General features: G+C 43.5%; 44 protein-coding genes and 1 pseudogene. 30 read left to right on the top strand and 15 right to left on the bottom strand.

Annotated features, from left to right (window positions below):
* Positions 1 to 274: 274 nt before the first annotated feature.
* From AB6E30_RS18370 to AB6E30_RS18360, 3 genes are all read left to right on the top strand, one after another.
* Positions 275 to 1,468 (top strand): glycine C-acetyltransferase, encoded by a 1,194-nt coding sequence (locus tag AB6E30_RS18370; protein ID WP_136982965.1) that lies wholly within the window; start codon positions 275 to 277, stop codon positions 1,466 to 1,468.
* A 110-nt stretch (positions 1,469 to 1,578) separates the two neighbouring features.
* Positions 1,579 to 2,610, top strand: a complete 1,032-nt coding sequence (gene tdh, locus AB6E30_RS18365; protein WP_017059546.1) for an L-threonine 3-dehydrogenase — start codon at positions 1,579 to 1,581, stop codon at positions 2,608 to 2,610.
* A 108-nt stretch (positions 2,611 to 2,718) separates the two neighbouring features.
* A complete protein-coding gene (locus AB6E30_RS18360) occupies positions 2,719 to 2,868 on the top strand; it encodes an L-threonine 3-dehydrogenase (RefSeq protein WP_371958531.1) in 150 nt (49 codons plus the stop codon).
* Between the two features lie 110 nt (positions 2,869 to 2,978).
* Here the strand turns inward: AB6E30_RS18360 and AB6E30_RS18355 are convergent, their stop codons facing one another.
* On the bottom strand, positions 2,979 to 4,016 hold the full coding sequence (locus AB6E30_RS18355; RefSeq protein WP_029203706.1) for a tyrosine-type recombinase/integrase: 1,038 nt from the start codon (positions 4,014 to 4,016) through the stop codon (positions 2,979 to 2,981).
* Between the two features lie 133 nt (positions 4,017 to 4,149).
* Between AB6E30_RS18355 and AB6E30_RS18350 the strand changes: the two genes are divergently transcribed.
* On the top strand, positions 4,150 to 4,530 hold the full coding sequence (locus tag AB6E30_RS18350; protein WP_016800220.1) for a hypothetical protein: 381 nt from the start codon (positions 4,150 to 4,152) through the stop codon (positions 4,528 to 4,530).
* A gap of 325 nt (positions 4,531 to 4,855) precedes the next feature.
* On the opposite strand, the gene AB6E30_RS18345 is transcribed toward AB6E30_RS18350, so the two are convergent.
* The 3 genes from AB6E30_RS18345 to AB6E30_RS18335 form a co-directional block, all read right to left on the bottom strand.
* Entirely contained in the window at positions 4,856 to 5,878 is a 1,023-nt protein-coding gene (locus AB6E30_RS18345) for a calcium/sodium antiporter (RefSeq protein WP_241901269.1), read from the bottom strand.
* Positions 5,879 to 6,235: 357 nt separating this feature from the next.
* A complete protein-coding gene (locus AB6E30_RS18340) occupies positions 6,236 to 7,489 on the bottom strand; it encodes a Y-family DNA polymerase (protein ID WP_017059572.1) in 1,254 nt (417 codons plus the stop codon).
* Positions 7,489 to 7,899: a LexA family transcriptional regulator gene (locus tag AB6E30_RS18335; protein WP_029203707.1), complete on the bottom strand. Its 411-nt coding sequence runs from the start codon at positions 7,897 to 7,899 to the stop codon at positions 7,489 to 7,491. Before AB6E30_RS18335 ends, AB6E30_RS18340 begins: the two co-directional genes overlap by 1 nt.
* Positions 7,900 to 8,136: 237 nt before the next feature.
* On the opposite strand from AB6E30_RS18335, the gene AB6E30_RS18330 reads away from it, so the two are divergent.
* Complete coding sequence (locus AB6E30_RS18330) at positions 8,137 to 8,409, top strand: hypothetical protein (RefSeq protein WP_016800232.1); 273 nt, start codon at positions 8,137 to 8,139, stop codon at positions 8,407 to 8,409.
* Between the two features lie 412 nt (positions 8,410 to 8,821).
* Here AB6E30_RS18330 and AB6E30_RS18325 read toward each other — a convergent pair whose 3' ends face one another.
* The 3 genes from AB6E30_RS18325 to AB6E30_RS18315 form a co-directional block, all read right to left on the bottom strand.
* Positions 8,822 to 9,559, bottom strand: a complete 738-nt coding sequence (locus tag AB6E30_RS18325; RefSeq protein WP_016800233.1) for a DNA/RNA non-specific endonuclease — start codon at positions 9,557 to 9,559, stop codon at positions 8,822 to 8,824.
* 470 nt (positions 9,560 to 10,029) lie between these two features.
* Complete coding sequence (locus AB6E30_RS18320) at positions 10,030 to 10,404, bottom strand: hypothetical protein (RefSeq protein WP_016800234.1); 375 nt, start codon at positions 10,402 to 10,404, stop codon at positions 10,030 to 10,032.
* A gap of 83 nt (positions 10,405 to 10,487) precedes the next feature.
* The gene (locus AB6E30_RS18315) at positions 10,488 to 10,793 is read right to left on the bottom strand and encodes a monooxygenase (RefSeq protein ID WP_017059571.1); all 306 of its coding nucleotides are present in this window, start codon (positions 10,791 to 10,793) and stop codon (positions 10,488 to 10,490) included.
* A 150-nt stretch (positions 10,794 to 10,943) separates the two neighbouring features.
* Here AB6E30_RS18315 and AB6E30_RS18310 point away from each other — a divergent pair, with 150 nt between their 5' ends.
* Positions 10,944 to 11,849: a LysR family transcriptional regulator gene (locus AB6E30_RS18310; protein ID WP_029203681.1), complete on the top strand. Its 906-nt coding sequence runs from the start codon at positions 10,944 to 10,946 to the stop codon at positions 11,847 to 11,849.
* Between the two features lie 429 nt (positions 11,850 to 12,278).
* On the opposite strand, the gene AB6E30_RS18305 is transcribed toward AB6E30_RS18310, so the two are convergent.
* The gene (locus AB6E30_RS18305; RefSeq protein WP_136977995.1) at positions 12,279 to 12,902 is read right to left on the bottom strand and encodes a helix-turn-helix domain-containing protein; all 624 of its coding nucleotides are present in this window, start codon (positions 12,900 to 12,902) and stop codon (positions 12,279 to 12,281) included.
* A gap of 92 nt (positions 12,903 to 12,994) precedes the next feature.
* Between AB6E30_RS18305 and AB6E30_RS18300 the strand changes: the two genes are divergently transcribed.
* The 4 genes from AB6E30_RS18300 to AB6E30_RS18285 all read left to right on the top strand — a co-directional run bounded on the left by AB6E30_RS18300 (position 12,995) and on the right by AB6E30_RS18285 (position 16,182).
* Complete coding sequence (locus tag AB6E30_RS18300; RefSeq protein ID WP_029203682.1) at positions 12,995 to 13,207, top strand: hypothetical protein; 213 nt, start codon at positions 12,995 to 12,997, stop codon at positions 13,205 to 13,207.
* A 113-nt stretch (positions 13,208 to 13,320) separates the two neighbouring features.
* Positions 13,321 to 13,833 carry a phage regulatory CII family protein gene (locus AB6E30_RS18295; RefSeq protein WP_136977994.1) on the top strand — a complete coding sequence of 171 codons (513 nt, stop codon included), beginning with the start codon at positions 13,321 to 13,323 and terminating at the stop codon, positions 13,831 to 13,833.
* A 685-nt stretch (positions 13,834 to 14,518) separates the two neighbouring features.
* Positions 14,519 to 15,685 (top strand): replication initiation protein, encoded by a 1,167-nt coding sequence (locus AB6E30_RS18290; RefSeq protein WP_136977992.1) that lies wholly within the window; start codon positions 14,519 to 14,521, stop codon positions 15,683 to 15,685.
* 266 nt (positions 15,686 to 15,951) lie between these two features.
* Positions 15,952 to 16,182 (top strand): hypothetical protein, encoded by a 231-nt coding sequence (locus AB6E30_RS18285; RefSeq protein ID WP_372029525.1) that lies wholly within the window; start codon positions 15,952 to 15,954, stop codon positions 16,180 to 16,182.
* Positions 16,183 to 16,324: 142 nt separating this feature from the next.
* Here the strand turns inward: AB6E30_RS18285 and AB6E30_RS18280 are convergent, their stop codons facing one another.
* Positions 16,325 to 16,897 (bottom strand): DUF2913 family protein, encoded by a 573-nt coding sequence (locus tag AB6E30_RS18280; RefSeq protein ID WP_372104764.1) that lies wholly within the window; start codon positions 16,895 to 16,897, stop codon positions 16,325 to 16,327.
* A gap of 233 nt (positions 16,898 to 17,130) precedes the next feature.
* Here AB6E30_RS18280 and AB6E30_RS18275 point away from each other — a divergent pair, with 233 nt between their 5' ends.
* The 3 genes and pseudogenes from AB6E30_RS18275 to AB6E30_RS18265 all read left to right on the top strand — a co-directional run bounded on the left by AB6E30_RS18275 (position 17,131) and on the right by AB6E30_RS18265 (position 17,942).
* Entirely contained in the window at positions 17,131 to 17,388 is a 258-nt protein-coding gene (locus AB6E30_RS18275; RefSeq protein WP_372104762.1) for a type II toxin-antitoxin system Phd/YefM family antitoxin, read from the top strand.
* Positions 17,376 to 17,608: pseudogene (locus tag AB6E30_RS18270) on the top strand (type II toxin-antitoxin system RelE/ParE family toxin). The gene AB6E30_RS18275 and the pseudogene AB6E30_RS18270 overlap by 13 nt, the downstream one beginning before the upstream one ends.
* A gap of 76 nt (positions 17,609 to 17,684) precedes the next feature.
* Complete coding sequence (locus AB6E30_RS18265) at positions 17,685 to 17,942, top strand: hypothetical protein (protein ID WP_372029518.1); 258 nt, start codon at positions 17,685 to 17,687, stop codon at positions 17,940 to 17,942.
* Between the two features lie 530 nt (positions 17,943 to 18,472).
* Here AB6E30_RS18265 and AB6E30_RS18260 read toward each other — a convergent pair.
* A complete protein-coding gene (locus tag AB6E30_RS18260) occupies positions 18,473 to 18,544 on the bottom strand; it encodes a hypothetical protein (RefSeq protein ID WP_371958535.1) in 72 nt (23 codons plus the stop codon).
* Here AB6E30_RS18260 and AB6E30_RS18255 point away from each other — a divergent pair.
* The 7 genes from AB6E30_RS18255 to AB6E30_RS18225 all read left to right on the top strand — a co-directional run bounded on the left by AB6E30_RS18255 (position 18,512) and on the right by AB6E30_RS18225 (position 25,708).
* Entirely contained in the window at positions 18,512 to 19,285 is a 774-nt protein-coding gene (locus AB6E30_RS18255) for a ParA family protein (RefSeq protein WP_371958524.1), read from the top strand. The two genes, AB6E30_RS18260 and AB6E30_RS18255, sit on opposite strands and share 33 nt — an antisense overlap.
* Positions 19,286 to 19,356: 71 nt before the next feature.
* Positions 19,357 to 19,656 (top strand): hypothetical protein, encoded by a 300-nt coding sequence (locus tag AB6E30_RS18250; RefSeq protein ID WP_016799982.1) that lies wholly within the window; start codon positions 19,357 to 19,359, stop codon positions 19,654 to 19,656.
* 510 nt (positions 19,657 to 20,166) lie between these two features.
* A complete protein-coding gene (locus AB6E30_RS18245) occupies positions 20,167 to 20,676 on the top strand; it encodes a hypothetical protein (protein ID WP_017059569.1) in 510 nt (169 codons plus the stop codon).
* Positions 20,677 to 21,262: 586 nt separating this feature from the next.
* Complete coding sequence (locus AB6E30_RS18240; protein ID WP_162299036.1) at positions 21,263 to 22,303, top strand: CBASS cGAMP-activated phospholipase; 1,041 nt, start codon at positions 21,263 to 21,265, stop codon at positions 22,301 to 22,303.
* Positions 22,272 to 23,525, top strand: coding sequence for a CBASS cGAMP synthase (locus AB6E30_RS18235; RefSeq protein ID WP_102488879.1), 1,254 nt, complete (start codon positions 22,272 to 22,274; stop codon positions 23,523 to 23,525). Before AB6E30_RS18240 ends, AB6E30_RS18235 begins: the two co-directional genes overlap by 32 nt.
* 6 nt (positions 23,526 to 23,531) lie before the next feature.
* Positions 23,532 to 25,265: a ThiF family adenylyltransferase gene (locus AB6E30_RS18230; RefSeq protein WP_133152893.1), complete on the top strand. Its 1,734-nt coding sequence runs from the start codon at positions 23,532 to 23,534 to the stop codon at positions 25,263 to 25,265.
* Entirely contained in the window at positions 25,253 to 25,708 is a 456-nt protein-coding gene (locus tag AB6E30_RS18225) for a Mov34/MPN/PAD-1 family protein (protein ID WP_372104758.1), read from the top strand. Before AB6E30_RS18230 ends, AB6E30_RS18225 begins: the two co-directional genes overlap by 13 nt.
* A 59-nt stretch (positions 25,709 to 25,767) precedes the next feature.
* Here the strand turns inward: AB6E30_RS18225 and AB6E30_RS18220 are convergent, their stop codons facing one another.
* Both AB6E30_RS18220 and AB6E30_RS18215 read right to left on the bottom strand, forming a co-directional pair.
* Complete coding sequence (locus AB6E30_RS18220; RefSeq protein ID WP_372104757.1) at positions 25,768 to 26,424, bottom strand: hypothetical protein; 657 nt, start codon at positions 26,422 to 26,424, stop codon at positions 25,768 to 25,770.
* Complete coding sequence (locus tag AB6E30_RS18215; protein ID WP_235612534.1) at positions 26,421 to 26,888, bottom strand: diadenylate cyclase; 468 nt, start codon at positions 26,886 to 26,888, stop codon at positions 26,421 to 26,423. Before AB6E30_RS18215 ends, AB6E30_RS18220 begins: the two co-directional genes overlap by 4 nt.
* 1,126 nt (positions 26,889 to 28,014) lie before the next feature.
* Between AB6E30_RS18215 and AB6E30_RS18210 the strand changes: the two genes are divergently transcribed.
* From AB6E30_RS18210 to AB6E30_RS18175, 8 genes are all read left to right on the top strand, one after another.
* A complete protein-coding gene (locus AB6E30_RS18210; RefSeq protein ID WP_102421256.1) occupies positions 28,015 to 28,446 on the top strand; it encodes a hypothetical protein in 432 nt (143 codons plus the stop codon).
* Positions 28,447 to 28,497: 51 nt separating this feature from the next.
* Positions 28,498 to 28,983, top strand: coding sequence for a DNA repair protein RadC (gene radC / locus AB6E30_RS18205; RefSeq protein ID WP_372104755.1), 486 nt, complete (start codon positions 28,498 to 28,500; stop codon positions 28,981 to 28,983).
* Positions 28,984 to 29,082: 99 nt separating this feature from the next.
* On the top strand, positions 29,083 to 29,367 hold the full coding sequence (locus tag AB6E30_RS18200) for a DUF1640 domain-containing protein (protein ID WP_102257729.1): 285 nt from the start codon (positions 29,083 to 29,085) through the stop codon (positions 29,365 to 29,367).
* A gap of 718 nt (positions 29,368 to 30,085) precedes the next feature.
* A complete protein-coding gene (locus AB6E30_RS18195) occupies positions 30,086 to 30,469 on the top strand; it encodes a hypothetical protein (protein ID WP_102495585.1) in 384 nt (127 codons plus the stop codon).
* 43 nt (positions 30,470 to 30,512) lie between these two features.
* Entirely contained in the window at positions 30,513 to 30,899 is a 387-nt protein-coding gene (locus AB6E30_RS18190) for a hypothetical protein (RefSeq protein ID WP_017101067.1), read from the top strand.
* 75 nt (positions 30,900 to 30,974) lie between these two features.
* The gene (locus AB6E30_RS18185; RefSeq protein ID WP_016766862.1) at positions 30,975 to 31,310 is read left to right on the top strand and encodes a hypothetical protein; all 336 of its coding nucleotides are present in this window, start codon (positions 30,975 to 30,977) and stop codon (positions 31,308 to 31,310) included.
* Between the two features lie 52 nt (positions 31,311 to 31,362).
* On the top strand, positions 31,363 to 31,809 hold the full coding sequence (locus AB6E30_RS18180) for a lytic transglycosylase domain-containing protein (protein ID WP_102257485.1): 447 nt from the start codon (positions 31,363 to 31,365) through the stop codon (positions 31,807 to 31,809).
* 554 nt (positions 31,810 to 32,363) lie between these two features.
* Positions 32,364 to 32,723 carry a hypothetical protein gene (locus AB6E30_RS18175; protein WP_016800258.1) on the top strand — a complete coding sequence of 120 codons (360 nt, stop codon included), beginning with the start codon at positions 32,364 to 32,366 and terminating at the stop codon, positions 32,721 to 32,723.
* Between the two features lie 20 nt (positions 32,724 to 32,743).
* Here AB6E30_RS18175 and traI read toward each other — a convergent pair whose 3' ends face one another.
* From traI to ltrA, 3 genes are all read right to left on the bottom strand, one after another.
* On the bottom strand, positions 32,744 to 38,524 hold the full coding sequence (gene traI / locus AB6E30_RS18170) for a conjugative transfer relaxase/helicase TraI (RefSeq protein ID WP_372104752.1): 5,781 nt from the start codon (positions 38,522 to 38,524) through the stop codon (positions 32,744 to 32,746).
* Positions 38,525 to 38,711: 187 nt separating this feature from the next.
* Complete coding sequence (gene traD, locus AB6E30_RS18165) at positions 38,712 to 40,751, bottom strand: type IV conjugative transfer system coupling protein TraD (protein WP_372104749.1); 2,040 nt, start codon at positions 40,749 to 40,751, stop codon at positions 38,712 to 38,714.
* A gap of 294 nt (positions 40,752 to 41,045) precedes the next feature.
* Entirely contained in the window at positions 41,046 to 42,518 is a 1,473-nt protein-coding gene (gene ltrA / locus AB6E30_RS18160; RefSeq protein WP_372104746.1) for a group II intron reverse transcriptase/maturase, read from the bottom strand.
* 872 nt (positions 42,519 to 43,390) lie between these two features.
* On the opposite strand from ltrA, the gene AB6E30_RS18155 reads away from it, so the two are divergent.
* Positions 43,391 to 44,041, top strand: coding sequence for a hypothetical protein (locus tag AB6E30_RS18155; RefSeq protein WP_146448084.1), 651 nt, complete (start codon positions 43,391 to 43,393; stop codon positions 44,039 to 44,041).
* Positions 44,034 to 44,795, top strand: a complete 762-nt coding sequence (locus AB6E30_RS18150; RefSeq protein ID WP_372104743.1) for a DUF3307 domain-containing protein — start codon at positions 44,034 to 44,036, stop codon at positions 44,793 to 44,795. The genes AB6E30_RS18155 and AB6E30_RS18150 overlap by 8 nt, the downstream gene beginning before the upstream one ends.
* Positions 44,796 to 45,074: the final 279 nt, after the last annotated feature.

Below are 45,074 nucleotides of genomic sequence, written 5' to 3'. Positions count from 1 at the left end.
CTCATTAGTGATTGTACTCACTTAACTCAGTGTCCAAAACTGCTGGTGCGGATCAGGTTCTCAAGTTGCTTAGTAAATAATCGTGTCGCTTCGAGTTACTATTCGTGCCTATGATTCATTAATGTTTTTCCAACTAAAGGGATAATCGAGAAGGGGATGTTCAACTAGAATAGAGGTATAAGTTTTACAGTGTAAATGATCGAATTGAAATCGTTTACATCCCCTACATAATGCGGCGCGATGCTGCTGAATAATAATTAGGAAGGAATAGACAATGTCTTCTGCATTTTACCAACAGATTCAAACTCAAATCGAAGAAGTTAAAGAAGAAGGTCTTTACAAGTCTGAGCGCATTATTACTTCTGCACAAAAAGCAGCGGTTTCTATCTCGACTGGTGAAGAAGTACTAAACTTCTGTGCAAACAACTACTTAGGTCTTGCTAACCACCCAGCTCTTATCGAAGCAGCTAAAGATGGTATGGATCAGCACGGTTTTGGTATGGCTTCAGTACGTTTCATCTGTGGTACTCAAGATTCTCACAAAGAACTAGAGCAAAAGCTTTCTACGTTCCTAGGTAAAGAAGACACTATCCTTTACACATCTTGTTTTGATGCAAACGCTGGTTTGTTCGAAACAATTCTAGGTAAAGAAGACGCAATCATCTCTGACGCACTAAACCACGCATCTATCATCGATGGCGTTCGTCTGTGTAAAGCAATGCGTTTCCGTTACTCGAACAACAACATGGAAGAGCTAGAGCAGCAACTTATCGCTGCTAAAGAAGCTGGCGCTCGTCACACACTAATCGTAACTGACGGTGTGTTCTCAATGGACGGCGTAGTGGCTAACCTTCCTGCTATCTGTGACCTTGCAGACAAGTACGATGCACTAGTAATGGTTGATGACTCTCACGCAGTGGGCTTCATGGGCGAAAACGGAGCGGGTACTCACGAGTTCCACAACGTTGTAGACCGTATCGATATCATCACTGGTACTCTTGGTAAAGCAATGGGTGGCGCTTCAGGCGGTTACACTTCTGGTAAGAAAGAAGTGATCGACTGGCTACGTCAGCGTTCTCGTCCATACCTATTCTCTAACTCTGTTGCTCCGGCAATCGTATCTGCGTCTATCCGCGTTCTAGATCTTCTTGCGGAATCTGGCGACCTACGTACTCAACTATGGGAAAACTCTGCTCACTTCCGTACTCGCATGGAAGAAGCTGGCTTCACTATGGGCGGTGCAGAGCACGCAATCATCCCAATCATGCTTGGTGATGCAAAAGTAGCGGCTGAGTTCGCTGAGCGCGCACTAGAGAAAGGCATCTACGTTGTAGGTTTCTCTTTCCCTGTAGTACCAAAAGGTCAAGCTCGTATCCGTACGCAAATGTCTGCTGCACACTCTCGTGAGCAACTAGACCGCGCAATCGATGCGTTCATCCAAGTTGGTAAAGACATGGGTATCATCTAATTTTAAAGGGGTGCCACGAGCATCCTTTAATTAGATAGAACAACACCCAGTAGAACATATAGATTTTTGATTCTCGCCTTACAGTTAGGCGAGATGAACTAGGTAACATTATGAAAATTAAAGCACTTTCTAAGCTAAAGCCTGAAGAAGGCATTTGGATGACCGAGGTTGAAAAACCTGAAATGGGTCATAATGATCTTCTTATTCGTATTAAGAAAACCGCAATTTGTGGTACTGACGTACATATCTACAACTGGGATGAGTGGTCACAAAACACAATCCCAGTACCTATGGTAGTAGGTCACGAATACGTGGGTGAAGTTGTTGGCATTGGCCAAGAAGTTCGTGGTTTTGAAATCGGCGACCGTGTATCTGGCGAAGGTCACATCACATGTGGTCACTGTCGTAACTGTCGTGGCGGCCGTACTCACCTTTGTCGTAACACAACAGGTGTTGGTGTTAACCGCACTGGTGCGTTCTCTGAGTTCCTTGTGATTCCTGCGTTCAACGCATTTAAGATCCCTGCAGAAATCTCTGACGATCTAGCTTCAATCTTTGACCCGTTTGGTAACGCAGTGCACACAGCACTTTCTTTCGACCTAGTTGGCGAAGACGTGCTAATTACTGGTGCTGGCCCAATCGGTATCATGGCTGCAGCTGTTGCTAAGCACGTTGGTGCTCGTCACGTTGTAATCACTGATGTAAACGAGTACCGCCTAGATCTTGCTAAGAAAATGGGTGTAACTCGCGCAGTAAACGTGATGGAAGAGAAGCTTGAAGACGTAATGTCTGATCTTGGCATGACTGAAGGCTTCGATGTAGGCCTAGAAATGTCTGGTAACCCATCTGCGTTCAACAGCATGCTGACTAACATGAACCACGGCGGTAAGATCTCTCTACTAGGTATTCCACCATCAGACATGGCAGTAGACTGGAACCAAGTCATCTTTAAAGGCTTGGTTATCAAAGGTATCTACGGTCGTGAGATGTTCGAAACTTGGTACAAGATGGCTTCTTTGATTCAATCTGGCCTAGATCTAACACCAATTATTACTCACCACTACAAAGTGGACGACTTCCAGAAAGGCTTCGACATGATGCGATCTGGTATGTCTGGTAAGGTAATTTTAGACTGGGAGTAGGATACTACCGGTTTTGAATATCAGAAGGCAACAGGTAAAACTGTTGCCTTTTTTGTCGCCATTCTTAATTGATAATTAATTTAAACTATTGATATTTAGTGGTTATTTTTGTTTTTTCATATAGTGGCAAGTTTGATTCAATCAGGGTTAGACCTATCACCAATCATTACTCATCACTTTAAAATTGATGATTTCCAAACTGGCTTCGATGCTATGCGTAGTGGGCTTTCTGGCAAGGTTATCCTTGATTGGGAATAGAAAAAATTAGGCTCTAAATAGCAAAAGGCGACAGTGAAAATGTCGCCTTTTTTACGAATAAAACCGCTAAATAACGGTCGATTACAGTGTCTGCCGCCACTTTGTCGCCATTAATTCTCTAATGGATTGAGGTGTACAGCTTGTATCAAATGTTCTGGAGCAAAATGAGAATACGCCATTGTCTGCTCAATCTTAGTATGCCCAAGAATACGCTGTAACACCAAGATATCCCCTTTGTTCATCATAAAATGCGAAGCAAAGGTATGCCGTAGAACATGCGTCGCTTGCCCACTCGGAACGTGCTCTGGTAAAGCTTTTTTAATGTAGCGCCAGGCGTCCTTGTAACTCGTGTTAAAAATTTCATGGTCGCTCACGGCGATATCTAAGATCTCTTGATATAAAGCTGGTGAGATGGGCACACTTCGATTCCTCTTACCTTTTGTCTCGGTGTAAGTCAGTTTAAATTCAGCTACCTGTGAACGGGTAAGAGTTAGAGCTTCACTTATACGGGCACCGGTGGCTAAGCAAATCTTAGAAATTACAATGAGCTGCGGAATCGAGACTGTAATGACTCGGTTGAAATTTTTCAGGTTAACTAAGAACTCTTCAATTTGTGGCTTGGTTAGATATGCTAGGTTCTTCTCACTTGTTTTGATTGTTTCGATAGCTTCAAGTGGATTGGGGTATTTCCATTGATTGTACTTAATCAGTTTCTTGAACATTCCCTTTAGATAAATCAATTCCGTGTTATGTGTTGTTGGTGAAATCTTAATAGATTTATTTTTGCCACGGTAGGGTATTCGCGCTGCACGATAGTCTAAGTAGTCTCGTTCTTTAAGGTGGGAGGCAATTGGATTCCCTAATTCTTCAATTGTCTTGGCTATTAGCTCCCGAGCTTGTTTACCCGATTTCAACGTATGACCGTGTATGGTCCACCAAGTGTCTAACAGTTCGCTCATTCTACGGTGATCGGTTTTACTTCCCATCCATGGCTTATCGTCAATCTCCTTCATCGTGTGAAGCTCAAAAGCCTTTGCTTCTCCCTTAGTCGTAAACTTTTTACGAACACGTTTCCCCGTTCGCCCATTCGGGTAACATTCGCAGAGCCAAGGTTTGGTAGAACCATCTTTTAAATTGCGGATAGACATAATAAAGCCTAAAATCACTGTATGTAAAAACAGCATAATTAGAGCTGAAACGTAGAACAATGTTTTATATCGGACAAAAAGCACAGGTTAGGCTCCTATCTCAAAGTGCTAAGAAAGCTAATAGGTTATTGCTGTGTATCAATCAATTCATGTGACTGCTGGCTACAGTCATTTCAAAATCAACAGTGATGGTCCAATTGGAGTAAGTAAGAAGAACCAAGGGGTGATTGATGCGGTTTTGAAACTAGGTAATCGCTTTACGGCACCATTTGGTGGGTTTATAGAAGCTGAAAACGTGATCGGTTTGAAGTGGGTGAAGCTGGTCGATATTAAATATCTGTGTACTGATGAAGAAGCCGAAACTATCGAGTACGTGATACAAAAAGACCACTATGTAGTGGGGACGTATCAAGACCGGAAGTTGTATATTTTATTGTTTGGTGGAGAACCAAAGCACCATCAGATCAAATGCCTTGAACAAGATGGGAAAAATAATGTGTTTGGGTTGTTTTAATGTAGAGGTGATAATTTATAAATCAGTTAGGCCAGAAACTTACAGTCCGTATTGTCGGCTCGATCTTCTAAATTAGCAGGTTGGCTAGCTCATTTTTGCCCCATTCTCACTTAGAGTAATTGCTCTTCGTTAAGCGAGTCTGCTGAGATTATCCAAAATTTTCTAATGTTAGAAACGGATAAACACTCTGGGTATTGAACCTAAACATGTTGGCAGAAATAGTAAGATTATCTCCCAACAGCATTAACTGTTGGGGAGGATATAAAGGTGAATGTTGTCTTTCGGATGTTAGTTAACAGAATTCGAAACTATGTTCTTCGAGGTCCTAAAATGCCGAATTAGCTACTTTTGTTAGGTAAGCTATAAATATCATTAATGGCAAAGTACCTCCCCAACGATGAAGAGTGTAAGTGGCTTGTTTGTTACTCGATGATTGTGATTTAAGCAAGGGAACAGCAAGCATTACACCTAATACCCCTGTTAAAATAATCATGTAAGGAATATCTCGGCTTACGACTTGCTCTGGAATGATCAACTCTTGACCTACTATCGAAGGTATAGCGATTACTCCCAATAAATTGAAAATATTCGAGCCTATTACAGTGGCAAATACAATGTCGTACATTCCTCTGCGCACTCCAGCAATCGCAGCCGCCAGTTCGGGTAAGCTTGTCCCAAATGCAATTATAGTCAATCCAATGGTAAGCTCGCTCAAACCAGCTAGTTGAGCCAAGTTAACCGCTCCCCAGACCATTAACCGCGATGAGGTTAACAGCAGTAACAACATCACTAAACTTTCCCACCCGGCTCGTTTTTTAGTTAATGGCAAGAACTCGAGATCATCTTCAGAAACCTCACCTTGTCTTACGGACTTAGCTAAATAGAAACAGTATACGGCTAGAAAAATCACCAATAATAGACCGTCTGTAATATTTAGCTTTCCTGTGGACATCAGTGCGCTACAGATCAGCATTGATCCTGCCAATATCGGAAACTCTTTTTTGATAAAGCGCTTGTTAGCTTGGATGGGAGCCATTAACACAGCAATGGAAAGCACAAGACCAATATTAATAATATTAGAACCAATACCATTGCCTACAGCCAACTCTCCTGCATTATTTAAAGCAGCAACGGCGGATACGAGTAATTCGGGGGCCGATGTTCCAAACGCAACAACAGTCATACCTATAAAAATCAATGATATGTTGCAATGCTTGGCATAGGTTGCAGATGCAGAAATAAGCCGATCTGCACTGAATGCCACTAAAACTAAGCCGATTGATAACGCTAACGATGGGAGTAAAAAAACAGTCATAGAATAAGTATTCAGAGGGCTTATAACAAACACGAACAACACCACACTTAGCCCTCGCATAAAGTGTGTAAGTTGTTCGAGTCTCGCTGGGTAGGTACTAAAAACTACTGGTTGCACCATGACGTCTGGTCAAATATGTTGACACAACCTTTTGCAATGCTAGCAAAGCAAAATAGCTACTCCCTCAAACTGGTGAAGACTATAAACGCATAGAGCTAGAAAAGCAATTTGCAGTACGTAGACTAATCCGTAATTTGCTAATTTAGCAAAACCGTTGACACACTTTTGTCCAGAACCGTCACAGGCTTAATTCTTACCCGTAGCACCTCCTAGCTCGAAAGAGTGTCCAAATGTTTGATAAAAATAGGTTTCGACTCTTCAGATCATTTATTAGCAAAGTACTCTCGGTAGGTCTTTTAACTTTGTCGTGTATTGTGGTGATAAAAAATTGCGCTTCATAGCCCAGTCATGTGTAGTTCCCTGAGCGGCTAGGAATATCGAATCTCGCCCCAACTTGTTATTGAGTTTATCTATGGCTTGCATCAATGCTGGGTTGTCAGGTTCGGAAAATAAGTCCTGTTGACGCTGCCGATCGGATACTAGGTTCATCGCACCTACGCCAATCTTGTAATAGCTGACACCTGGCTTAAACAACCTAGTTGCCATCAACGTCACTGCTTTAGTCAACTTACTTGTATCATTAGTTGGAAATTCAAATGTGCAGGTTTTTTTGAAGTTTTGTGGTATGTCATCGAAAGGTGATGTGTTGGCAAAAGCCATGAGAGTAGCGCATGAGCTCTTTTGATTACGTGCTTTTCTTGCCACTGTGGCAGCGTGAAAGGCGAGGGCTTGTTTTAGCTCTTCAAGTGATGTTATTCGGTTGCCGACACTGCGAGTGCTAAATATCTGTTGTTTGTCCGCTCTGCATTCGTCCCAAACTTTGCAAGGGTGGCCATTTAACTCACGAACGGTGCGTTCAATTTCTACATTGAAAGAGCACCTTGCTTGTTCAGGACTTAAATTCGCAAGATCTAGAGCTGTTTCAATCCCCATCAACTTCATACGTTGTGTCAATCGCCTTCCAACGCCCCAAACTTCAGATACAGGTTGTGATGTCAAATATTGTTGGCGTTTGTCTTCAGAATCAATGATGCAGACACCATTCAACTTTTTATCAACTTTGGCTACTCTGTTTGCCATTTTTGATAGTGTCAAAGTATCACCCGCACCAAAGCAAACGGGCAGTCGACATTCTTTCCAGACCGTTTGACGAATTCGTTGACCGAAAGAGGTTAAGTCTGACTCAACATGTGAAAAACGGCTTATATCTAAAAAGCATTCATCTATTGAGTAAATATGGCTCCTTGGTGAGAACGTCGTAATTGTTGCCATCATTTTTGCAGACAGATCAGCATATAAAGCATAGTTTGATGAAAAAACGTTCACACCACGCTTTTCAATGAGTGTTTTTTGCTTGAAATAGGGCTCAAACTTTTTGACTCCAGCTTCTTTTGCCAACCGATTTGCTGCTACAACTGCACCATCATTGTTTGATAAGACAATACAGGGTAGGTGTCGTAAATCAGGCCGAAATACTTGTTCACAAGCGACATACATAGCGTTGCAATCTATAAGAGCAAACATTACATGAACTCAGGCAACGGTTTATGTAGACGAATAGAACGTATCACAACCCCTTCAATAGCAAAGGCATCTTCTGGATGGATCTCAATAGGTAAGTGATGAGGATTTGCTGACAGCAAAAGCCTGTTATGCAGATCAAGGATTTTGCACATAAATGCACCATTTAAGCTGACGATAACGGTATCAAAATGCTGAGCTTGTGGCTTTCTGTCGATGACTAACAAGTCGCCATTGAAGATGCCAATTCTTTCCATGGAATCTCCGTTAGCATAAGCAAGATATGTAGCATTGGGGTTATTTACCAAGACAGAATCCAGTGAAACACCAAGCTCAACATACTCAGCTGCTGGTGATTCCCAGGAGGTAAGAGAGCAAGAAATACTGGATGGAGAAAGCGGTAGAATGTGCATGTTTACGACCTAAGAACCTATACTGTATAAGTATACAGTATAGGTTCTAGGGCCGTCAATGTTTGTAAAACTAAGTGCGGTTTAATTAACCTTTTGTTCGAATTAACAAAGCGTACGTTTAAAAGTTGAGCTTGTTCGAACCCATTAGGTATGCGAGCGACTGCATCGTGATTTTCTTCACATGATGGCAGTCTATTCCAATACTTTAACTGTGAGTGTTTTTATTATTCTGTACGTATGAATACTAAATCAATTTTTCTAGAGTATATCCATCGCGCAAATGCTCATTGCGATAGCTGTTTAAACCAGTTGTTTGTATTGATGACTCAAGCTGTGATGAAGGTCGATTCTGACGATATAGCTTTGCATTTGATGAACGATGTATCGGAGCCCGATTTGTTGTTGCTGATCGTTTTAACCGATATTGATTTAACTACTCAGTATGACGAACTCATACTTGCGATTGCTGTCACTCACGTAATGAACTTTGAAAGTCATCCACTTCACTAGATCTGTAGCTTGGTGTTCAAAAATGCAGTCGCCTGGACAGTTCATTAGTACAGTCATCCATATAACTTGTTAGTTCTATCACTGGATTGCTAATTTGAAATGGTCTAAATGTATAGGGTCACTTTCACCCTAATATTATATATAGAGTAAAAGTGACCCCCATGAAAACATCCCAAAGCTACGCTTTGAAAGACCTCTATTAGTTCATGAGCGTAGCTCATGGTTGTTCCTAAGGTAATTTAAGTAACTCAATCCTATGAAGAGCTACTTGTTGTAGTGGATTAAATCGCTTAATTACTGATTCGTAGTTACACAGCATGTTGGAAGTCGGATAGTTAAATGGAAGCGCGGCATAGCTACAACTTCGAGCATGTTCTGAGCTGAGCAATTCGAGCCCAAACAACCTTAGTGTTCAACAACCTAAACGTTCCAATATTTCATTACTATCAGCTAAACCACTTGGCAGGGTATATGGAACGATTGATCTCAACTCTGATACTGCCAGCTTTCTAGTGCAGTAATTTGTATCTCTGGTTGTGTGTTGGTTCATGAAAAAGGCTACAGAATTTCCTTTCTCGTCGTACACAATTTTGTAGTAATCCGAGGGTATTGCATGAGGCTCATCAGCTTTTGGTAAAGTATCCATTTCGTTACGGTAGAGAGTCCCCGTAATAACGTACAGGTTCTCTCGAAACCCAACGGCATCCCTAACTGCTTCTTCCAAGTTTTTCCATGCGCCTTGGTTTAAGTCTTTTGCTTGGGGAGTGATATTCGACAAATAGTTAAGAGTAGGCCAATAGCGGCTGCCGACAAAACTGGCTAAGGGAGCCTGATGCCCACGGTCAACATTGAGCTTACTTGAAGCCCCAGTATAATCACCTTTCTCTAATCGCTCAGCTTCAACAAGTAGAGGGTTATTTTTCCAAGTTCGATTAGTTGTTGTTCCGAAGTTAAGAATATCGACTTCATATGCGACCCAATCTGCAAATTGTGTTTTCTTGTTTTGAGAGAGCGTGTATAAACGCTCAAAGATGACAACATTACCGTCAATTTCTAGGCTAGGGCAGCCAATTGGGCAGTTTGGCGTCCGAAATTCAGCAGCACTCAAAATACCTGAGGCTAGCACCGTAATTGCTATCCATGCTTTCATTGTCATTCCTTTAGATGAGCTTCGCCTCAAATTTAGCATAACTATCAAAACGGTAGAAGTAGAGTGGGTTAACGTTTCTGAAACGGGAAGACCCCATTTGGTTTCCTCGTGAGCTTCCTTATTCTGACGTTTTTCACAATTTCGGTCTTCGAGTTGAGGATTAACTGTGTACAGAAGTGGTTTAGTGCCACAAGAAAAAGGCTCTTCACTTGTTGCCCAATTCGTCTGAGTAACTTTTGCCCGAAATGGGTTTCGTTCGATTTACATAACGAGTTACGGTATGAGATTTGACCTAAGTTTTCTTATACATGTATTGCCTCTAAAGTTCAGGCTTTACCACCTAAGCTAGACATCAAGATTTCCGCTTATTTAGTGAACTTAACTTTGGTCTTGATAAATTGGTTGAATACGAAAACACTCGGCATATACCAAGTGCTTTTTGTTTGTGCTTATCCGAACTGAATAACCGTTTAAACTTGCTTACGAACCTGCAACACGCTCAGTACCGATAGTGAAAGGAAAAACGCAGGATCAGTCCAACCAAAGCCAACAAAGATACCAGTGAAAGCCGCATACAGTGTGATGATCGCCCCAAGCATATTGGTTACAACCAAACCTAGGATGAGCTTTTTGGCGCTGAGCCCCGCTTCAATATCTCGTAATAACCAAGTTATCGCTGCGATGCCGCCAAGAAAGATACTGGTGTGCTGAGAGAGAAAATACGCGTATTTATCATTGATCTCTACACCGTACATTGGCCACATGACAGTGGGTAAGAAAAATAGCGCTAAGGCAAACCCTGCGTATATGATGCCGTGTAGGCTTAAAAACATTTTATTGTTCATTTGGTCTATCTCTATTTCGTGTCTTTTGCTATTTCTTCTTTCATTTCACTATTTTTATTTTCACTCAGGAATGAACGGTTGAACTAGCCGTTGATTGGGCCTTTATTAATGGTAGTTAATGGTTGGTTCACGTCAAAAATCACGCCGCGAACTTTATCCACGCCCATCTCTTTTAAGCGTGCGCTATGCATTGCTAGGTAAGTCTCTGCACTGAGTTGGTCTTCAAAAAGGTAGACTCCACCACCCAGTTTTTTGGCTTGGTTTTCAGTCCAGATTTTCCAGATCAGCCCCGATTCATTGTTGATAGACTTTGCTAGGCCAACGAGTGCGTTCGACATCTCTTCACCAAATGGGCCGTTAAATTCAAAATCGACTTGTAATAATTTCATGGTTATTTCTCCAAACAGATACTTGGTATTGCGCTGAGACTCCTGTCATATCGCAAACATAGGAGGCTTTATTGCCTGTTTAGATATTACCTTTAAAAAATGGACTGGAAAGTTCATAATATTGCCATTAAATGTCAGGATTTTAGACCAATGAGATTAAAGACCACCCTCGACCAATGGCAAACACTCCATGAGATAGATCGTGCTGGTAGCATTCAGGCAGCGGCATTGCAACTCAATAAGAGCCATACCACGCTGATCTATGCGTTGAGAAAACTGGAAAGTCAACTAGGCGTGTCGTTGGTTCAGGTTGAAGGTCGAAGAACGGTGTTATCTGAAGACGGTAAAGCGTTATTGCGCAGGGCTAGCAGCATGCTGGAACAAGCGCGAGAACTAGAGCTGATCAGTGAGCAGTTAGCAAAGGGGGTTGAGTCAGAAATAGTAGTCGCAGTTGATCATTTGTGCTGTCTTGAGCATCTTTATAAGCCGATGGCTAATTTTATGGCAGAGAACAACAGTACATCGATACAAGTGGTAGAAACATCACTGTCGAAGACCACTGAAATGGTCATTCAAGAACTGGCTGATGTTGCCATCATTAATCTACCCATAATCAATTACCCTGCAGAAGCCTTTGGTTTTACCAAGATGGAGCCTGTTGTGGCGAGTTCGCATCCGATAACTAGGGGGACGTCTATATCGCTCAACCAGCTCTCGTCGCTGCCACAAATTGTGGTGAGAGATTTAGGCTCGATTGAAAAACTGGGCGAGAAAAAAGATGTGGGCTGGTTAAAGTCGAGTCAGCGCATTACGGTTGATAATTTCGACCATGCCTTTGGTGCAGTAGAGCAGGGGGTGGGCTATTGCAGGCTGCCTAAGCATATTGTTGATAGCCGAGGTAGTGAGAAACTAACGGTACTGAATGTGGAAAATGGCAGTGGCTATCATGTTCCATTGCATCTGACTTTACCTAAAGGGATAAAAACGGGGCCTGCGACAAAACGTTTTTATGAGTTGCTTCTTGAGTCAGCCTCACCCTTACCTTCTATCTCCTGAGCAACTTCCAAATCAAGTTCGATTTGAAACTAGCGAGGCGGGAGACCGTTCAAGAATAGCACGCCACATTCACCAGTGTAGGGAAGCCTTTCTTCCTCCAACTCGTTGCTATCGTGTTCGAAGAGTTTCAAAGTTATTCTTGTGTAATGTTTAACGAGATTTGGTCTCCAGATTAGTAGTATTGCAATACCTTAGATAATCCATTGTTCTCTAATTTAGTAATGTAACTAGCTCATTTTTGTCCAAAAATGTTTCAGGACTACTTAGAGATTGCACAACGACCAACACTGACCCAAAGACTGCCATAAGGCAGTCTTTGTCTTTGCAAGTGCCACTCCCCACGAGGGAGGGTGATAAGAGGCTCGTTAAGTATCGGTGACGCTATTAATCAAATTAGCTGCAGGGCTCTCAAACAGATGAGTGTAACAGTTAACGCTTTTCTATCACTAACGCGACTCTACCTACAACCCTTACTTCATCTTCTTCGAGGGTTAGAATCGAACCGTTAAAGCTGATGGCTAGCTTTTTGCCTGGTAAGCGCTGGATGTCGTTTAGCGAGAGTAGGCCGTCCATATCAACTAGGTATGTACCGCTTACTGCTTGGTGAGATTCTTTATTTATAAGGAACGTAGTAGTTCCATCTTTGATTGCTATTACATTACTCACACCTAACTCGTCTAGAAGAACTTTATCGAATGCAAGTATCCCTTTCCCAACCAATTTACCGTCGTTAATAGAGAAACAGTCGATATCGAAAAGAGTTTTAGCCTCATCCTTCTTGGATACGTGATCTTGTGCGTTCTGCTCAGGAAAAGGCTCTCCTTCATCTAACAGAAGCCACTTCAAAGACACTCCCTCACTCAAATGAATGCGTACCGCTAATTCAAATGGTGTCATGTTGCGAGTGTGCCAAGTCGAAATCGTACCCTTATTTACGCCAAGAACTTCAGTTAACTGATTGTAACGTTCTAGGTTCATTATTTTTACGACTTTAGATGTGAAGTCGCGCCCACCAATATATTCAAAAGGTTCTATTTTTTTATTGACAGTCATTCAATTGATCACTTAAAATTCAAATCAATGACTAGCGAGGTGCAGCTCACTAGACCGTTATAAAGCATTTAATAACTTAACAGGATATCATTATGCTCTCATATCAAGTAGTCCTAAATACGCCTTTCATGACGTACGACCAATACTCTCAGTTCTCCGGAATGCCGAAACGCACCATCATGGATTGGGTAGCTGATGGTCGCTTACCTATTAAAACTAAAGCAAAAGGTAAAGAAACCCCTCTAATCAATATGGTCATGTTGCTAGAAATGGCAACGCGTGAAACGTTGGAGAGAATGGGGTAAATAGCCATGCGTTTATCTTTCATAATTTCGATCAAAGAGCTTTGTCCGTTGGGGCTAACATTCTTGGTTGGAGTTTCGTTGTCATCTCGTCTTTCTTCAATTGAGTATTGGTTATGAACGGAATTGACTCAATAGGCGAATTTTCTCGCACAAAACAAGGGGCCTTTAATGAGGCGTGTTGCGTGTTCGCTAGGTCAGAGAATATGGCTAGGCTGGCAGAGGTTATAGGGATGAGTCCGACCATGCTGCGGAATAAACTTAATCCTGAGCAGCCTCATGTCCTGAGTTGTGTTGAAGCCATCACTCTCGCCAAAGTGAGCGGTAATCACATTATTGTAAACAGCTTACTTCTTGGACTTGGGGTGGTCACCGCTTATATACCGCCCAACACTACGGATGATGCCTTTGTTTTGTGCGCACTAGAGAGCTCGACCCATTCGGGTGAGTTGTCTCGAATGGCTTTGGAGTATGCAGGAAAGCCTAGGCTTACTCGGGCACAGAAACATGAGATTGTTCAGACCGTACACGCGAATATCAGCGGTCAGGTTTTGCTCCTCAATAGTTTGGAAAAACTGAATCAAGGTGTTGGTCTGCTCAAAGCGATAGGGCGGAAAGTTGGGCGCTAGTGGTATATCAATTTCAAGTATTCATTCGGAGGGGTGATGCTCATTGCTCCGGATCATAAGCCATCTTCTGAAAGGTCTGGTCATGGATTAACAGAGGAAGATAAGCGAAGAGGCCTTCGCTATATCAGGCGCATCCGACGCGAGTTATGTGACCGTCAACTTTCGCCATTATTGGTTGAGTGGATGAGGTTAACGTATCAATTAAGGCATTCGAATCGGGTGTTTGAACAAGGACGGCTGCGAATTCGTTTATTCGGTCTTGAAAAGCGAATGCAAAGAGTCAGACAGCGTTGGCTTTAACGCGTTGTCCTTAGCCTGAATAACGTCATTGGCTGCTCCCAAAGGAGAGCCTGTTAGCCAAGGAAAACGTGATGAATAATCATGAGTGGGCGGTCATAGGCGGTAAGGTGCTTCAAACAAGCCAAGAAGCGGTCTTCTATCTAGCGGTAGTGAGCGAAGACCAATGGCGTGATGCATTCCGCTGTCATGTGAAAAGCGGGGTGAGGGGAAATGACGAACACTTAGCAATTGAACGCCTGAATGGAAAGGATTCATCAGGTTCGACAGGCTTATTGGGCGCCACTAAGAGCGTCAACTCGGTCGTAACGTACGAGGCCTTGGGAAGGGTGTTTATCCAGAGCGAGTCTGGAAGTCAACGTGGGCAAGGGACGGTGAGGGCGAGCCGATGACGGCTCATTCTGAATACGCTGCGTCTTCGTCTATGTCGTGTTTGAGCCGGCTGCTTGAGGAAGCGCCTTATTTGTCGAGGTGCAGTGACAACAAAACTGCGATGCTCATTAGGCCTCGAAACTACGCAGTCAGATGGCCGTATATGCAGGTCAATCGAAAAGAGATGCAGGCGTGGATGGTTTTCGATATTGATCATGAACACCGCTCTTTCCCCAATCCCTACGTTTGGCAAGATGAAGGGTTGCCGCCTCCCAATCTGATTGTCCGAAACCGTACCAGTAATAAAGCCCACCTTTTTTATGCCATTGTACCGGTTTGCACCAGCGATCAGGCTCGCTCCAAACCCATTCAGTACCTCAAAGCCATTTATCGCGCGTTAGCCTTGCGATTGGAGGCGGACTTGAGTTATTCAGGGCCTGTTGCCAAAACGCCCTTTCATCCTTGGTGGCAGACAACCGAACTTCACCGCAGTGTCTATGAACTTAACGAGTTAGCGGATTCGCTTGAACTGGAGAGTACGCGGCCGTGGCTTCGTCAAGAGAGTGACGTTTCTTATTCCCGGAATTGTACTTTGTTTGAACGTACCCGCCGGTTCGCTTATGACATCGTCGACGAAGAAAGGGAAAAGGGCAGCTATACGAATTTTAAATGCCGTGTAGAGAGCTTTGCACATGTCAATAATGCCAATTTGGTGGGTAAGCCGTCTTTGCCATGCAGTGAGGTGTTAGCGGTGGTAAAAAGCGTCTCTCGTTGGACCTGGGATAAATATTGTGCTCGGTCAGACTGCCAGCGAGGTGTGATGAGGTTGGATAGTGGACTAAGTTTACAGGAAAGGCAGCGCAGAGCGGCCAGAAGAACCCATAACCTTCGTCGGACGAAGACCACTCGCCGAATTATCCGCGCATGTCAGTTTCTGTTACGCAAAAATCAGGAGCTCACAATTGGTTTGGTGGCACGGAATGCGAACCTGTGTCGCCAGACCGTCAGTCGTTACGTCTACCTGCTTGAATGGGTCAAGTCTGCTTTATCCGAAAGTAGGCGAAATGGGCCAGAGCCTCGTGGTAATTATGCTGTTCATCAGATATCTGCCCCTATAACGTTAGACTGGGCGGAGTATGAAGTAGGGAAAAAGAAGGCGGTGCTTGAGTCGGCTTTTCCTTGAGTTAAATTATAAGGAGTAACTATCGACTCAAAACGAGGTTCCTTAGTAAATTCAATTATGGAGTTGAGACTAGGTTGCATTTATTGGACACCCGATCATCTTCTCTCTTACTTTTTGTCCTCGAGCTCCTTTTTAAGGAATGAAATGTGTTCTAAGGGGGAGTCGACATGACCCAGTTCAATGTGATTGATGTCTCAATTTGTGCAAATATGGATTCATCCGCCTTAAATTGCTGTATATTTACACAGTAGCTTAAGGGAGGAGTTATGTCTTTTAAAGATAAAGAGACACTGTCAACAGGGATTGAATTCATTGTTGAAGCCGTAGCGGTGAAGACGAATGGCCAAGATCATTCAGCGTTAGGTTTATATCTGATCAGCTTGCTGCTCGAAGATCAAAAGATTGGTCTTGATTGTGATGAAAAAAGGACGGTAGGACCGCTTGGTAAATCGCGTACAACACATCTAGATTTAGGCTGGAAGTGCCCAGCGTTTTAGATTTGGTTGTGTTAGTTGGCGCTTCACATAGCAGTGGGACAATTGCGAAAGTAACAGGATAGACAAATGATGGAAAGTACAGGTAAGCACTCACAAGAGTATTGGGCTAGTTAATGCTAAACAGTGTGTGATAAGCATATGGTTAGCTAATTGGGTGGACTTGGTAATGATAGTTATTCAACTCTTCACTTGCTTGGCACAACTCAAATGTGAAATAAGGTTGGGTTGCTAAGCTCTTAATGAATCTGTCTATTTCATTCGTATGTATAAACAGCGAAATGGGTGCAATCTGACGGTTTTCATTATCGAAGCAATTATCAATATGTGCTCTGTCGAGATAAACAACGTCTATTTCCTGCTTAGGGGTCTCTTCAATAAGTTTTGTTTCTAATCCGCTCTTCTCAAAGCGTTCTAACAAGGCATAAAGCTTATCAACGTCGTTTTTGCTCTCTATCGCTGAATATTGAGATAAAATGCTTTCTAAGTGCTTTTCGATTGAGCCAAACTTACTCTTCATCAAACAAACAGTTTTAAGCTTTTTCTTGATAAGGCTATATCGATCTTGTTTGATTTTTGGCTTTAAGAAGTCAATGATGATCTTGTTTCGTTGCTCTTCTTTAACAAAGTGACTGGAAATTTTTACTTTGAAGTAAAGGTGAAGAAGAGTGTTTTCGAAGGTCGACTTAAGAAGTTGATGGTATGAATGTTCTGACATTGTTCATATCGATTATTTTCTGGTGAGGGTATCTTATCACAAGAATAGCAAGGCTCTAAGGCCGAAACCAAAGTGACGCCATTTGCTGTTTGTGCGTTGTTGAGTGAGTTTCCTACTCATAAGAAGCATGACTTAAGAGTGATTCTTAACGCTCAATATCTCTGCGCTAAACCTGGCACCTTGAAAGTGATACGACAGTATCACTTTATTACTCTTATTTTGGAGTTACTCTTATGAAAGTCGAGCTCGTTACTTCCCTCAAGCGTCAAGCGTCCCAAATCCTAGCGGACTTAAACGACACCAAAGAACCTGGGCTAATCACCGAACACGGTAAACCTTCTGCGTATTTGGTTGATGTGGACGACTATCATTTTATGCAAAACCGTTTGGTTATCTTTGAAGGGATCGCATGTGGTGAGCGCGCCATTTCACAAGGCAAGTCCTTGAGTCAGGATGAAGCTAAGGACAAGATGTCAAAATGGCTGAAGTGATTTGGAGTGAGCCGCGTGATCGGACCTCAAGGATATCGCGAAATACATTGCCCTTGAATATCTGGTTGCGGCCAAGCAGATGATTCTAAATATTTTCGACAAAGTTGAACACCTCAATTACCGCGAAGTTGTGGTCAACCCTTGTCGTGTTTTTTGCAAGCAAGAAGGGGACAAGGTGTACATCTTGTTTGTGATGCGCGCGGAGCAAGGTTTATGTTGATTTTTGTATGAGCAAACAGTCAAGCGTCTGTGCCACCTTTGATAAGCTGATGGTCTACATCCGTTAAGATTTGAGTATGGCGAAAAAGAAAAAGGAACGCCAATCTAGGCGCCTCGCCAAACCAGTACTTTCATGGACGAAGGTTAAACTGATCACCAGCCGACGACATCGTATCGAGGGCGCATTAAGCTTCAGGGTGTCGACCATCTCTAGACAACAAGTCTTACCCGAATACGAGCGTATTTGGGAACAAACCATCGTCGAAGAAGCTTACCAACAAGCGATGGGCGAGTTATTAGAGCAGGGCGATGTCGTGTTAAGAGTAGAAGACTAAATGGGCTTCTCATTCATTATGGGTATTTTCTTTTGGGAACACCTTTCTACAAACAGCCGCAATGAACAGTGAGATTTCACTTCCATGACTCTGCCCAGTGGGTGACTCAATCTTGTCGTGGCGTTCAACCAGTTGGCGCTGCTCATCACGCCAGTAGGCAAAACTTAGCCATTCTTTGGGTTTAAATTCGCGTCTTTCTGGTGTGAGTCAGATAGCTCCAAATATCGATGGCGCGTCGGGACTTGATGAATCCGATTCATGCTTAAACAGTGTCCCCCGTCGTAGTCACAATATTTTCAATTTCAGAACTGACTTTGATTCTAGTGTTGGGATTAACTTAACCAAGAAGTTTTGGTTGGTGAGGAGCCTAATAACTTGATTCATACGGATAGTGATCTCGCGGCTGGTGTCACTTTCTTTAGGATTTTTAGTGTCTTGACATCATCGACTGGTAACGGGGGAATAACTTTAAGTGTTGATAGAAAAAGTGTATTACATATGTAATACATTGACAGTGTGCTTTTTGTTTTTTATTGTGTATTACACATGTAACACATGAGGTGTTTATTATGAAAACTAAGATCATCAGCGCGGCGAACCAAAAAGGTGGCGTTGGAAAAACCACGACTCTTGTCAATTTAGGGGCTGAGCTTGCACGAAAACGAAAAGTGTTAGTTATTGACCTCGATCCTCAAGGGAACTGCTCTAAAACGTTAACCGGACGACGTGATTTTAAGTTTGAAGAGACGGTGGCTGCTTTGTTTGATAAGCCTAAAGTTGTGTCCATTGTCGATTTAATTCAACCGGCACAGATTAATGGGAACTCTCTTGAAAACCTCTATGTCGTTCCCGCTGATGTTCAGTTGTCACGTGTCATCGAAACATCACTGACAAAGATTAATCGTGAACGAATTTTAGAAAAGCAATTAGCGAAGTTAGGTGATACCTATGATTTCATTCTTCTTGATACTCCACCAAACTTATCCCTAACGACTCTTAACGCAATCCAGGCTTCGGACCTTATCTTGATCCCTGTAGATTCAGGTGCATTTTCATTAGACGGCATTAGCTCTTTACTCGAAGCTGTCTATGAAATTAAGGAGGATGAAGGCAATTATCTGATCTTGAGGAACGAGGTCGACTCAAGAAACACTATTATTAATGAGTTCATTGATGAGGAATTGGAGGTAGTACAAGATAAATTGCTACCAGTATCTGTCCGTCGTTCTGAGCATGTTGGACAAGCTAATGCCGTTTCCTCTCCTGTGCGCTTTTATAAATCGGGCTCTCTTGTTAATAACGATTACCGAAAACTGGCTGCGTTTCTTTTGAATTTGATGTAATACATAGGTAATACATAGGTAATACATAGGTAATACATAGGTAATACATAGGTAATACATAGGTAATACATATGAGCAAGTTGAAAAAACGAGGAGCTATAACAGCTATCTCTACTGACAAGAACGAAGGTTCAAGTAAGTCGACTGGAATTACGACTGTCAAAAAGAAAGTGACGACATCTTATATGGTGCCTCCTCTGACTCTTAGAATGTCACTTACTGATAAAGAACGGATAACCGATTGGGTAGCAAATCTGCAAGAGCAGACAGAGAGAAATGTGTCTGCAGCGAAACTGTACCGAGCTTTGGCTTTATATCGAGACAAGATAGATGATGAAGAGCTCGTTGAGTTGATTAATAAAATGAATTGAATATGTATTACCTATGTAATACATATTTGCTTTTAAGGCTCTGTATCTATTTTAAGACATTTCATAGAGCCTTAGTTTGGACTTAACTTCTAGCACGGATGAACATGACACTTGAAGCGTCTTATTACTTGTTCTGGGCCTTCTCTCCTTGTAAAGACTAACACTTTAAACGTGTCTTTAATCATGACTATTATCGTTGCCTTGGTTCCCCTGCGGGGCTAGGCTTTGTTTGAACCCCGTTATTGTCCTAAGAGTCATAGCGCCTTGTCGTTCCCTCCTCGTTGTTCTCTCTGTCTTCGAATAAGTTCGTGTAAGGGCTTGTTTTCTTATACGCCGATTTTCTTTCACTCGCATCATTTTCGGGCATGCAGGCTGTTAACCGTTTCTCCCCACAACCTGCTTTACAAGGGAGGCTTCGCCGCTGCGCGCCCTTGCAAAGCAGAACGATGTTGAGAGAGCGGACAGCCAAGCGGCTCCGAAAAGTGATACTCAAACAGAAAGGAAACTCTCATGGCGCAACAAAACTCAACCCCAACTCTCTCTAATTCAAATTCATCGACCAGCGTTTCGCCGCTGGGGCACGAAAGCTCACCAAAAAATGATGTCTCTAGTCCTTTGGCGGTATTGAAGTTACGCTCTCAAGTCAAAAAGTGTCGTGATGAGGCGAAAAGAAAGTCTGATTGGGTTTCCAAAATCCAGCGTTTAAAAATGTTCAGTCGTCGCCAGTCGCCAGAGCAGCAGGCTGATATCGCAGCGTTAAAAGACCAAGGGTTCGTTGAAGCTATCAAGCAGCAGTTTCCGCTATTGGGATCGCGTCGTTTTGCTTTCCATGAAATCCGTGACTTTTTCATCGAATTAAATGGTGCTGGCTTTGGTGAATGGTTTCTTCACGAGCGAGTGGATCACATCATTCTTTACACCACTTACGGTTCTGTGTTTCCCGCGTTGCGCTTTGTGACAACGGGAGAGGGGACGTTTAAGTGCTCAGGGTTTTGTTTTGATGTGCGTTTTGGCGCTTAGGGGGTCACATGAAAGTGCGTTCTACAGTATCCGCTGACATATCCATGCACGTGATTTGGGTGAATTCAACCGACTTTTACTCCACCGTAAAGGCCGTCAAGGTTCATGAGATTTTGGTGAGTGAGTTTGGGTATACTGACTCTTTAATACTAGAGGAAGGCAACCGAGGGAAGGGGGAGTATCAGTGTGTGATAACACTACCACCATTAAGCAGATGCGAGAAGACTATGACGTCAGTTCAAAACAAGTGGTCAAAATCGAAGCATCCATGGAAAACTGAAAAGGCAAAAGACGCAGCCACAAGTTACTTTGAACGCTACGTGCATTTTCGCTTCTCTAACCCAAGTTAATACATCAGGAAATAGTATATTGACCTTTTGGGCTAAAGATATAGAAATTGAGCTGCTTAAGTTACTCGGCATGTCGACGAATTAGCTGCGTAAAGGTTAAACTCACAAAATACCACTATTATTGGTTGTCTGCCGCCTTAACCTGTCCAATACGCTATTTCTTCATCGTTTTCCTTGCGTAAACTGCCCGTTTCCTTGAATATGGCTATATGCATATCTGTTTATAGGTAATAACGGTGAATCAACTAAGTGGTCGCGTCCAGGCTCTAGTTTTAAGTGGCGGTGGTACTCGAGGACTCTACACGATCTCTTTGTTGGCCACACTTGAAAATCATTACTCTAATGGGGATCCAGATTACAACATCGCGGATCACTTTGACATCATCGGTGGAACTTCTATTGGAGGTATTCTTGCTCTAGGGTTAGCAAGCGGGGTTAACGCCAGAACACTTAAGAAAGTGCTCGACAGCAACCGTAAAGATATTTTTCCTCAAAACCTATGGCTGTTGGGTTCTGCTTATCGCTTTTTTAGACAACTTTTTGGAAGCAAGTTCTCACCTAAACCATTGAAAAAAGCAGTCTATTCTGCTGTAGGCGACTTGAAAATAACGGACCTTCATACTCGGGTCTTGATACCAGCGCTTAACGGCTCAACTGGTGCACCAAAAACATTCAAGACACCTCACCACCCAAAATTTACGCGAGATGGTGAGCGCAAGGTTATTGATGTTGCACTTGCCACCAGTGCTGCCCCCACTTACTTTCCTCCTCATAAAATGGAAGATGGGCTAATGCTTGATGGTGGGCTTTGGGCCAACCTACCAGCTTTCAGTATCTACCACGAACTATGCAATGACCGATTTCTTAATGTGGATCCTCAAAAGGTTCACATGTTAGCTGTTGGCACTATGGGAACAGATGTAGCTATACAAGCTAAATCTTCAGGTTCCTCCGGTTACATTGGTAGTTGGGGACTAGGAAAAAAACTAACAGCAATGATGATGGATACCACTGAGCGTTGGCAAACCTTTATGACTCAACATAATCTTGGTGACAGATTTGTTCAACTTGATGACCGTGGTGTCCACAACATTGAGCTTGATGATTCAAACGACAAGTCAGCTGAGTATATGCAGTTTCAGGCTGCCAATAATGCCCAGTACGCACTGGGTAACCAAAATGTTCGAGCTTTCTTCGAACACCAACGACAAAAAGTGACATTCTACACAGCAAGAGGAGATGAGTATGAAGCAGGATGTAAGTCGTCTACTAAATGATTCTAAACAGGGCTTCATAGGTAACATCGAGCCTCATCAATCAAAAATGGAGCTGCTTTACGAAACAAGGAGAGAAGTTAGAAAAGAGTTACGGATACGCTTTCAGGATCTATCCAATAGCTTTCGTAAAAAAGGGGATAAATGGGGGCTAGATATAAAACCGAATGTCAATTTTCTAGAAACCGAGCTGCGAGCATTAGATCAGGATGCTTATGAAGTGTTAGCTAACCTTACTCCCAAATTTGCACCACAAGGCTCAATTGTTTACAAAACGATGAATAAACCCTGCCAGCCTCCTCAACAAATGGATCTTGATGATGGCATTTACCTGCCGATCGATATGTTTGAAGACAAACCAGTGCTGAGCAAGGATTTATTCTTTAAGTTTGTTGATGGTACTTTGAGTGATCTTGCGAGAAGAAAGGGCTGGGAGTTCTCTGATAAAAAAAATACATGTTCACGTGTAATTCTTGGCACAGACCTCCATGTGGATGTTCCACTATATGCTATTCCAAGAAAGCGCTTCTTATCTATGAAAGTGGAGTCACTCGGACTCGAATCAATTAATGCGTCTATGGACGTTGCTCCTAAATATGTGCGCTTAGAACCAAATGAGGTTAACCTGGCTCTAAGAAATACTGAAGCGTGGACGGTAAGCGACCCTAAGCTTTTGAATGAGTACTTTAGTCAGAACTTCTCTTACTACAAAGACATGAGTGGTACGCATGTTTGTCGCCGTGTGTGCCGTTATTTGAAAGCTTGGCGAGACAAAGCTTTCAAAACAGGGGGGCCATCATCAGTTGCTCTGATGACCTGTGTTGTCTTAACTTTTCAGGAGCTTGCAGCGCAAGACCGTTTACGTAAACTAACTGATTCTGTTGCTCTTGATGAGTGTGTTAAGAGGCTAGCATTACAGTTACGTAACGGTGTGCCCAATGATGCTGAACCTAGTAAAAATGAAAAACTGTTCCCTAAATCAAACATGTTGGAACAAGAATTAGAAGATATTTATCAAAAAGCTGAGTTACTTAATATCCATGTTACAGCGGGACTAAATGCTTCTACCGCTTCTGAAGCAATAACAAACTTACAAGCAGTCTTTGGTGATCGCATCCCAAATATTCCAGGCCTAGTGGTTGCCATCACGGTCGCTGAAGCTATCCGAAGTCAACCAGCAATAGCTCAGCCTCAACCGAATGTTGCCAATCAAGATGCGGGGTAATTCTTAGTGCTAGAGGTCTTTGAAGAGTTTAACTTCCGGGGGTATACTTTTACCCCCTCTTTCGATCAAGAAGCCCGCTGCTTTACCAAGACTTATAATAGGCCTTTTGGCCACTACGTGGTGCAGTTTAAAGTGTACCCCAACTATCTGCACCATGTTCAATTTCCTTACTTATTAGAGATCCCTAAGCGGCTTCAAGGGAGGAAGCTTCCTCATTTACTGTGGTTCAATGGATATCGTTGCTGTTTGCTCTCTGATACTTCTATACTCGATCCAATGAATCCTCGTTCACTAGTTGCAACATGGATTACTAAGCTCGAAGAAATCATCGAACTATGGGAATCTGGTGACTTTAATAAAGACTTTTACAATGAGTTCTTTGTGTACTGGACAGGTAAGGAGTACTACTTAATCTCGGATCCGCGTCAGCATAATGACCTTACACTGTACCGATATAACAGGATAAGCCCTATCACTGGAGACACTGCTGCTGAATACCTTATTTGTCACTCTGATGAAGTTGCCGAGCAGTGGAGCGAGCTACGCAACACAAAGGGGGACATTGATTATATAGGTGATGTGGTTTACCTAGAAATGACACACGCTCCTTTTGTTCCATTCACTCGTTCTTGGCCCCCAGAGTCAACAGCAGAGTTTAAAAGGTGGATCTTTGAAGGTACAGAAGGAGAGTTTTTGCTGGAACAGCTATTTGAGAAAATTTCTCAGTTACCTTTGGGCAAAGGGAGCACAAGCAGAAAAGTAGTAATAACCTTGGGATTTGAAGACTATGCTTTTGGTTTTGAATATCAGCTACTACTCGAAGATCAAAAGTGTATCCGAAAGTACTATGGGCCCAAGCGAAAGCGAGCTAGAGGCAAACAATCTAGGGATAAGTTAAAAGAACGTCTGCTCAACTCTAGGAGTAAAGTGAGCCGAATTAAGGCAATTCCGGCATACCACGATTTTTTAACAGCCAGGAATTCACGAACACCTACACTACCACTTAGCTCAAAACGAGTAGCTCTTATAGGTTGTGGGACAATTGGTGGGCACCTCACCAAGTCATTAGCAAGCCTAGGGGCTGGGAGCAAGTTTCAGTTTAGCTTGTTCGATGATGATACCTTCAAGCCGGGGAACACCACGAGACATGTGCTGGGAATCCCTTACTATGGCGAAAATAAAGCCGAAGCACTTTGTCATCAATTAAAAGAGAGTTTTCCTCAACTCGAAACTATCCCTCGCCGACGCTTCTTTGCTAACGAAAATTTTAATGAATTTGATATACTGATAGATGCCACAGGTGATCATGCCTTTTCTCTTCAGTTAGCGAAAGCTGTGAATCAGCATCGCTCAAATGGCAACCGAATATCTTTAGTACATAGCTGGATAACCGCCTTTGGGCATGTAGCCAAAGCCCTTCTGAATGATGACTCAAATTCCGCTTGCTATGCCTGTCAATTCGTTTATGAAAGCAATGGAAGTAAAACGGAGATATACCCTGGTCTTAAATCATCTGATATAGAGGAAGCCACTCAAAGCTTTCGTAAGGCCTGTGGTGAGAACGTATTGCCGTTCGGCAATGAGGCTAGTATGAGCGCAGCTGGATTAACCCTGGAATTACTCAACAGCCGAAGTGAACGATCTCCCAAACTCCTCATACGACGGATCACTGACAAAGCAACTAACATAAAAGATAAGCGGATAAAAAAGAGAGAGGATTGCCCTGCATGTGGGATGTAGAAAAGGTGCTGCTTGCAGAAGATGGAACTCGGGTCTTAATTGAAGCAGGTGTTTTCAGTAAGCTGGCCCATTATCGTCAATATGCGTCAGATTCTGTGGAATCAGGGGGAATAATCATTGGTGAGTACCGGGGGAGCGATCTTAGAATTGTTGATGTATCTACCCCTGGGAATAAAGACATTCAGCGTAAATGCTTCTTTGGTCGCCGTGACCATAGTCATCAAGACTTCGCTCTGGACTACTGGAAGCGGTCATCTGGATCTCAGTCATACATTGGTGATTGGCACACACACCCTCAACATACACCACAGCCTTCAGGGTTGGATATAATTGAGTGGCAACGGGTGCTAACTGGCTCTCCAATGCTTGTTGTAATACTGGGTATCCAGAGTGACTGGTTAGCCCTCTGGCGAGCTAACAAGTTAGTTTATATATCACTATAGGAAACAGTCCACTGTTCGACTTCATATAGAGCTAGTCTAGAGCAAGGCTTGTCCCTACGCTATTGGACCGATTTCCAGTGATCGTTATCTGGCCATTTACTTTCTGCTTGCTCGAAAGAATCCATATGAACACTATCAGAGATTTGTTTTACGCGTATGTAACCACGCGTACCAGCTTGAGTCCAAAAATGGCCTTCCAGTATTTTCTTAGCTGAAGCCTCCACTAAATCCAACTCTGCAGCCCCTTGTCTCGGGCCGTGCTCTCCTGCTCCAGCACGCTTTTCAGAGAAAAGATAGGCAAGAAGCTTGGCTCCTTTATTATCATCTATCATTAGAGTTTCAACATATGACTCTGTTTTTTGTAATGGCGTAAATGCTCGTACAGATATCGTAAACCAATGCTGCCGAATGACGAGAACAAATCTTTTGGGTGGATTTACTTCTCCTAACTCATTTGTCCAATCAGACTCAAACTCACCAAGCCATGTTCCATTTAGATTGGGACGATATAGAATCTTTCTAAGGAAGCTCCACTTCCAAGCCCATTTAAAATAGAAAAACCAAAACAATCCTGCCATAGTAACTCCCAGATTGAGATACTTAAGGCTATCAAAGGATAAAACTTCAAACCCGTTTAAAAAAAAAGGAACAACCCAAAAAGTAGCACCTATCAAAATTGATCCCGCCGAAAATAATTTCACTTCTGTTTGATTCATTCGACTATCAACTCCACACACCCATCTTTAGCAACCGAAATCTGCCCCTTTTGACTAACAACAATAACAGATGTAACGTTTTCATATAGCGACCCATATTGGGCAGTTCTATACCTTGCTCCTACATCAAACACAGTCCCATTGAAGTCTTGGGGGATTGTTGGACTAAAGTACTGCGATATTTTTGATAGCCCCTTCTTTTGACTAACGATATGAAACCCATCATGCCTTTCATCAGTGACGTTGGATATTGAAAATAAAAAATCCACGATTTTTTTAGCATCTGATAGTTTGCTTTGGAAGCCAATTTCACTTAAGAGAGGAGAAACTGGCAGCGACCCTATTTCTTCATCTATTAATATAATACCTAACCCAGTGAATCCAATCGGTAGACCTTTATTTACTTTGTCGATAACTACATTTAAAAAAATCCCTGTTTCATCTATCAACTCTAATCCACCCACCTTAAAACACCCAAAAACATTACAACTCAAAAACTTAACATCACTCAAACATAATTACTGGCATTGAGCATACCAAAGCTTAATTATCAGAAGCAACGCACCATATGCGTAAAGTATCTAACCTCATTTTCATAACAGTCCCCGAAAGAATTGACAGAATAAAACCCCCGATACTTTTACAAATCAATAGACACTCTCACTTAAAGGTGGTCACTTCCAAATAACGGGTGACTTACATGTTCATTCCCGTGGGTTATTATACACATAGGCCATTCAAGCAGACGTGATGACATTAGCAAAAGTAGGCCAAATAACCTCACTGTGAATTGTGACGCTGAGTGCCGCTGGCAAGGAATGGGGCATTTCTGAGGTAGAATGTACCACGGGTAAAAATTCAGCCTGTGAAGGTTTTGGACAATTATCATTTGAAGAAAATGCTCTAATCGCTGTTCTCACCAAGCGACTTTGTCGTTTTTAAGAGCAAAAACGCCTCACATCTGAGGCGTTTCACAGTTAATATATAAACTGAGGATTTATTTGAGTTTTATATGTTTGTTGGTCTATCAGTAATTCTTCACCTTAAATGTAAGGCTGAGTATTGTTGGCATTTTGAACGTCTTATTTTTGTGATAATTGCGGGGATCCCCCCCCTTTTTTTTTTATTTAGCAATTCACTACCTTAAAAACTATGGTGGACTTGGGCGTTACCCTTTGGGCAAGGCTTTTTGCTTGTATCTTTCACCTATGGCCTAAGAGTGGCATCACCCTGATGAGTCACTGCGTGCCGCCTCAGAATGTGCCTCTCTACAGTCCCTATCTAAAAGGATATCGCTGCAATCCTGAACGCCAGCGCCTCGTCATTCTTCCTCGTTGCCGTTCGTCGTACCTTCTCACTCCTTTCACTGACATCCATTAAGTTCGAGTAAGGGCTTGTTGCCTTATGTGCCGGTTTTCCTTTCGACTCGCATCATTTGATGGGGCTCGCAGACTGTTGACCCTCCTAAATCAGAACCTTCTCTGCAAGGGTGAATGAACGCTTCGCGCCCCTGCAGAGAAGAACCCTGTTTGAGGTAGGGGCAGCCAAGCGGCTCCATAAAGTGATACTCAAACAGAAAGGAAACTCCTCATGGCACAACGACACTCAAGCCCAACTCTCTCTAAACCGATGTTCAGCGACCAGCGTTTCGCCGCTGGGCACGAAAGCTCACCAAAAAATGATATCTCCTGTTGGGTCGTTGAACGTGCAGTTCGTTCGACTGTTTCAGCGACGGTTTCAAAAGGACTTATCTGGGTGAATTCAACGGACTTTAATTCGAGCGTTCGAGCGGTCAAAGTGCATGAGATTTTACTTAAGGAGTTTGGTTATACCGACTCTTTGATCTTGGAGGAAAGCCAGAAAGGAAAAGGGGTGAGCATTAGCGTATGTGACCGAGTGGCGACGGTAAAACAGATGCGAGAAGATTACGCCTACGCGAAAAAAGAAGAGAGAAACGTTGAAACGACCGCTAAGCATCAAGCGAGAGCGAAAGACCTTCTGACTAGCTTGTATGGCCAATAACACGGACTGAGCGCAGCCCATCACGACTTTAAATATTAAAAGGGATCTATTATGTCTATACTTGCTAACTACTCTAATCACAGCCTTTTCTCTGTCGAAGAAAAAAATATCTTGAACCATGCCGCGAGCATTTTAAAATCTAAGTTGTTTGTGTCAGAGCAGACGCCACTCAATTCCCCTGAATTGGTGAAATCATTTTGTCAGACTTCACTCGCTTCCAATGAAAGCGAAGTGTTTGGGGTGATCTTTCTTGATAGTCAGCATCGAGTTTTACGCACTAAAGAGATGTTTAACGGCACCATTGACGCCGCCTCCGTTTACCCGCGTGAAGTGGTCAAAGAGTCACTGGCCACAAACGCAAGTGCAGTCATTTTTTATCATAACCATCCCAGCGGTGATGCTACACCCAGTCAAGCCGATCGACGTATTACTCGACGACTGACCGATGCGTTAGCCTTGGTTGATATTCGAGTACTCGATCACTTTGTGGTGTCTTTTGAAGATGTGGTGTCGTTTGCGGAGCGTGATTGGATATAACCATTAGTGAAAAATGTCTCTCATTCACGCCTATTCTGGCGTGAATGACTTCGGTAACGTAATGCAGTAAACTAAAGACAATTAAATAAGGTTTCTATTATGTCTGAATCAAGCAAAGTTACATTAAGCGTTGAAGAGCTGATCAACCTAACCGCTCATGCTGCCACTCAAGAGCAGTTAAATGATACGCGGAAAGAACTCGATCAGAAGATCGAAGCGGTTCGTAATGAGCTGAAATCTGATATTCAAGGGGTACGGAATGAGGTCCTGGGGGTTCGTAATGAAGTGAGTTCCCTTAAAAACCTCATTATTGCTACTGCCTTTGCGATGATTGCGACGGTAGCCGGTGCCGCGTTTTGGGTTGGCAGTCATATCACCGCTTAATGTACAAATATGTTTTCTGAAATGCCTCTTATCCTAGAGGCATTTTTTTTACCTCGTGATTGCTGTGTACGCTTGGGTTTCTGCGCTAAAAGAGGTTGAGCCAAAGGCTCGACCGCAAGCGGTCGTCAAAACGGCTCTCAGTACCACAGTACGCCCATTTGCTCTATGTTTAATTATATTGCTTTGTCATGGTGTCGTTTTGTTGATTCTTGCCTTATAAGGCTTGATAGGCGGCTTTTTTATTATGACGGTTTAAGGCTGATTTTAAGTGCTGCGTTGTGGTAACGGCTTGAGTTGGGCGTTACCCTTCGGGCAAGGCTTTTCGCTTGTATCTTTCATCTATGGCCTAAGAGTGGCATCACCCTGGTGAGTCACTGCGTGCCGCCCCAGGCTGTGCCTCTCTACAGCCCCTATCTAAAAGGATATCGCTGCAATCCTGAACGCCTGCGCTACTGCGTAGCTGCGCCTCGTCGTGCCTCCTCGTTACCTTTCACTGATTTCAATTAAGTTCGAGTAAGGGCTTTCTGTCTTATGTGCCGATTTCCCTTTCGACTCGCATCATTTGATGGGGCTCGCAGGCTGTTAACCCTCCTCAATCAGAACCTTCTCTGCAAGGGTAAATGAACGCTTCGCGCCCCTGCAGAGAAGAACCATGTTTGAGGTAGGGACAGCCAAGCGGCTCCATAAAAGTGATACTCAAACAGAAAGGAAACTCCTCATGGCACAACGACAATCAACCCCAACTCTCTCTAAATCGAATTTCAGCGACCAGCGTTTCGCCGCTGGCCACGAAAGCTCACCAAAAAATGATATCTCTTTGGGCGTGCACCCAGTAGGGCTAAGTCGTGATGTTGTCCTATCAGGATCAATATCTGTGGAAAATATTGTCGTGATTGCCGCTCATGTAAAAGCAAGAGCCAGGCATTCCAGTGTTTGGCTAGAACTGACGGTTTTGTTCCCAGAAACAGAACTCAATAAGCCGTACTGGGGGCAAGGCATCGCGAGAGGTCATGTGATTACTGAAACAAATAAGGTAGGGCTGAATAGTCGTGCTGTAGTCATAGGATGGGTGACAAACAACCATCAATACATCGAAACATAAAAGAGTGGATCATCCCCTTAATTATAAAATGGAGACTTAAAAGATGAAATATCTCTCACACTATATTCAAGACAAACAAACTCAGGCTTTTAATGAGGCAGGGGCGTTCTTTGCTTTTTCTAATCAACAGTTCGATGATGAAAAAAAAGAGGGCGTGAAATATGCGTCGCTAGGTATGGGGTTAATTTGCCCAGTTGATAATGCCAAGCAATTAATGACTCGTTTAGATTCTATCGCTCAAGAAGGGATCGCCGAAGATATCAAAGAGAACGGAAAAAAAGCGATCATTCGTCGTGAGTTATTTAATCATGAGTGTTTCTACACCAATGATATTTGTGACTGTGTGGAAAAGCTCGAAGGGTATGGCATCACTTACGATGAAATTCATGAAGTGTTTAATCATATTCGTAAAACGGAAGACGTTTATTAAGCGTGAAAATAAAGCGCCTTGATATTTGCTGTCTCAAATATCAAGGCATGTTCAATTACATCGGAGTTAGATTTAATGAACATTCTGAATGCTACACAAGATAGAGAAGAAACGAAAGCAAAATGTTACGTTTGTACGGCCGTTCCGTTTTCGTTGGGTAAAGTGGTCTATACGCAAGGTATTGAGCAGTTATTAGATAATAATGTCGGTGCTAACTTGTCGATTTATTTGCAGCGTCACCAAAGTGGAGATTGGGGAGAGACTTGCATTGAAGATAAAATCACCAATGACGAAGCAACCAAAACAGGCGAGAGAGTGATATCGAATTATACGATTTGTGATCAATCGGTTTGGATAATAACTGAACGTGACCGCAGCGTGACCACAATTTTATTACCTTGTGAATATTGATATCTCAATGGGATGGCATAAAATGAGAGTCCTATTATTAGGGCTCTTTTTTATGATGAAACCATTACTTTATCTTTCGTTGTTATCGCCGTGTTTCAGTTGGGCTTTTTGCTTTGATGAGGCAGGGCGATTTTATAATGTCGATCCACAGCTTTTAAAATCCATCGCCACGGTAGAAAGTAGCCTAAAGCCGAACGCGTACAATGAAAATAAAAACCAATCCGGTCAAGTCATCAGCCGTGATTTTGGATTGATGCAAATTAATTCCCATTGGTTTGATCGACTATCCGAATTTAATGTGAATGAAACAAATATCTATAATCCTTGCTTTAATGTTCATCTTGGCGCATGGGTATTAAGTTCTAACTTTTCTAGTCATGGTTATAACTGGAACAGTGTCGGCGCGTATAATGCGGGTTTTTCCAAACGCACCGAGAACGCCAGAAAAATATACATCCAAAAAGTCCAATCGGTTTATTTTAATCCTAACGTTAAATAAAAGACCTTGCACCATAACGGTGCAAGGTCTTTAGCTTTTCCTCTCGCTTTCTTCCTTCAATTTCCAGATCCCCCGCATCCCTCGTTCGTCAGATTCATTCGCCACCTGGTCGGCTTTTGTCTTTCGCTGTCAGTTTTTCCCGTCGCTTTGATTAAGGAACTCAGATCATTCGTTCTGAGTTGTTGGTTAGTTGAGTTGGTGACCACACCCTACGGCGCATTGAAATCAATGCAAATGGTTGTCTGTGAAAAACATAAAGATAATAAAAACAAAAAGTTAAAGATATAATAGTCGCTTAAAGTAACGTGGAAAAATTTTCAGAAATTACACTAATTAGCCGATTAAATTTCAATGGATAAATATATTTTTTCAATGATTATTAATTGATCCCTTATAGGTAAAGCGATGAGAGCGTTTTCAAGGTCCTTTAATTGGAAATCATTGAATGTTGATTGAGCCCTTTATTGACAATGCTTGAAGGGTCTTTTATAAAATTAATTGATTGAAATTTCATTTGAATAACAATGCTTTTAATTGGGATTGAGGAGGGCAATATGACACGTTCTTATCCGCTACAAAGTTCTTTACGTGGAAAGTTAGCGCAAGATTTTAAGACGTTTAGGGATAAGGAAGCATTAAGTGATGCAGAGGCCACACGCCAACTTTTGATGTTGGCACTGCGCATCAAACTCAATGACAGTGAGGATGATAGTCCATCGAACCGTGCGTTGATGGAAGAGATTTATCGTGTCGTTCGTGGCTCATCTGCGATCACTGATGTGGTTCATGGACAAACCTTTGATGGTGAAAAATTATTCCGACAACAAAAAGAATCCAAACCCTTTAGGCAACAGGTGAAATCTGATATCGATAATAAAGTCGATGAGTTTCTGGCAGGCAAAAAAAAAGGGTAGTCCATTGGACACCCCTTTTTCTACCGCTCTAACTCTCTATCTAGTTTATTATCTTGGTCATTGTTGTTGTCACGCTCCTGATTAAAATCAAACGTTTTTTGAGGGGAGGGTTCTTTGCTGTCGAAGTGTTCAAGCTCTTTATCTTTGATTTCTTTTGTGTGTTGATTAATATCAGTGTCCGGCTCGTTGGTTAATGAATCATGGTCTTGAGTGGGTGTGTCGAATTCCTCTTTTTGTTGATGCGTTTGTTGATGGTATTGTTCAATACCCTGTTTAATTTCCTCAAGCATATCGTCAGGTGAAACAAACTGAATATTTCTCCCTGAAAAGTTGGCCATGATTTTTTCAACGTTGTTGGGATTTAAATCAGTATTTCCTTGACTCAGTACAATCACAATGTTCTGTCTGAGTTCATCGGTGGAGATATTCTGAATGTCATTCTTATGATTGACATTGATAATGTCGTATTGGCCTTGATGCGCTTGATTAATAATAAAAGCATTCTCGATTGAGGTACTGATGATGGTGGTGTGCAAATCACTGCCTTGATGGAATCGCGTTATTTGTTTGGATTTCGTGCCTAATATCCGTGGGTTGATGTCGAGTGCCGGATCTTTATTTCCTTGCCCGTCTAAATAAGTCACTTCAATCGCTTTTGTTTCTCCTTTTTTATCGTGAATGTTAGTTATCATTGCCGAGTGAAATGTCTGGTCCTCCGAGGAGTACACTGCTTGATGAAAATGAACATGGTCACTCTTAGGGTGTTCAATACCTAATTTATTGAGGTAAGTTTCGGCTAATGTGCCTGTGAGTGGCTGACTGGTTTGTATATATTCTTTCGCTCTCTCTTCAAATTGTGCCATGTGTTTTGGCGTAGTAGTCAGTAATTGTTCATGTTTAGGGTTGGCGGTGAGTTGGTATTTATTAGGATCATTAAGGATGTTGTGGGCTTCTTTCATTGCCTCCTTATAATTTATTTCCTTATGACTCATCATCAAATTGATTAATGAGCCTTTTTCACCGGTGGTATAGTCTTTAAAATACCCTCGATATTCCCCCGTTAATGACACTTTTAGAGCCGATTTACCGATACCAAAGGTTAAATAGTCACGGTCTGATTTAGATGGGTTCGGTTGTCCCAATAGGTTGATGGCTAAGCTTTCGGTGTATTTAGGGAGCGCTTGGTTGATGTGTTCTTTAAATTGGTTGTAGTCAAAATCTCCGTTTCTATTTTGATAACGTACGTCTTCATGAGGCAGAGCTTTGTCATTAAAGTAAGGGGTACTGTGTGGTGCAATGTTTTCGATGGTTTCAATGGCACTGTGTTTATTGACCTCTTTTGATAACCAGCTCTTCATCATCTGTTTTGGGTTATCGGTAAAAAGTTTGACATGAGTGCTCGCTCGGCTCAAATCGATGTAAGCGCGTCTTAAGTTCGTCAGTGCGCCTTTGCCTTTGAGAGTGGTAATGACGTACTGATACGGCGCTCCTTGCGCCATGTCCGCAGTTCTGGTGTAAGCGTAATCCCAATGCCCATCTTTGAGTTGGTTTGGATTGAGGTTTAACGTTTGCCCTTCTTTCGAAAGCGCGGTGATTTCTTCCTTGGTGGCACGGCTGATGGTGTATTCCACATTGGCTTTAATGCCTCGCGCTTTGTCGGTAAAGCGGGTCATGATTTTATCACCTGTTGAAAGCGGCTTTTCTGATTGAGCGAAGAGTGACGTGTATTTGTGGTCTTTGTTACGTGGCAAAAACGGTTTTGTCTTACCTGTATTCACGTCTTGAAGTGTCACCACTCCGTGCTCCGAATCAATGTGGGTAATGATGTCGTACTCTCCTTGCTTGGTGCTTAAAATGAGCCCTTTCTGATAAGGCATCATGGTGGCTAACTCTTCTTTGCTCTCACCTGTAGAGCGCAATCGGGTGGTGATGATGTTCTCTTGGCCTATCTCTTGTGTTTTCATCAGTCCGACACGAATGTGCTCAGTGATGTGGTCACGCTCATTATTCGTGTAAGCAATGATAAGCGTGTTTTCTCGCGTTTCGGGCGTACGGGCAAGGTAGTCCTGTGCTACAGCGTAAGGCAGCTTTTCGGTGGCAATAAGCTGTGCTTTGCTTTGGTCTTTCGCACTCTCATCGAGGGTGGAGATAATATGTTGCGTGCTACCGAGTGTATCAGGGCTTTGCTGAGAGAGTTTATCGAGGGCGCTGTGTGGCTGCTTATCCACAATGTTGTGTACGGCACCAAGCAGTATTTCATTCTTCTGACGAATGATGTCGGTCATAAAAGCCGTATCGATGAGTCCTTGTCTCATGCTCAATTCAAACGGTTTACCGGCATTAAGAGAAAGCAGCTGCTCTTTATCCCCAAGTAAGGTGGCTTTGGAGCCGCTTTGTAATACAAGGTCGGTGAGCTCTTTGGCTTGTTGGTTGCTGACCATGGAGCTTTCATCGAGGAAGAACAGCGTGTTTTTGTAGTCCTCTGGTAAGGTGATGCCACGTCTTAGGTCGGTCAGTAAGCTTTCCAGCGTTTGCGCTTGTATCCCTTTGCTTTCCAGTTCGCTGACGGCGGCGTGCGTTGGTGCAATACCTATGATTTGTGAAGGTGAGTGTTTACTGGCTTGGCTAGCGTGTTGAATCAATTCAATGTTGGATTCGAGTAGGGTGGATTTACCGGTGCCCGCTAAACCTTGCACGGCCACAAAACTGTCTTTGGTCGTTGAGATAAGGGTGATGCCGTCCTTTTGCCCTTGGGTAAGGCGAGGCTGTGCATCGAGATAATCTCTGACTTGTCTGTGGGTGGCAAACGGCTTGTGTTGATTTTTCCCTTGCTCAATGTTCCGCAAGATGTGCTTTTCGGTATCGAGCGCCGCTTGGGTGGTCCAGCGTGTGCCGTCGCTGTATTCGGCAGAGAGGGTGTCACTGCGCTTGGCGAGCTCTGTTTCAATTTGATCTTTGATTATCGGTTGATTGGCCTCTTCAAAAGCGTAACGGATCGCTTCGACGACTAACTCTTTTTGTGTAAACGCCGCTTCTTTTTCAGAAAGATGACTCAGGGCAAAGTTCAACGCTTTCTCTTGCAGTGGTGAATTTTGCTCTTTGTTTAAGAGAGTGAGGGCTTGCTGGATGTCGCTTTTGACGGTGATGGCGGTGGTGTCAGTCAGGTAGCGGTCGTTGACGCTTTGAGTGTGCATCACTCGCTCGATGGCAGAAAGCTTCACTTCGCTTTTCTCAAGCGCGGCCTGGGCTTTATCGGGGTTGTCGGTAAACACATCGATGCGCGCGCTTTTCTCGGTCAGATCATGGAAGAGCGCTTTGGAGAGCGTAAAGGTTTTGCCTGAAATAAGAGTGTGCGGCCTTGGTTCGATATGACTGGCGGAATGCACATAGTCGTATTTTAGTGGTGCGTCTTTCAGGGCTTCAGCGGGGATGGTTTTCGATTCGCCTTGCGTGTCCGTTAACGTCAGGGTTTCTTTAGATAATCCTGTGACCACGTAACGTTCATTGGCGTTCAACCCAGATGGAAAGTGCTTACTGGTGGTTATGAGGCGTTCACCTTGGTTAACTTGCAACGATTCAGGTTTAAAGACCTGCATGTTGAGGGCTTTGAATCCGGTGGAAGCGGGATCGAGGGTGTATTCTTGTCCATCGGTTTTGCTGAGTACATGGACTCGATTGTTTGTCTTATCCGATGTGGAAACCACTAACTCTTGAGGTTTTCCGTCTTCCCAATGGCGAAGGGTCATGCCCGGCTTGTAGTGTTGCGCTAACTCCTGTTGGGGTTTAGACAAATAATGAGGTTGCTGAGTCAACAAGGTGATGCCGCTGCGGGCAAGTTGACCCTGGTTCTGTAGAGAGGTCCGGATCGCGTCCGTCAATCGTCGTTGTTCAACGTGAGAAGTCGCCAGCACTTGTGTGTCTTCTTTGTTTGATAAGTAGGTATAAGCTCTGGCGAGGGTGCGCGTATCACTGTCGTGCAAGGCAACCTTACTGTCTATCTGTTTGCTGTCTACCCAAGAGTGCGAGACGACGTTGCCTTTGCGGTAAAGCTCGATGGCGTTATAGGCTTTAAAACCTTGGCGACTGGACGTGTTGTTCAGCAAGATGACTTTGCTCCCCGATCCCTTAGCTTTTGCGTTTAAAGCGATCAACTCATTCGCGCTCATTTTGTGGGCGCTGTCGACGAGAAGGACATCTTTGTTGGTCATTGGTAGGTCGGAGTGCAACAAACTATGGACAGAGTGACGATGCTCTTCTTGAAACCGGTGTTTTACCCAGGCTGCGACCGTATGACTTTCACGTTGGATGGTTTGGCTATGACGGTGTTTGTCTTTGGCGTTTTGTGACACTAAGTGGACACGTTTACCGACATGGTTGCCGACGTTCAATAGGTTTTGCGCGATTTGCTCACTGTTGCCAAACACATTGACCACATGAAACTGTTTGGTGGACTGGTAAATGTCCGCCACCTTTTGGCAGTTGCCTTGAGTGAGGGTCAGTTTATCTAACGTAGCGTCATTGACGGGAGTACGCATATGGTGCGTACGCCCTTTGCTGGCCGCCATTAACGCTTGTTCGGTTTTCAGCATGGTTTGAGTGGTGTATTGACCTTTCATGGAAAGGGGGAGAAGCGCCCCGTCTTTCACCCATTGGTCTGCGACCACTTTAAGGTCGATTGCATTGGCTTGTACGCCGCCCTTGGTAAACTCGGCCGCGGCTAATTCTATGATCTTTTGCAGTTTTAGTGCCGTGTTGTATTGCCCCAAGTGTTCAACGGCGCGACTAAACGCGTCTTTAGCGATTTGTTCAGGGTGATGCTCTTGTTGAGCGATGCCGAGGGCGTTTTTAACCAAGTCTTTGGGCTGATAGCCTTTGTTGCACACCGTTTGTTGCCAGCGAGTATTGAGCTCGGCCTCACTTTCGTAGGTTTTGGCTTTGCGAGTATCGAGTGCGGCTACATCTTTTGCCGCTTGCGTCCCCCCAAAATCTAAGGCTTGTTGGTCGAGCTGTTGTTTGCGAGTAGAAAACGTATCAAGGAGGATTTGAGGGAGGCCTTTGGCTTCAAATTGGCCGTTACCCAATCCTTGCATTTGATAACCCATTTGTTCGCTCTCTTTGGCAAGCTGACTCTGGTAAAGAGCGGTGTAGTACTTTTGGAAGTGGTAAATGCGCTCGCCTGTTCCATTGATGACGCCGCCTTTTTGTTTGAGAGAAGAGGCGAGTGTACGCAGTTGCCCTTCTTTGTCGCGCGTCATGTTTGCCGTCAAAGCGTGGGAATGGAGTTGTGGGTCGTTTTCACGACTGGTTTTATGGCGCACGACCGCAAAGGCCATGGATTCGGTATTGATGAACTCACGAGCGCCTTCGTCATTGATGTGCGTGGCTTGTGCTACGTCTTTTTCTAATTGCGAGAGCGCGAATTTGACCGCCGTGTTATGCGCATCGATTAAACGTGTGTCACCCCCGACGAGAGCAAGTACACTGACCGATTTTGGCGCAGAAAAGGTTAGGTCAAACCCCGATTTATGATCGTCGCGTTTGCCTTTGATGGTTTCATGGCCTAGGTGTCCAGATAAAACGGACTCTAACGTTTTTTGGTCAACCGGTTTACCGAGTAGGCCTGCTTCTTCGGCTAACTGACCATGCCAAAAGGTGTTTTCATTGGTACTGTTTTCTTTGAGGTAGTAGTTGTCGTTGCTGTCTTTTTCGAGAGAAATGTCAGGGGTCTCTTGGGTGTTTTCTTCGTTTAAGTAATACTTGGCGGCGCCAGAGGCGGATTTAAGAGGGCTAATGGACATCATAAGGTGTTCTCCTTTTTTTGGGGCGCAGCAAAGCCGCCACGTCAGCGGAATGCCGGTGAGTTGGGTGTGGTACGAATGGGTTAGCGGACGGCGTTGATGTGAATGAAAGGGTGGTAAAGGGTTTTTACAGGGGAGGGTAAGATTGTGTTCGGTCTCTAAATGTTCCTTGATGTTTCATTTCGTGTGGTTAATCGTACATCTCGCCCGTTTCTGCTTGTGTCATGGACGCCTCTTCGGTTTCTCGCTGTAGTGCATTTTGTGTGTTTTCAGCGAGCTGTTGGTTTTGGGCAGCGTTATTGGTCGGGTTTTCCTTTTTCGGTGCTTTGGCAAGGGTTTGTTTTTGATGGGTTCTGGTTTGCTGCTGCTCTTCTTCGTTTTCATAGGTACTTTGCTGAATGGCGAGTAATCGGTTTCTTTGGGTTTCATCGAGTTCATGCAAAGCAATTAACTCATGAAAAATCAAGGCTTGGTCGATACTCTCCATTGCTTTCCCGCCTGGTAGGTTGCGTTTGATGAAGGAGGGTTGGAGATTGCTCATGCGGTCGTACTTCAGTTGCAGCTTAGTGATGAGCATGGAGTTAGGGGTGCGTAAGTAACACTCTAAATCATCCAAACCTTGGATTTGGGCAGGAGAAACCACAGGACGCGTTTTGTTTTGGTGGCCAAGTGAGACACCGTCACGCAGTGCGTTCGCCCCGTAAGAAATATTTTCTCGTGAGATATCGATTTCTTGCTCACCAAGATCATCAGAGGAAATGGTGGCCATCGCTTTTGAAGGGGCGCGGAAGAAAAAGCGCGTGTTGAGCAAATCAAAAATGACTCTCGCCGCGTTGCGCCCGTAAGTGGTTTCTAATTGAGCGTAAGATTGCAAACCCAGTAAATAACATCCTCCAAATTTACGCACTTCAGAAATAATGTGCGTGAGTTCAGGCAGTTTATGTAACGTAGGCATTTCATCGATGATCACCCAAATTCGGCGGTCGTCATCGGGCTCCATTCCTAGAATGGCGTTGGAGGCAATCGCAAGCCACATCGAGATCAGTGGTCTGAGTGCGGTGTGTTGTCTTGCGTTACTCGATAGGAATAAAAATCCTTGCTGGGATTCATCTTGCACCCAATCTGTGATCGAAAATGGCGCCCGTTTATGGTGGCCTTGTGCGTCTTTTTCATCCAAACCATGTAAGTAACGTAATGACTTAATGTAAGTCGCTAGTACCGATTTGATGGAGATAGCTGTCTTCTCGATACTTTTCGAGACGAGGGAGCTAGCTTCGGTGTCTTTTAAGTGTTCACCTAGCGTGGAAAGCTCCGACGTTAAGATAATGTACAGCAAATTTTCAATGGTACATTTGTGTTTGTCATCGATCATCATTTGATAGGTGGTTGCTGCGAAAATGGTTCGTGCGGAATCCACCCAAAACGGGTCGCCTTCGCCGTGTTGCGGAATAAGCGCGGCCGCGAGCGATTCAAAGTCAGGGGCTTCTTTGGCATCACTCCAAATATCCCATGCAGCGCAACGCTCATCGAAGGGATTTAAAATCACGTCTTTATGAGGGTCATAGAATTTACTGACAAAATCGCAGCCTTTATCGTAGATGATGGCTTTATCGCCTCGCGCCCGTATCCAGCGCAATAACTTGCGAATCGCAACGGATTTACCTGCGCCTGTGGTGCCGTCAATCATTAAGTGCTTGACCTCAAACCTATCAACAAAAAGCTTGTGACCATCGAGTGCAAAAGGAGAGAGTTTTTTCTTCTTTTTCAGCTCTGCGGTGACGGCTTTAGGCTCAGCCAATTGAAAGCCGCGAATGTGGTTATCTTCGCTTTGCTCTTGCCCTTTTCTCTTAAACCAGTGGTTGATAATCACAAACAGCACGGTGGAAGTGGCCACAGAGACCAGTAGGCCAATGAACAGGGCTTGCAGCAATTCTTGGTAGCACTGTGACAAGATGGGGTTTTGCAGTTGTTGGCCAAGGGTGCTGCTGTAGCGTTGATCTTCCCATTCGACCACTACGTTGCGCTTTAGGCTAAAACCTAATTTGTTGAATAGCCAAAATAGACTGTAGTAGTAGGCACCGGTTAATGTGCTGGCCGAGGTGAGGAGGTAAGTAGTGATAAGCCCGAGCAAGGCCGCGAAGATATTGAGGTACTTGATTGTGGTTACGTTCACTTGCCACCACATTCGAATGTTATGGAAAGTGATTTGACCACCACGAGTCGTAGACATAGAAAAACTCCTTGTGAAGGAAAACAAAAAAGCGCCCACACTGAGTGAGGCGCTTTTGTTCGGTAGAATGAAATCAGGAATAAGGTGACAGGTTACAAAGGAGGTGTATTACGAGTGCCAAGGCTAAGGGACGACAGAATTGTTTGGTGCTCGCATTAAGATTGACCAGTTTCAAAACGTTTTTGTCGGATAGGCGACACCTGTTACCAGATGCCGCCCTCCTAAGAACCGTACGTGCAACTTTCACTGCATACGGCTCAAGCCTCCACTAAGGCGTTATTGTTACCCAGCAACTCACAAAGCAGTGGCGACAGGATCAAACCATGAGTTGCGACCTGTATTTTTCACCTTACGTTCATTGAGAAAACCTTCCCAAAAAGGATCAAACGGATTCGCTTGACTCATGATTTTAACATGTCGCTTAATTGGCACCTTTGCGATGTCAAACAGCCTGATCACGCCATACTTTCCTGCCTTTTTGAACCAGCCATGGAAAGTCCATTGACCTTGCAAGTTCAGAAAATACTTATGTGCGATCCACTTGCGTCCCTTGTTTGGGTGACGCCTAACTGACCATCGCCATAACGCTAGAAACATCTGATGACCAACATAGCCGAAGGTTTGTTTAGCAACACAATGGCGATAGTAATTCGCCCATCCTCGTAGCTTTGGGTTTATCATCTTAATGAGATCGGCTACTGGGATTGTTGCGTGTTTTCTAATGAGGTCACGCATGTTTCGTAAGAATGATAATACGTTGGATTTGCTCGGTTTAATGAGCAGTTTCCCTTTGTACTTTCTGGCGTTGAAGCCAAGAAAGTCAAAACCATCATTGATATGAGTAACGTGCGTTTTCTCTTCAGAAAGCGTTAAACCTCTTTCTTGTAGGAAAGCCATCAGTTGCGGCTTGATGTCATTCACAAGAACTTCCTTTGAAGAGCCAGTGATAACAAAGTCGTCAGCATAACCTATAAAGTTTACTCTGCTGCCTGTCTTGCGAGCGATAGACTTAGTTAGCTTTTCTAGTCCGACAAGAGTGAGCAACATCAGGGTAGGTGAAATTATCCCGCCTTGTGGTGTTCCCTCCGCCGTTTTGTAGAAGAGACCTTTGTCTAGATAGCCACATTCCAGCCATTGCTTAAGCATCCTTTTGTCTGTCGGGATATTATCAAGTAGCCATTGGTGACCTATCTTGTCGAAACAAGCTTTGATATCCCCCTCAAGAACCCATTGTGCTGCTCCCTTTTTACATAGACATTTGAAGCACTGTTGTATTGCATCTGCTGCGCTTCGATTGGGTCTAAACCCATAGCTGTTAGGGTCGGCAATTGTTTCAGATATTGGTTCTAGTGCTAGAAGGTGTAACGCTTGTTGCGCACGGTCTATCATGCACGGGATACCTAATGGTCTGAGCTTGCCGTTTTTCTTCGGGATATAGATCCTTCTGAGCGGTTTGGCTCGATAGCCTTTTCTGCTCAGTAAACTGACTGCCGCCATTCGACGTGCATCGGTGTTCCAGATGTCGCCGTCAATTCCTGGCATTTTACTGCCTTTGTTTTGTGATACTCGACGAACAGCAAGAAGCTTTGCTGCTTTCGAGTGAGTCAGTATCCACTGTAGTGCTTTCGCCTTACCGTGTTTACCTTCTCGGATTGCTTTTGCAATGCGCATCTGGAGCCTTAACACATGACGCTCAACCGCTTTCCAGTCGATGGATCGCCATTGGGCGCTGCCAGAAGGGGCACTCACTTCATGAGAAGAGATCATCTGCGTTCCTTCTTAAATAAAGTTTTCCAAATCATCTTGCAATGGGAGACCAGTTGGAAGTGGGCACACTTTCGTGTCAGACATCCGTCTGTATCTGCATCATTACAATGCAGCCTTCGCTTTTTCCAACCTCCTTTACCAGCACCGCTATCGGCTCTCTTCACAGACAGCTTTCCCGAAGGAACGATACTGGCTTACCGTGTTCCGCATGTCGCGCAATATCAGGGTAGATGCCCACTATAGTGCGGGGAGCCTGTCGATCACGAAAGAGTATTGTCCAACCCCTTTCCTACTCCCTTCGCCGTTTGGCTACAGCGTATTAACCACTTCCGCTGCTTCAAACATAACGCACCTTACATGGATTCACTTTCGTTCATCATACTGATTCCCTAGCACTCACCCAATTCGTGGTTATCAGGAGGAGCATCCCCTCACGGTTCTGCTCCCGTTTAGCATAGTGCCAAACTTCGTTACATTGTCAGGCTCGCTGCTTTATTCAGAGCCTTAGGGTCGTCTGGTGATACAAACGGTTCACTCTTATCGCGGTGAACAGCGCTTCATGCGACTTCACGTCGCACGGACAAAAGTGAGTCAGTGACTTTACTAAATTAGTCTTTGATGAATTACTTCAAGTATGGAAAAGTCGCTTAGCTCAGTATCCATTATTGATGGTGCAGATCATATTGGGTCACTGCCACAGTAGTCGAACTTCACTCGTAAAAGTGATGACAGTAAAACTGATGTAATGACAAGCTTCATGAATCGTTTAGCTCTTAACGGCTAATTTTCATTTATTAGCCATAAATGGCTAAATTTGCATTGTTAGCCATAAACGGCTAAATTGGTATCTACATGAAAGAAGGAGTTTTAATGTGGAACCTATCTCTAAACCTATCGCAGTGATCAGCGGCGATATTGTCAACTCAACCAAGCTAACATCTGAACAGTTTGAACAACTTCTTAAACGAATCAAGGACATTCAGAGACAGATCACCGAAGCAAATTCATCAAATGCGCACAGCATTGAGCGCGGTGATGAATTTCAGACCGTGGTACATGATATTGAAAATGCTCTGAGATATACCATCATTTATCGTATTGGCATTAAAGCGCTTGGCAAAGAGTTTGATAGTCGCATTAGCCTTGCTATTGCCTCTAATGCCGATTTGCGTGAGTTGGTCTCTGAATCGATGGGTGAAGCATTTGTTCTTTCTGGGCGTGGACTAAAAGCCTTAAAAAGCGACAGGTTGTTATTTAACTCTGACCGTTTCGAACTCACTGAGCACTTTGACTTACTCTTTAAGTACCTCGATAGACAACTAACGGAATTAACCTCGCGGCAATGTGAAGTTATGCTTCCGATGCTTCGAACCAATGAAGGCTTGTCTATTAGTGATTTAGCAGAAAAGCTTGATATTGCTACTGCCACTGCCAGTAAGTCTCTTAAAGCTTCAGGTTGGCCGCTAATCAGTGAGCTAAATTGGCGATTCATAAACCAAGTGGCGGGACTCAAGTATGTTTAATTTTTTTGATGTTCTAATACCGTTCTTGATGATTCACATCATCTGTGATTTTTACCTCCAGCCGAACCAATGGGTAGAAGCAAAGAAAAAATACACTTACCGTTCAACTGAACTGTACTTTCACTCACTATTACACGGCGTCACGTTGTTAGTTCCTGCTATAGCGTTAGGTATTGATTGGCGCTCAACAACTTGCTTGGTAGTTATCGTAGCGGTAAGTCATTTTATTATCGATTTGTGGAAAGTAAGAGCACGAAATGGTGGTAAGTTTTCCTATTTTATCATTGACCAGACTTTGCATGTATCGGTGCTAGTAGCCATTGCCTTTCACATGGCAGATGGTGTAACGATCGATGCCGTACTACAAGATGAGAAGTTCTCAGATGGTGTTGTGGTGCTCTTTGCTTACTTACTAATTCTAAAGCCGACTTCGATTGTTATTGGCAGCGTCTTAAGTAAGTTTCCAATATCAGATAAAGATACAAATACTACTAGTATTAGTGGTCTTATCGCAGGTGGTGAGTTAATCGGTTACTTAGAGCGAGTGTTAATACTGACCTTTACGCTTGTGGGGAGCTATGCAGCGGTGGGTTTTGTATTAGCGGCTAAGTCAATATTTAGGTTTGGTGAGTTGAATAAATCAGACGACCGAAGCATGACTGAGTATGTGCTGATTGGTTCATTGATATCGGTGGTGCTCACAACACTGGTAGGTACCTTAATATCACTTGGTTTGGACGTGGAAATTAAATGACCCAAAAGGTATTCGGCAGTTTGTGACTAAATAAGCTCGAATTTTACGGGCAAGTACAAATTAGTAGATGTATGGCAACCTCTATTGGTTAACACTAGTAATAGTTTTTAGCGACTTAGGATGATGATGCTCATATAATAACCTTATTGCCTATGAGGAGTATACATGAGTTCACCTATTCTAGAATCATTACCTGCTATTCACGTAACAGTTGTGGGTATCTTTGTAGTGGTCAACTGATATTGGCCACGTTCCTAGAGTTTAACCAGAACAATCGTT

Source organism: Vibrio sp. 10N.247.311.12 (assembly GCF_041467515.1).
In the GTDB taxonomy this organism is placed as follows: Bacteria; Pseudomonadota; Gammaproteobacteria; order Enterobacterales; family Vibrionaceae; genus Vibrio; species Vibrio crassostreae_C.
The sequence above is the reverse complement of the archived record's forward strand: the minus strand, read 5'-3'. Positions and strand labels throughout refer to the sequence as shown.

Coding starts and splice junctions, on each gene's coding strand:
- AB6E30_RS18325 (WP_016800233.1), bottom strand. CDS start 9,559: ATGAAAGCATGGATAGCAATTACGGTGCTAGCCTCAGGTATTTTGAGT.
- AB6E30_RS18180 (WP_102257485.1), top strand. CDS start 31,363: ATGATGAAACCATTACTTTATCTTTCGTTGTTATCGCCGTGTTTCAGT.
- AB6E30_RS18210 (WP_102421256.1), top strand. CDS start 28,015: ATGGCACAACGACACTCAAGCCCAACTCTCTCTAAACCGATGTTCAGC.
- AB6E30_RS18285 (WP_372029525.1), top strand. CDS start 15,952: ATGTCTTTTAAAGATAAAGAGACACTGTCAACAGGGATTGAATTCATT.
- radC (WP_372104755.1), top strand. CDS start 28,498: ATGTCTATACTTGCTAACTACTCTAATCACAGCCTTTTCTCTGTCGAA.
- AB6E30_RS18305 (WP_136977995.1), bottom strand. CDS start 12,902: ATGACTGTCAATAAAAAAATAGAACCTTTTGAATATATTGGTGGGCGC.
- AB6E30_RS18330 (WP_016800232.1), top strand. CDS start 8,137: ATGAATACTAAATCAATTTTTCTAGAGTATATCCATCGCGCAAATGCT.
- AB6E30_RS18255 (WP_371958524.1), top strand. CDS start 18,512: ATGAAAACTAAGATCATCAGCGCGGCGAACCAAAAAGGTGGCGTTGGA.
- tdh (WP_017059546.1), top strand. CDS start 1,579: ATGAAAATTAAAGCACTTTCTAAGCTAAAGCCTGAAGAAGGCATTTGG.
- AB6E30_RS18340 (WP_017059572.1), bottom strand. CDS start 7,489: ATGTTTGCTCTTATAGATTGCAACGCTATGTATGTCGCTTGTGAACAA.
- ltrA (WP_372104746.1), bottom strand. CDS start 42,518: ATGATCTCTTCTCATGAAGTGAGTGCCCCTTCTGGCAGCGCCCAATGG.
- AB6E30_RS18280 (WP_372104764.1), bottom strand. CDS start 16,897: ATGTCAGAACATTCATACCATCAACTTCTTAAGTCGACCTTCGAAAAC.
- AB6E30_RS18185 (WP_016766862.1), top strand. CDS start 30,975: ATGAACATTCTGAATGCTACACAAGATAGAGAAGAAACGAAAGCAAAA.
- AB6E30_RS18245 (WP_017059569.1), top strand. CDS start 20,167: ATGGCGCAACAAAACTCAACCCCAACTCTCTCTAATTCAAATTCATCG.
- AB6E30_RS18355 (WP_029203706.1), bottom strand. CDS start 4,016: ATGTCTATCCGCAATTTAAAAGATGGTTCTACCAAACCTTGGCTCTGC.
- AB6E30_RS18310 (WP_029203681.1), top strand. CDS start 10,944: ATGAGATTAAAGACCACCCTCGACCAATGGCAAACACTCCATGAGATA.
- traI (WP_372104752.1), bottom strand. CDS start 38,524: ATGATGTCCATTAGCCCTCTTAAATCCGCCTCTGGCGCCGCCAAGTAT.
- AB6E30_RS18190 (WP_017101067.1), top strand. CDS start 30,513: ATGAAATATCTCTCACACTATATTCAAGACAAACAAACTCAGGCTTTT.
- traD (WP_372104749.1), bottom strand. CDS start 40,751: ATGTCTACGACTCGTGGTGGTCAAATCACTTTCCATAACATTCGAATG.
- AB6E30_RS18195 (WP_102495585.1), top strand. CDS start 30,086: ATGGCACAACGACAATCAACCCCAACTCTCTCTAAATCGAATTTCAGC.
- AB6E30_RS18220 (WP_372104757.1), bottom strand. CDS start 26,424: ATGAATCAAACAGAAGTGAAATTATTTTCGGCGGGATCAATTTTGATA.
- AB6E30_RS18200 (WP_102257729.1), top strand. CDS start 29,083: ATGTCTGAATCAAGCAAAGTTACATTAAGCGTTGAAGAGCTGATCAAC.
- AB6E30_RS18320 (WP_016800234.1), bottom strand. CDS start 10,404: ATGAACAATAAAATGTTTTTAAGCCTACACGGCATCATATACGCAGGG.
- AB6E30_RS18370 (WP_136982965.1), top strand. CDS start 275: ATGTCTTCTGCATTTTACCAACAGATTCAAACTCAAATCGAAGAAGTT.
- AB6E30_RS18265 (WP_372029518.1), top strand. CDS start 17,685: ATGGCGAAAAAGAAAAAGGAACGCCAATCTAGGCGCCTCGCCAAACCA.
- AB6E30_RS18295 (WP_136977994.1), top strand. CDS start 13,321: ATGAACGGAATTGACTCAATAGGCGAATTTTCTCGCACAAAACAAGGG.
- AB6E30_RS18225 (WP_372104758.1), top strand. CDS start 25,253: ATGTGGGATGTAGAAAAGGTGCTGCTTGCAGAAGATGGAACTCGGGTC.
- AB6E30_RS18315 (WP_017059571.1), bottom strand. CDS start 10,793: ATGAAATTATTACAAGTCGATTTTGAATTTAACGGCCCATTTGGTGAA.
- AB6E30_RS18290 (WP_136977992.1), top strand. CDS start 14,519: ATGACGGCTCATTCTGAATACGCTGCGTCTTCGTCTATGTCGTGTTTG.
- AB6E30_RS18235 (WP_102488879.1), top strand. CDS start 22,272: ATGAAGCAGGATGTAAGTCGTCTACTAAATGATTCTAAACAGGGCTTC.
- AB6E30_RS18250 (WP_016799982.1), top strand. CDS start 19,357: ATGAGCAAGTTGAAAAAACGAGGAGCTATAACAGCTATCTCTACTGAC.
- AB6E30_RS18175 (WP_016800258.1), top strand. CDS start 32,364: ATGACACGTTCTTATCCGCTACAAAGTTCTTTACGTGGAAAGTTAGCG.
- AB6E30_RS18275 (WP_372104762.1), top strand. CDS start 17,131: ATGAAAGTCGAGCTCGTTACTTCCCTCAAGCGTCAAGCGTCCCAAATC.
- AB6E30_RS18300 (WP_029203682.1), top strand. CDS start 12,995: ATGCTCTCATATCAAGTAGTCCTAAATACGCCTTTCATGACGTACGAC.
- AB6E30_RS18335 (WP_029203707.1), bottom strand. CDS start 7,899: ATGCACATTCTACCGCTTTCTCCATCCAGTATTTCTTGCTCTCTTACC.
- AB6E30_RS18150 (WP_372104743.1), top strand. CDS start 44,034: ATGTTTAATTTTTTTGATGTTCTAATACCGTTCTTGATGATTCACATC.